The organism is Curtobacterium sp. MCJR17_043 (assembly GCF_003224315.2).
GTDB lineage: Bacteria > Actinomycetota > Actinomycetes > Actinomycetales > Microbacteriaceae > Curtobacterium.
Map to the genome: position 1 here is coordinate 572,436 of NZ_CP126259.1, position 55,719 is coordinate 628,154.

A 55,719-nucleotide genomic window follows, 5' to 3' on the forward strand; every position below is an offset into this window, starting at 1 on the left:
TCGGCAAAGACGTAGTCAAGCCATCTCAGATCAGGAGCCATGGGGTTACAGAAGCCGTTCGTCTGGGAGGCTGACGTCGTCATCGATGTCCGGGAGGTGCCCGCCAAGCCGGGCGGCCGCGCGCGTCCAACGGTTCAGAGTCCGTGCGACGCTCTGTTCTCGGAACCCGCCTCGTTGCAGCGGTAGCGAGAAATGCGGAAGCAGCATCCGATTGAGATAGAACACTTGGAAGCGGCTGTTCTTCACTGACTGCGGTTCGGCGGTGGTCTCCAACAAGTTGTTGGCCACTGCTTGGCCAAAGGCGTTTCGAAGGCGCTCCAGGTTGCTGTCCTGTTGCGGTGCGCGGAACAGGCGCTGCGCTTCTGACCATTCAAGAGCCATGCCGGTCACACCCGGCGCGTATGGCGCGGTCGGCTGATACGTCTCGGCTCGCCCGCGCTCGGCGATGGAGTACAGCAGAGCTTGCACATCCATGCCGTTGGGTATTCGACGTGGAATAGTGTTCCACATCTCCTTGCTGCCTCGCCGCACGCGGACATCCTGTTCAGAGGCAAGTAAATACGGGGAGCGGCCCCGGATCATTAACGCCGAGAGGATGAGGTCGAACTGGTCACCGGCGAGAGCGAGATACTGTTCGATGTTTCTGCTGGATAGTTCCGCAAGGACGTTCGGCCCGAAGTAATAAGGAATATTTTGTTCACGAGCGAGGAATAATTTTGCAGCTGCGCGGGTGCTGCTGCTTGAAAGCTTATCAGCGCGGTCCGGGTCAAGTTCTTCCACAAAATCGAACAATGTAGGAGCTTGACGGTTCAAGTTCCGTTCAATTAGGATTCGTAGCTCGCGAAATCCGACTGCGCGTTCAAGAACCGATTGTGCTTCACCTTGCTCGGTCAAGCGTGCGAGCCATTGCCGATGCTCAGGGTGCGCCTCGACCGCGGCGGAGGCATCCCGTTCCGCTTCCGCAAGAGCACGTTCCATGAGACCATCCGGGATAGACTCAGTGTTGCTCAAAAGCATCGAGAATAGCTCATTCCTGCCCTGTGACAGCAACGGGCGCATCGCTCTGCTGTCAGCGATTGCGGTCATGATCTGCCGCTGCTTGAACGGTCGGTCGAGATGCTTCTCAATCTCGATGAGGCTGTATTCTCGGCCCTCCGTTCGACCGATCAGCAGTTCATTGAGAGGGACGGCCGACCGTCGTTCCGCAATCCAACGGCCAACTCGCGGTTCTCGGACGATCAGCGCGTTGTAGAGAGCGGTTCTCTGATCGGGGTCAAGGTCGTGCACGTCATCAAAGAGCAGCACCGGCCGGGCGTGAAGCTCAGAGCCATTGATGAAGATTCTTGTCGTTGCGAGGAATTCCAGCGAGAGAAGATCCGGGTGACCGTCGACGCTTTCCCAATCAACTGGCATTAAAGAGCCGAGTAAGTCCAGAACGGTTCGTTCCTTCTCGCGCAACTGATCGAGGATCTGCTGCCCGTTGAAGGGAGCGTTGTCGATGTTGAAGAGACGTTTTGCGAGTGCCCGTGCGCGTTCGGTGTCGGGCCCGGCGTTCGGTTGGAACTCGACCGACGAGGCGCCGTCGGGGAAGCGCTGATCAGTCGCCGTGAGAGCTGCTTCGACCGCCCGCGTCAATATTCGCGCGTCGAGAAGCTTGAAAAAGATCTTCAGAGCACCGGCGCCTTGCGGTCCGAGATCGACGAGGGAACGATAGTCGCGTCCCACACTCACCATCAGCCCGAGCAGCTGGGGCCTGCCGTCGCTGAGGACTCCACTGGAATTCAGCGCGGATCGAAGCTCTTCGAGGTGATCATCGCGAGTGGGACTCCGGAACGCTGCGAGGTTGTCCGGCGTCAGCATCCGAAGCATCGACGTCTTGCCAGCGCCGGGAGCGCTGCGTAAGACGACCAGGCGGTTCCATGCGACCGCGGCGTCCGGAAGCGCTTCGAGCATTGTGGTGCTGAAGGTGGTGAGGAACCCGGCGCGGTCCCGCTGCATTTCCGTGTAGCGGGATCGGAATGGGTTACCTGATGGGCTCATGGTCGTCCGGGGTGGTGTCGTTCGTGCCGGGGGGAACACGCCGGTCCACGGGCTCGCGTCCGGTGAGCGTTCGGCGTCTGCTCCGTCATCCTTCCACAGGATCGGCGGTGCGTTGTTCGGCGCGTTGTGATGCAGGACAAGCGGGAGAGCGGAGCCGCCGAATCCGAATCGGAGGTCATCACCCCCGACTCTCGTGGCGTCAGTAACCCACGTGGCGCGGAAATACCGATCGCACAATGCGAGGAAGTCGCTGTCGCGGGCATCGCTGAGAGGGAACGTTTCGGGGAACGTGTATGCAGACTTGACTGTGAAACGGTCGGCGTACCCGGCTTCGATGAGTCGGGTCCGCAAGGTAGACTCGGCGTTCTCTGTCATCAGATAAAGCAGACCCGTGACCTGTACATCATCCGCGACTACGCCCTCGCTGTGCAACAGGTCGACTTGGCGCAGTATCTTCGGAACCTTGCCCTTCCACACGTCATGTTCCTTACGTAGCATGGACGCGCCGGAGCCGGAAAAGTCGTCGACGACGAGGACTGACTGGAAGGTTGGCTCCGCCTGCAGACCCTGCTTCTCAAGGGCCTCCTCGAGCGTCGCCCGCATGTCCTTCGCTTTTTCGGTGTCAATGACGTAGTCGAGGTGGAACTGTTCTGTCGACATGTTGCTCGCCCGCCGGAGGCGATCAAGCCGCGCGCCGTCACTCATCCCAAGAACCAAGGTCCGCCGCTGCACCGCTTTGAACTCATCCGATGCAGTTATGCGCGCAACCTGCCACAAAGGCAGCCCGAGCTGCTCTGCTGCTTGTCGGCGGAACCAGGGTCTCAAAAAATCCTGGTATACAGTCGATACAAGATGCTCCATCTCGGCCGCCGAGATGAACACCAGGCGTTGGAGAACGAACTCGAGCGCCACGGTCCGGTCGCCTCGGTCGAAGCAGTCGAGCCATGTTGCCAAAGACTCGATGAACTTCACACCGGGCATGTAGCCGCCATATTCATCGTACTTGGTTCGACTGAGAACCTGCAGCTTTGACAGCAGTTCGCTCAGGCGCTCGAGATCGTGCTCTGATGTCACCTCAGCAAGGACCGTCTGCGCGAGTGAATTCCGCACGCTACCCCGTTCTCGGCGTGATCTCACGCTGACCGAAGGAAAGTGTAGTGTTCCTCAGCTAGTGTCCGCTGGCCCCCATCGGGGTGGCGTGGGTGCCGTCGGCGCGGAGTCTTGATTTGCCATTCGAACTCCGCTGCGGGCCGGTGCTGCGGGCGTTAGTGGAGACCATCGACTACGGGGAGCTGGAAGCGTGAACGAACTCTGGCATGGGGGGAGCGCCTGGGCGCGAGTGAGGCGAAGTGCTTCTTCCGCCGACGGAGACATCGACGACGTCCTTCTTCGCTTCGTTCCGTTGCACTGCCGGTCCTCGCTGGCAGCTGGTGAGGAGCAACGGGACGGCGACGAGCAGTGCGACGGTCGCAGCCACTCGGCTGGTGGGTGTTCTCATCGAGCCTCCGGTGGATGCAGACTGTCCAGGACTGCGTGCTCGTGGAGTGTCGGCCCCATCGGGATGTGCAGCGTTACGGAGCCACCCTGGCCGGTCGTGGTGAGCGCGATGTCGTGGAGCGACTCCGTGCCGGGGTCCAGGTGATCAGGTCCCTCCTCGTCGATGTGCACAGACGTCAGCCCCCCGGCAGCACCGCACCCCGCGCCAACCCCACGACGACCCGGTGCGCAACCCGCGCCGCCCGCGCAGCCGCGTCGTCGAGGTGCTCCCGGAACTCGTCGCCGTCCGGGGCGCACAGGTCGCTGATGCCGCGGATCGACACGAACGGCATGGCGTGCACGGAGGCGAACTGCGCGATGGCCGCCGACTCCATGTCCACCGCTGCGACCGTCGGGAAGGTGCGGCGGAGGTCCCGGGCCCGGCCGTCGGTGACGAAGACCTCGCTCGAGCCGATCGACGCCGTGCGGACGACGTCGTCGGTCGGGACCTCGCGGGCGCGACGGATGAGATCGGCGTCGGCGCCGTACTCGGGAGGCATGCCCGGCACCTGACCGAGCACGTACCCGAATGCGGTGGCATCGGCGTTGAGGTTGACGTACAAGTCCCCGACGACGACGTCGCCGAGCTGGACCTCTTGGGCGAGGCCGCCGGCGGTGCCCACGCTGATGACGGGGACGCCGGGGCCGAAGTCGTGGAAGGCGTGGGCGACGGCAGCGGTCGCGTTCGTGAAGCCGATCCCGCTCCGGCGGACGGCGACCGTGGCGCCGCCGACGTCGAGGAGGTGGTGCTCGTCGTGGCCGCCGGTCGGGCCGCGGAGGACCGGGCCGCCGCCGAACAGGTCCGTGAACGCCGAGACCTCTTCACTCATCGCGGCGATGACGACGGCCGCGGGTCGTCGAGTGGCGTCCACCCCGCGATCTTCCCACACGGACGGCACGGACCCGGCGAGCGAGCGCGTGAGCGAGCGAGGAGAGGGGTAGGGCGTTCGGGGTACTGCCGCAGACCCCCACCGAGATGTGAGGATGTGCGCATGGTGACTGACGGCACTGCTGACGGTTCGGCGATCTCCGGCCCGGCATGGGAGCGCACCGTGCTGCTCGTCGTGCCGCCGAACGACGTGGACGAGGTGCACGACTCGGTGGACGACCTCTGGCACCGCAACGCCGACCTCGGCCCGGGTGAGCGGATGCGGTTCGAGACCGCGCTGCTCGAACTCGCCGGGAACGTCATCGAGCACGCCGAGGGGAACGAACGGCTGGTGTGCCAGCTGACGCTGCGGCGGACGTCGACCACGCTCGAGGCGGTGCTCAGCGACAGCGGCGCCGAGGTGCAGGTGCCGTTCCGCACCGAGATGCCGGACCCCGAGGAGATGGCCGAGTCCGGCCGCGGGATCGCGATGATCGAGCTCCTGATGGACGACTTCTCCTACGAGCGGGACCCCGAGGGCAACCGGTGGCGCCTCGTGATGGGACTCCCGGAATCGCTCCAGCGCGAGCACGACGTCGCGGAGGACACCGGCGGCGACGCCCCGCGCTGACGCGCCTGGTCGCCGGGGCGACGGCGACGACCCGACGACGGACGGGAGGCCCGGTACCAGCTGGTACCGGGCCTCCCGTCCGTGGGCTGTGACGGCGCGACCGGTCAGGCCGTGGCGGCCGCCTCGCTGCGCTTCGGCAGGACCCAGCCCGGGCGCACGAAGTGGCACGTGTACCCGTTCGGGATCTTCTCGAGGTAGTCCTGGTGCTCCTCCTCGGCCTCCCAGAAGGGGCCGGCGGGGGTGACCTCGGTGACGACCTTGCCCGGCCACAGACCGGAGGCGTCGACGTCGGCGATGGTGTCGAGGGCGACGTCGCGCTGCTCGTCCGAGGTGAAGAAGACGGCCGAGCGGTAGCTCATGCCGACGTCGTTGCCCTGGCGGTTCTTCGTCGACGGGTCGTGGATCTGGAAGAAGAACTCGAGGAGCTCACGGTAGGAGATCACCGACGGGTCGAAGACGATCTCGACCGCCTCGGCGTGCGTGCCGTGGTTGCGGTAGGTGGCGTTCGGCACGTCGCCGCCCGAGTAGCCGACACGGGTGCTGAGGACTCCCGGTCGGCGGCGGAGGAGCTGCTGCGCTCCCCCAGAAACACCCGCCGGCGAGGATCGCGGTCTCGGTGGTGGTCATCGGTACCTCCGTGGTTCGTGACGCTGGCTGCGACAGTACCCGGTGCAACAGAGGGACGGCTCCGTCTGTTCCATCCGAGCGGATGCCGCGTCGGCCGGGCGGTTGCGTCTCGTGGAGGACCTGAGCCCCGCCGCACGCGTCGCGCGTTGACTGGGCGGATGAAGGACATCCAGTACGCAGGTCGGGCGATCCGGACGAGCGACGACGCAGCCGACGCCGTCATCCACTACGCGGCGGTGCTCGGGGCGAACCGGAAGACCGACACCCTGGACGTCCCGACGGTCGACGAGCAGGGACTGCCGGTCGTCGAGACCCTGCTGATCGGTCCGTCGAGCCAGATCACCCTGAGCCCGGCACCCGACGACGGACGGGGTGTCGACGTCGACGACTCCGCGTTCGTGGAGCACGTGCACCGGTTGGCGGACATCGCCGGGCCGGTGCGCCCGGTCCACGAGGACCCGGACGTCCGCCCGGAGGACTACGACTTCGACTGACCGCGCCCCGTCCGGACCGACGTCAGCGGCGCAGCGTGTTCCGCGGGTACTCGCCGTAGGCGTTCCGGTACGCGGCGGAGAAGCGACCGAGGTGCGCGAACCCCCACCGTCGGGCGATCGTCTGCACGGCCGCGGTGGTCGGGTCGGCCTGCAGCAGCTCGCGGCGGACCTGCTCGAGGCGCACCTGCAGCAGGTACTGCATGGGCGTCACCCCCCAGGTGGCGCTGGAACGCCTCCTGGGTCGCCCGGACGCTGAGGCCGGCGGCACCGGCGACGTCCGAGACGCTCATCGGCTCGGCGACGTGCTCGTGGACGTACTCGACGGCGGCGCGGAGGCGTGCGCGTCGGGGCAGGAGCACGGCCGGCGGCAACGTGGTCACGGTCGGCGGGTACATCCGGAGGAACGCACCTGCGGTCCCGCGGACGAGGGTGTGCCAGAGGAGGGAGTCGACGCCGCCCGTCCGCAGCTCGCGGGAGAGCAGCGCCAGGCTGTTCTTCCACTGCGCCACGGCGGCCGGGTCGAGGGTGCGCAGGTGGTCGAGGCCGAGGTCCGCGACCTGCCCGGTGTGGAACTGCTCGTCGGCGACCTCGTGCACGACCCGTCGGGACAGGTGCACGACGCGCTGGTCGTAGTCCTGGTACTCGAACACGAAGTCCCGACAGGTCGGGAAGAGCATCGGCACGTCACCGGTCATCGGCACGCGGTCCTGCAGGACGTCGGGGACGCCCTGCCCCGCGGTGAGCCACTGGACGATGTACTCGTCGGACGCCGGGATGGCTCCGCGGAGGAACCCGGAGACCTGCGCCCGACGGAGCGTCAGGTCGGCGTCGCCGACCGCGGTGTAGCGGTAGCGGAAGGGCTGCTCGGTCGCTCGGGCGGACCACTGCCGCCCGGCGTAGAACCCGCTGAGGTCGAGGACCGCTGCGTCGGGTGCATGCCCCATGGCCTCGATGCGGACGGTGCTGCGAGGGGCGGTGCCCGTCAGGCCGGGCCGTTCGTCGATCAGTGTCATCGTCGGTCCGATCCTCTCGCTCATGGTGTCGTGCTGGCCCGGGCGGCCCCGCATCGGAAGCGAGCAGCACACGTTCGGTGCCTCCATGAGCACGTTACGGACCGGGAATCATCCCCGCGAGGGGTTGATCGCTTCTCCATGCTGTGGTAGTTGGGCGTCGGCCGTGCGCGGACCCACCTCGATGGGGCAAGGTCGGTACATGCGCACCGAACCCGCCGCCGCCCTCCGCGCCGCCAGAGACGCCCTCATCGCCGCCCGCACCGACAGCGCTGCGGCGCGCGAGACGTTCCGGTGGCCGGACGTCGGTGCCACGTTCAACTGGGCGATCGACTGGTTCGACGTCATCGCGGCGGGCAACGACCGGGACGCCCTGGTCATCGTCGAGGAGGACGGGCGCGAGTCGCACACCACCTACGCGGAGATGTCCGCCCGTTCCGACCGGCTCGCGGCACGGTTCCACGACCTCGGCGTCGCGAAGGGCGACCACGTGCTGCTCATGCTCGACAACCAGCTCGAGCTCTGGGAGTCGATGCTCGCCGTCATGAAGGCCGGCGCGGTGATCCTCCCGACGTCGACGATGCTCGGCGCCGCGGACCTGCAGGACCGCATCGACCGCGGCCAGGTCGCACACGTCGTCACCACGCTGCGCGAGACGCCGAAGTACGCGGACCTGACGGGGGGACTTCACCCGCATCGTGGTCGGCGGCACCGTGGACGGCTGGACGACGTACCCGAGCGACCTCGGCGAACCCGCACCCGCGGGGGAGTGGAAGCCCGAGGCGGTGACGGCGGCCACGGACCCGTGCCTGGTGTACTTCACCTCCGGGACCACGGACAAGCCGAAGATGGTCGTGCACACGCAGACGTCCTACCCCGTGGGGCACCTGACGACCATGTACTGGATCGGGCTCGAGCCCGGCGACGTCCACCTGGCGATCAGTTCGCCGGGATGGGGCAAGCACGCGTGGAGCTGCTTCTTCGCGCCGTGGATCGCCGAGGCCACGGTGTTCGTGTACAACCAGGAGCGCTTCGACCCGGTGGGCCTGCTGCACCAGCTCGAGCAGGCCCAGGTCACGTCCTTCTGCGCCCCGCCGACCGTGTGGCGCCTGCTCATCCAGGCCGACCTCGGCAGTCGGCCGACCGCCCTCCGCGAGGTCGTCTCGGCCGGCGAACCCCCTCAACCCCGAGGTCATCCGGCTCGTCGAGGAGTCCTGGGGCCGCACGATCCGCGACGGCTACGGCCAGACCGAGACCACCGCGATCGTCGGCAACGCCCCGGGTGACACCGTGCGGCCCGGCGCGATGGGCCACGGGCTGCCCGGGGTCGCGATCACGCTCCTCGACCCGGTCACGGGCGAACCCGGCGCCAGCGAGGGCGAGGTCTGCCTCGACCTGACGACGACGCCGGTGAACCTCATGGCCGGGTACCTCGGCGCGCCCGAGCGGACCGACGACGCGCTCCGCGGCGGCTTCTTCCACACCGGCGACGTCGCCACCCGGCACGAGGACGGTTCGCTGACGTTCGTCGGCCGCACCGACGACGTGTTCAAGTCCTCGGACTACAAGGTCTCGCCGTTCGAGGTGGAGAGCGCGCTGCTCCAGCACCCCGCGGTCGCCGAGTCCGCGGTCGTCCCGGCGCCGCACGAGGAGCGCCTGACCGTGGTGAAGGCGTACGTCACGCTCGCGTCCGGGTGGGAGCCCACCGCCGAGACCGCGCGGGACATCCTGGCGCACGCCCGCTCCGCGATGCCGGCCTGGCAGCGCGTCCGACGCGTGGAGTTCGGTGCGCTGCCGAAGACCGTGTCGGGCAAGATCCGCCGCGTCGAACTGCGCGCCCGCGAACAGGAGGCGTTCGGCGGCCCGCAGCTCGAGGGGGGGAGTGGCGCGACGAGCAGTTCCCGGGCCTCCGCACCGGGCGTCGCGACGCCTGACCCGCGGCGAGTGTGACCGGACGGGTCAGGTCCGGTCGGCCCGGCCTCGGTCCGGGAGGCCCGCGGCCTGGTGGCGGCGGAGGGCCCCGGACACGACGCGGACCGCGGCGAGCTCCTCGGGCGTGAAGGCGTCGACGAAGACCTGTCGGACCGCGCGGAGGTGGGCGGCCGAGGAGCTCCGGTAGAGCCGGACGCCCTCGGCGCTCAAGGTCACGGCCGTGCCGCGGGCGTCCGGTCCGACCCGGTCGCGGGTGACGAGGCCGCGTTCCTCCATCCGCCGGAGGTGGTGGGAGAGCCGGCTGCGTTCCCACCCGACCTCGTCGGCGAGCTCCGCGGAGCGGCGTGTGCGCTCCGGCGCCTCGCTCAGCGCGAGCATCACGCGGTAGTCGCCGTCGGAGATCCCGGACGCGGACTGGAGCGCCGCGGCGAGCGCACGGCGGACCGCTTCCGACGTCTCGACGTAGTCGCGCCAGGTCGCCAGTTCGTCGACGGTCGGCGATCGCCGGCCCCGCGTCTGCTGTCCGTCGTCACCCATGCGGCCTCCTCTTGACTCCTCGACGGTAGCGGCACATGATTGACACGTCAATCACTTGGTTGAAGCGACAACGAAATGAGGCACCATGCCCGACATCACCTTCGGCCTCGACACGTTCGGCGACGTCCCCACGGACGACGACGGCGCGTTCGTCAGCCACGCCCGGTCGATCCGGCAGCTCGTCGACGAGGCCGTCATCGCCGACGAACTCGGCGTCGACGTGTTCACGGTCGGGGAGCACCACCGGCCCGAGTACTCCGTGTCGTCCCCCGAGACCGTGCTCGCCGGTCTCGCCACGGTGACGAAGCGCATCCGCCTCGGGTCGGGCGTCACGGTCCTGTCCTCCGACGACCCCGTCCGCGTGTTCCAACGCTTCGCGACGGTCGACGCGCTGTCCCGTGGTCGTGCCGAGGTGATCCTCGGCCGCGGGTCCTTCACCGAGTCCTTCCCGTTGTTCGGCCACGACCTGGCCGACTACGACGTCCTGTTCGAGGAGAAGATCGAGCTGTTCGCGCAGCTCCTGCGCGAGGAGCCCGTCACCTGGAGCGGGACGACCCGCGCGCCGCTCGTCGACGCCGACGTCTTCCCGAAGACCGAGCACGGCCTGCGCACCTGGGTCGGCGTCGGCGGGTCTCCGCAGTCGGTCGTGCGGACCGCGCAGTACGGGTTCCCGCTCATGCTCGCGATCATCGGCGGGCAGCCCGAGCGCTTCGCGCCGTACCTCGACCTGTACCGCCGGGCCGCCGAGCAGTTCGGCACGACGGCGCACCCGGTCGGCATGCACTCGCCCGGCTTCGTCGCCGACACGGACGAGGAGGCCACGGAGCTGTTCTGGCCGCACTACCGGGTCGTCCGCGACCGGATCGGCGCCCTGCGCGGGTGGCCGCCGGTGACGCGCGCCGAGTTCGACCGCGAGGTCGCCACCGGCTCGATGTACATCGGCTCGCCGGAGACCGTCGCGCAGCGGATCGCCCACGCCGTCGACACGATGGGCGTCGGCCGCTTCGACATGATCTACACCTCCGGCGGCCAGTCGATGCGGGCCCGCACCCGAGCCGTCGAGCTGTACGGCGGCGTCGTCGTCCCGCGGGTGCGCGAACTGCTCGCCGACCGCGGCGACACCGCCCGGACCGAGGACACCGATCGCCAGGAGGCCGCAGCATGAGCGGCACGGACACCACCGGTACCCAGCCGTTCCGGACCGTCGCGGTCCTCGGCGCCGGGAAGCTCGGGACGGTCCTCGGTCGCCTGCTCGTCAACACCGGCCACCGCGTCCTCGTCGCGGGCTCGGGCGACCCGGACCGCATCCGCCTGATCCTGTCCGTCGTGGCACCCGGGACCGAGGCGGTCCGCGCCGCCGACGCCGTCGACCAGGCCGACGTCGTCGTGCTCGCCCTGCCGCTCGGACGCCTCGACACGATCCCCGCGGAGCGGCTCCGCGGCACGGTCGTCATCGACGCGATGAACCACTGGTGGGAGGTCGACGGGCACCGCCCCGACCTCGAGGACGGCCGCGTGTCGACGAGTGCGCTCGTGCAGCAGCACCTGTCGGGAGCCACCGTCGTCAAGGCGTTCAACCACATGGGGTACCACGACCTCGACGCCGGCGCGCGTCCCGCGGGCGACCCCGAGCGGAAGGCGATCGCCGTCGCGGGCGACGACGAGGCGGCCGTGGCGGCCGTCGCGGCGCTCGTCGACGAGCTCGGCTTCGACGCCGTCGCCGCGGGCTCGCTCAGCGACAGCGTGGCGTTCGAACCGCACGCCGAGGCCTTCGGGGCGAACGTCCCGGCTCCGGAACTCGTGGCGCTCATCGAGCGCTTCCCGACCACGGACCGGGGGGCGGGCCGTCGCGGCGGCGCGGGCGGGCCTCCCGGCCTGAACCGGCGAGGACCGCCACCGCGTACGGTCGCGTCCATGAGCGACACGACGAACGGAACCGGCCCGGACGACATCTCCGACGAGGAGGCCCGGCGCACCGAGGAGCTGCCCGACGGCTCCGCCTCGGGGAACGCCACGCAGGACCCGCAGCAGGACAGCGACGTGGACTCCGGCGGGGAGCCGACCGAGCCCGAGGAGGGCTGACCCGTGCCGCGGAACCCCGCGGTCCCGGCCCGTGCCACCGGCGTCACCCCACCGGGCGCGGACCGGGGGGTTCCGCCTGGCCCTGCTCGACCGTGGCGCCGACCTGCTGCAGCCGACGGACCCGCTCAAGGGGTTCGACGTCTACGTCGTCGGGTTCCACTGCGTCAAGGGCGAGCCCGACGTGCAGATGGAGGCCCACCACTACTGCAAGGTCGTGAACGCCGAGATGCTGCAGTGCGTCCTGTTCGACGGCAACACCGCGGACGCGAACCTGATCGGCGTCGAGTACATCGTCTCCGAGCGGCTGTTCGACGGGCTGCCCGAGGACGAGAAGCCGTCGTGGCACCCGCACAACCACGAGGTCTTCTCCGGCGAGCTCGTCGCCCCGGGGCTGCCGATCGCGGTCGAGACCGAGCTGATGGGGCACCTCGTCAACTCGTACGGCAAGACCTGGCACACCTGGCACAGCGCCCCGATGGGTGGGCACGAGGCCGACCCGCTGCCCGTCGGCGACCCGATGCTCATGTGGTCGTTCAACCGCGAGGGCGAGGTGCAGTCCGCGCTGCAGGACGACCGGAACACCGCGATGCACACCGACCCCGAGCCGCGGAAGGCCTCGCGGGCGAAGCACCTCGACCGGGCGCACCCGCAGCGTGGCGTCGGCACGATGCGCGACGACTTCACCGGCACGACCCCGACGCCGGGCGTCGTGGACGCGGAGGACGGCCGACCCTGACGGTCGCGCCGGCGCCGGCGCCCGCGCCGGCGCGACCGTCCCTGATCGGACAGCGGGACGGTCCTCCCAGCCGTGCCGGAGTTCGCTGGCATCCGGTTCCTCGCCCGTCCACCACGGGTGTGCCGGGCCGGTCGACCGGAAGCGGTGCCCAGATGCTGTCGTTGATCTACTCGAGCGTCGCGACGGACGTGTTCGACGACGATGCCCTCGCGGACCTGCTCACGCAGAGCCGGGACGCGAACGAGCGGAACGACGTCACCGGCATGCTGCTGTTCCGGAACGGCTATTTCCTGCAGCTGCTCGAGGGTCCCGACGCAGCCGTCCGCGGCAAGATGGCGACGATCAAGACCGACCCGCGGCACACGAAGGTGACCATGCTGGTCGAGGAGCTCATCGAGGAGCGACAGTTCCCCGGGTGGACGATGGCGTTCGCGCCGACGTCCGAGGCCGACCTCGACGACGTGCCCGGGTACCGTTCGACCTTCGAGGACGTCGAGGCCGTCTCGACCGAGACGCCGGCACCGGGGGCCGTCTCGTCGGTGGCCTCGCCGGCGCTCCGCGAGCTCATCCGCTGGTTCGAGGCGCGACCGGACCGCTTCCGAACCGCCTGACCGGGCGTGCGCCGGACGGGAGGCCCGTGGCGAGCGTGCCACGGGCCTCCCGTCCGTCAGGCAGCCACGTCGAACACGACCACTCGCCCGTTGTGCGCGCCGATGTGGTCGGCGACCGGCTGGTGCGCCGGGTGCGGCAGGTACGCGTCCCGCGCAGCGGCGTCCCGGAACCTGACGACGAGCATCCAGTCGAAGCCGCCCTCGAGCCCCTCGGGGCTGACGCTCGGGCCGGTCTCGACGGACACCACGCCGTCGATGCCGGGCAGGTGCTCGTGTGCGAGCGCCGTCGCCCGTTCCGGCACGGCAGTGTCCTCCGTGTCCCACTCCACCAGCACGACGTGCACGATCTCGGTCATCGGCGACCCCTCCTCCACTGCACCACCGGCCGTCCGACGGTGTCCGGACCGAGCCTGCGCCGCGGGGCCTGGACGTACCCCGGAGCGCCGCCGGACTGGGTGTCCTCGGCACGGCGCGGCCTACCGTCCAGGGCACACCACGACGAGAGGAAACACCATGGCAAGTGGAGTCGCAGCAGTCTGGGTCCCGGTCAGCGACATGGAGCGCGCGGTCGCGTTCTACCGTGACACCCTCGGTCTCACCGTGCAGGACCAGTCGGAGGACTGGAGCGAGATCGATGCCGGTGGGCTCATGATCGGCCTCAACGGGCGCGAGTCGGCCGGCGGGTCGAGTTCCGGCGGCGCGGTCGTCTCGTTCCAGCCCGACGGCAGCATCGAGGACGAGGTCGCCGCGCTGCGGAGCCGCGGCGCGGACATCCAGGGCGAGATCAGCGAGCACCCGTGGGGCAAGATCATCCCGTTCAAGGACAGCGAGGGCAATGACCTGCAGCTGTACACGCCGCCGCAGGGCTGAGCGGCCGCGGACACGACAGAGCCCCCCGGGGTGACCCGGGGGCTCTGTCGATGCTGCTGGTGGGGTGCGTCCGACGCTGGGGTCAGCGGGCGGTGCGGGCCCCGGAGCGCGGGAGGACGATGCCGAGGATGATCATCGCGACGGCGAGGATCAGGTGCAGCACGTTGTCGGCGCTGTTCAGCGGCACGAAGTTCGCGGCGCTGGACATGCCGGCGGTGAAGAGGCCGTAGATGAAGAGCACGGCGTAGATGATGCCGCCGACGAGCAGGTACTGGCGCGAGAAGCCGAACGAGCGCGCGGCGATCAGGCCGACGATGCCGAACAGCAGGTGGACGATGTTGTGCAGGACGGACACCTGGAACAGGCCCAGGAGCTGCGCGTTCGAGTCGTTGCCGGCGGCCATCATGCTGCCCATGTCCATGGTCAGGCCGGGGATGAAGCCGGCGATGCCGACGATGAGGAAGACGACGCCGAAGACCAGCGCGCCCTTCTGCGTGAGCGTCCGGCCGTAGCCGTGGTCGGTGCGGGTCGATGCGTTGGTGGTCATGAAGGAACCTTTCGTCAGGAGTCGACGCGGTCGGTTGCCATGCGCCTCGCAGGACATTCGGAGTGGACCAGCAGTCGGTTTGGTGGGAGAACCCAGCAGTACACGGAAAGTGGTCGTCATGACCGGAGGAGGCGCTTGATGGCCAGGGTCGCCTCCTGGATCTTCTCCTCCGCAGCCGGTCCGCCCTGGGCGACCGCGTCCGTGACGCAGTGGCGCAGGTGGTCCTCGAGCAGGCCCATCGACACCGCCTGCAGTGCCTTCGTCATCGCGGACACCTGCGTGAGGATGTCGATGCAGTACTCCTCGCCCTCGACCATCCGCTGGAGTCCGCGCGCCTGGCCCTCGATCCGCCGCAGCCGCGTGAGGTAGTCGTCCTTCGCGGAGATGTAGCCGTGGTGCTGGTGCTCGGTCGTGTCGGATGCGGTGGGTTCGGGCATCGGGAACAGATCCTCGTCGTCGGCGTTACGGTAGTGGTACCCCCCCCTAGGGTATCCGCCCGATCCGGGGTGCACGACGAGGAGGACCGCCATGACCGACCAGCAGACCGTCACCTACGGCATTGACGGCATGACCTGCGACCACTGCGTGATGAGCGTCGACGAGGCGTTCCGCGAGCTCCCCGGGGTCACCGACGTCCGGGTCGACCTGGTGGCCGGCGGCCGGTCCACCGCCACCGTGACGAGCACCGGACCCCTCGACCACGACGCCGTCGGCGCCGCGATCGACGAGGCGGGCTACACCCTGGTCGCGCGCTGATGGCGGGCACGACCACGGGCACCCCGGTCGAGCTCGCGATCGAGGGCATGACCTGTGCCTCGTGTGCGAACCGCATCGAGCGGAAGCTCAACAGGATGCCGGGTGTCTCGGCCACCGTGAACTACGCCACCGAGACGGCCACCGTCTCGCTGCCGGACGGCACCGCGGTCGACGACGCCATCACGACGGTCGAGCAGGCCGGGTACGGCGCGCGGCTGCCGGAGCCCGAGCAGCCGGACGGCGACGCGCTCGCTCCGCTCCGGCGTCGCCTGGTCGTCTCCACCGCGCTCGCGGTCCCCGTCGTCGCGCTGTCGATGGTGCCCGCGCTGCAGTTCCCCCTGGTGGCAGTGGGTCGCACTCGTGCTCGCCGCCCCGGTCGCGACCTGGGGCGCCTGGCCGTTCCACCGTGCGGCTGCGCTGAACGCCCGGCACGGTTCGGCGACGATGGACACGCTCGTCAGCCTCGGCGTCGTCGCCGCCGGGCTCTGGTCGGTCTGGGCGCTGGTGTTCGGCGGCGCCGGTGGACCCGACATGCACATGGCCTTCGCGTTCACGGCGCCCCGGGGTGCTGCTCCGGAGCCGTACCTCGAGGTCGCCGCCGCCGTGACGGTGTTCCTGCTCGCCGGCCGGTACGCCGAGGGCCGCGCGAAGACCCGGTCCAGCGCGGCGCTCCGTGCGCTCCTGGCACTCGGCGCGAGCACCGCACGGGTGCTCCGCGACGGCCGGGAGGTCGAGGTGCCGGTCGGGTCGCTCCGTGTCGGCGACCGGTTCGTCGTCCGCCCGGGGGGGAGCGCATCGCCACCGACGGCACCGTCGTCGCGGGCACGAGCGCCGTCGACACGAGCGTCATGACCGGGGAGAGCGTCCCCGTCGAGGTCGGACCCGGTGCCCCCCGTCACCGGCGCGACCGTGAACGTCGGCGGCATGCTCACCGTGCAGGCCGTCCGCGTCGGCGCCGACACCGAGCTCGCGCGGATCGGCAAGCTCGTGACCGAGGCGCAGACCGGCAAGGCCGACGTCCAACGGCTCGCCGACCGCGTCTCCGGCGTGTTCGTCCCCGTCGTGCTCGGGCTCGCCGCGCTCACCCTCGTCGGGTGGCTGCTGCTCACCGGCGACGTCGAGGCCGCCCTGACCGCCGCCGTCGCCACACTCGTCATCGCCTGCCCCTGCGCGCTCGGCCTCGCGACGCCGACCGCGCTGCTCGTCGGCACCGGTCGCGGCTCGCAGCTCGGCGTCCTCATCCGCGGGCCGCAGGTCCTCGAGGCCACGCGGCGGATCGACACCGTGCTGCTCGACAAGACCGGGACCGTCACCACCGGCATCATGCGGGTCACCGAGGTGCTGCCGGCCGACGGCGAGGACCCCGACGCGGTCCTCCGCGCCGGGGCCGCCGCCGAGTCCGGGTCCGAGCACCCCATCGCCCGGGCCCTGGTCGCCGCGGTCCCCGACGTGGGCAGACCGGAGGCGTTCACGTCCACCGCGGGTCTGGGCGTGCAGGCCGTCGTCGACGGCGTCCTCGTGCTCGTCGGGCGGCCGACCTGGCTGCGCGACGCGTGGTCCGTCCCGATGACCGGCGCGCTCGCCACCGCGGCCGCCGATGCCGAGCGGTCCGGTCGGACGTCGGTCGCCGTCGCCTGGGACGGTCGGATCCGCGGCCTCGTCGTCGTCGCCGACACGGTCGCGCCGGGTGCCGCCGAAGCCGTCGGGCACCTGCACGAGCTCGGTCTCGAGACCATGCTCCTCACCGGTGACGCCGACGGGGTCGCCCGGAGCGTCGCCGCACAGGTCGGCATCACCCGCGTCACCGCCGGCGTCCGACCGGAGGACAAGTACCGCATCGTCACCGAGCTGCAGGCCGCGGGCCGGACGGTCGCCATGGTCGGCGACGGGGTGAACGACGCGGCGGCGCTCGCCGCTGCCGACCTCGGCATCGCCATGGGCACCGGAACCGACGCCGCGGTCGAGGCCGCGGACATCACCCTCGTGCGCGCCGACCTCCGGGCAGCGGTCGACGCGGTCCGGCTCGCCCGCCGGACCCTCCGGACGATACGCACGAACCTGTTCTGGGCCTTCGCCTACAACGTCGCCGCGATCCCGCTCGCGATGGCCGGCCTGATGAACCCCGTCATCGCGGGAGCCGCCATGGCACTGTCGTCGGTCTTCGTGCTGACGAACAGCCTGCGCCTCCGCCGCTTCCGGTCCGTCGACGGGAGCGCACGGTGAGCGGGCACGCGCACGGCACGACCACGTGGTCGATGGCCGCCCAGGCGACGCTGCACTGCCTGACCGGGTGTGCGATCGGCGAGGTCCTCGGCATGGTGATCGGCAGCGCCACCGGTCTGCACAACGCCGGCACCGTGGTGCTGTCGATCGTGCTGGCCTTCGTCTTCGGGTACGCGCTCACCATGCGCGGTGTGCTCCGGTCCGGGCTGTCGCTCGGCGCGGCGCTCCGGGTGGCGCTCGCCGCGGACACGGTGTCCATCGCCGTCATGGAGGTCGTCGACAACACCGTGGTCGTCGCGATCCCGGGGGGCGCTCGACGCGGGGCTCGACCAGTGGCTGTTCTGGGGCGCCCTGGCGCTGTCGCTCGCGATCGCCTTCGTGGTCACGACGCCGGTGAACCGGGCGCTGATGCGCCGCGGGCTCGGGCACGCGAAGGTGCACGCGCACCACTGAGCGGTGGACATCGCCGACGCGACGGACCACGGAACGGACGGGAGGCCCGGTACCAGCTGGTACCGGGCCTCCCGTCGTCGTGTGGTCGCGCGTGCGCCGCGTCGCTCAGGCCTCGGAGTCACCCTCGGCGGCGTCGTCCTCTTCGGGGTTGAAGTGCGATGCGTCGCCCACGAACCCGGCCGCGAGGCCCTCGGGCTCGTTGGGGACCGTGCCGTCGTCGCCCAGGCCGTCCGCCTTCGGCGTGCCCTCGGGGTCGTGCGCCGTGCTGTCGTTGCTCATCGTGTGCTCCTTCGCAGTGCTGGCCGGGTGCGACGACCGTCAGAAGGCGGGGGTGCCGCCGGCGATCGTGATCGTCGACCCGGACTGGTAGCTCGATTCTGGACTGACGAGGTGGACGTACGCCGCACCGAGCTCGGCCGGCTGACCCGGTCGGCCGAAGGGCGACTGCTGCCCGAAGGTCGAGACGGTCTCGGCGTCGTCGGAGCCCGGCTGCAGCGGGGTCCACACCGGACCGGGCGCGACCGAGTTGACCCGGATGCCCTTCGGTGCGAGCTGCTGGGCGACGGCCTCGGTGAAGAGCTTGATCGCGCCCTTCGACACCGCGTAGTCGATCTTGTCCGGCGACGGGGTCGATGCCTGGATCGAGCCCGTCGTGACGATCGTCGAGCCGGGCTCGAGGTGCGGCACGGCGGCCTTCGTCAGCCAGAACAGCGAGTAGATGTTCGTCTTGAAGGTCGAGTCGAACATCGACGTCTCGAGGGTGAGGATGTCGTCGTTGCTGTCCATCCGGCCCGCGACCATCACGAGCGTGTCGAGTCCGCCGAGCTCGTCGACGCCCTTCTGCACGAGGTCGATGCAGTACTGCTCGTCGGAGATGTCACCCGGGAACAGCACGGCCTTGCGGCCCTCGCCCTCGAGCAGGTCGCGGACCTCCTCGGCGTCCTCCTGCTCGTCCGGCAGGTACGACAGGACGAGGTCGGCGCCCTCGCGGGACAGCGCGATCGCGGCGGCGCGGCCGATGCCGGAGTCCGCCCCGGTCACGATGCCGCGGAAGCCCTCGAGCCGGCCCTTGCCGACGTAGCTCTCCTCGCCGTGGTCCGGCTTCGGGTCCATCTTCCACGCGGCCCCCGGCAGCGACTGTTCCTGCTTCGGGAACGGCGGCACCGGGTAGAGGGTGGTCGGGTCCTTCTTCTCGTACTGGCTCATGGGGGGCCACTGTCCTCTCGGTCGGCTGACGGGGCTCTAGTGCAGCGCGGTGAACGAGGCGTCGCGGACGAGCAGGGTCGTCGCGTCGCCGTCCACGGCCTGGTCGGGGTCGCTCGACAGCCCGAGGGTCCAGGTGCCGCCACCCGGACGTTCCGGCAGCGTGAACTCGACGGTCGTCTCCGAGGCGTTCAGCAGCACCGCGACCGAGTCGTCGCCCTCGCTGAGGACGAGGATCACGGCACGGTTGCCGCCGTCGGTCCAGTCGCCCTCCTCGAAGTCGTTCGCGTCGGCGCGGAGCACCTGCACGGTCGAGGGGGGAGATGCCGGGAGCCGTGCGGTACCACTGCGGGCGCAGGGCGACGTGCTCCTTGCGGAACGCGATCGCGGCGGTGGTGAAGGCGAGCAGGTCCTGGTCCGCGGCCGCCCAGTCGAACCACGAGATCTCGTCGTCCTGGCAGTACGCGTTGTTGTTGCCGCCCTGCGAGCGGGCGATCTCGTCACCGCCCAGGATCATCGGCACACCGGCCGAGAGCAGCAGGGTGCCGAGGAAGTTCCGGCGCTGGCGGTTGCGGTAGTCGTTCACGCTCCCGTCGTCGGTCGGACCTTCGATGCCGCCGTTGAAGGAGGTGTTGTTGCTCTCGCCGTCGTTGTTGTCCTCGCCGTTCGCCTCGTTGTGCTTCTCGGCGTACATGGTGAGGTCGGCGAGCGTGAAGCCGTCGTGTGCGGTGATGAAGTCCACCGAGCAGAGCGGGGAACGGCGCGACCCCTCGTAGACGTCCGGGCTGCCGAGGACGCGAAGCACGGCGTCGCCGAGCGTGCCCTCGTCGCCGCGCCAGTACCCGCGGAGGTCGTCGCGGTACTTCCCGTTCCACTCGGACCAGTCGGCCGGGAACCCGCCGACCTGGTAGCCCGCGGTGTCCCACGGCTCGGCGATCATCTTCACCTCGCGCAGAACCGGGTCCTGGTGGATGATGTCGAGGAACGCGGAGTGCTTCTCGGCCGCGCCGTCCTGGCGGGTGAGCGTCGTCGCGAGGTCGAACCGGAAGCCGTCGACGTGCATCTCCTCGACCCAGTACCGGAGCGAGTCGGTGATGAGCTGCAGCGCGGACGGGTGCGACACGTTGAGGCTGTTGCCCGTGCCGGTGGTGTCGAAGTAGTTCGCCTCGTCGCCCTCGACCAGGCGGTAGTACGACTGGTTGTCGATGCCCTTGAAGGACAGCGTCGGGCCCATGTGGTTGCCCTCGGCGGTGTGGTTGTAGACGACGTCGAGGATGACCTCGAGGCCCGCGGCGTGCAGGGCCTTCACCATCTCCTTGAACTCCGCGACCTGCTGGCCGGCGGTGCCGGAGGCGGCGTACTCGTTGTGCGGGGCGAAGAAGCCGATGCTGTTGTAGCCCCAGTAGTTCCGGAGGCCCTTGTCCTGCAGGGTGGAGTCCTGCACGAACTGGTGGATCGGCAGCAGTTCGACGGCGGTGACGCCGAGGTCGGTCAGGTGCTTGATCGCGGCGGGGTGCGCGAGGCCCGCGTACGTGCCGCGGATCTCCTCGGGCACGTCGGGGTGCTGCTTCGTGAAGCCCTTGACGTGCACCTCGTAGACGATCGTGTCCGCGAACGGGGTGTCGAGGCGGGTGTCGCCCTCCCAGTCGAACGAGCGGTCGGCCACGACGGAGCGGGGCATGGCGGCGGCGGAGTCGGACTCGTCGATCTGGTCCGGCTCGTTCATGTCGTGGCCGAACAGCTCCTGGCCCCAGGCGTAGTCGCCGTCGATCGCCGTGGCGTACGGATCGAGGAGGAGCTTGGCCGGGTTGTGGCGCAGGCCGTTCGCCGGGTCCCAGGGGCCGTGCACGCGGAAGCCGTACTTCGTCCCGACGGTCACGTCCGGCACGACGTCGTGGAAGGTGTAGCCGGTGCGGTTCGTCAGCTCGGTCCGGTGCTCGGTGCCGTCGTCGTCGAAGCGGCAGAACTCGACGCGTTCGGCGGTGCTGGAGAAGACGGCGACGTTGGCGCCGCCCTCGACGAGGGTGACGCCGAGCGGGTTCCGTGTGGAAGAGGTCATGATCCGTTCTACCGGTCGCCGACTGAGCCCGCCGCCGATCCGCGTACCCCGGGCCCGGGCGTACCGCCCCGTGGCGACGGGCCTGGTCCGGCTCGGGGCCGCTCGCGATCGGTGCACGGGCATGGGAAGATCAGATCGTGACCCATCTCCACCCGGTACCGGGGAGCCCTGACGGGTTCCGTGCCGTGCGCCTCGAGGGCACCAGTGCGACCCGCCCCGCGGTCCTCGACGACGCCTACGGCACCGGTGCCGGGATCGGTGACGAGCGGTCCGCCTTCCGGTACACCGGTGCGGGTGACGCCGACCTCACGCTGAGCGGCTCCGCGGTCGAGGGCCGGCGCTCCGGCACGATGGAGCCGCGACCGACGCACATCCTGTTCTGGATCGGCGACGGCACCGCGACGATCACGGACGAGGACGGCACCCGTGACGTGGTCCGGCCCGGCCGACCGTTCCTCCTCGCCGCCACCGTCCGCTACCGGTTCGAGGCCGCGACGAGCCGCGTCTCGATGATGCACCTGTCCGACCGGCTGCTCCGGGCGGCGCTCACCGCGGAGGGCACGCAGGTCGTCGGGCCGCTGCGGTTCCGCCGGACCACCGCGGACGCCGACCTGGCGGAGCTCCGGACCGTGCTGCAGTCCCTCGGGCGGACGATCACCGACCCGGACGTGGCCGGCAGGCAGCGGGCGGAGTTGAACGCCCGGGTCGCCCGGGTCGTCGTCGGCACCTTCCCGGTCGACGTGCCGGCGACCACGAGCAGCGAACGCCTGCGGGACGCCCTGACGTACATCCAGGAGCACGCGCACACCGTGGTCACGCTGGCGGACATCGCCGCCGCCGCGGGGATGAGCGCACGCGGACTCCAGCAGTCCTTCAACCGGTCGGTGGGCGTCTCCCCGCTCTCGCACCTGCGGAACGTCCGGCTCGACGCCGTGCACGACGAACTCGTGCGCTCGGAGCCGCTCACGGCGTCGGTCGCCGAGGTCGCACGGCGGTGGGGGGTTCGCGCACCTGGGTCGGTTCTCCGGCGCGTACCGCGACCGCTTCGGCGAGCTGCCGAGTGCGTCCCTGCGTGCCGACCGCGGCGGCAGCGCGGACACCGACGGGGTGGTCGGCACCGGCACCGGCGCCGGCGCCGGCGCCGGCTCCTGAACCGGCACCGGCTCCTGGCTGCACCGGAGGCCGGACGCGGTCCGTGTCGACCGGTCCGGTCAGGGCGCGCCGCCCGTCGCCAGCGCGGTCAGGCCCGGTACGCGTCCACCGCCGCCCGCGCTGCTCGGACGACCTCGGCGTCGGTCTCGAAGTGCCCGGCCCCGGTGTCCCCGGCGCCCATCGGGACGCCCCCCGTGCGCGGTGTCGGCGAGGCGCTTGGCGGACAGGTGCACGGCCGCCGCCCCCGTGCCGAGCAGGACCGGGACGTCAGCGGGTGTGACCCCGGCGCCCGCCATCACCTGCACGTCCCCCGCGACGGCGACCATCCGCGTGATGGTGTCCGCGCCGACGAGTGCGGTCGCCGCGCCGCCCGAGGTGAGGACACGGGTGAAGCCGAGGTCACCGAGGCCCGCCGCCGCGGCCACTGGGTCGGCCGCGTGGTCGATCGCCCGGTGCAGGGTGACCTCCGCACCGGGCACTTCCGACCGGGCGATGTCGATGAACCGGGCGAGCGTGTCCGTGTCGAGCGTGCGGTCCCGGCGGAGCGCGCCGACGACGACCCCGGCGGCACCGGAGCGGAGGACGGCGACGAGCTCCCGCGCCATGAGGTCGACCTCGTCGGGGTCGTGCACGAACCCGCCCGGGCGGCAGCGCACCAGGACGTGCACCGGCGGTCCGACGGCGACGGCGGCCTCGACGAGCCCCTGCGAGGGCGTCAAGCCGCCGAGCTCGAGCGCGCTGCACAGCTCGACCCGGTCGGCTCCGGCAGCGCGCGCGATCGTGGCGCCGGTCGGTGAGGTGACGGCGATCTCGAGTGTCGGTGGCCTGGTCGGCGCCGGGGCCCGGCGGTCGTCGGTGCTCACGCGTGCACGAGCGGTCGGTCCGACGCGGGGATGATCCGGGCGTGCAGGTCCGGCGGCTCCGGGAACGTCCGGTCGAAGGGGAACACCGGCCGTTCGATCCGGTGGTGGCCCAGGCGTTCCAGGTCCTGGTCGACGCCACCGGGCGTGAGCGCGAGCATCCAGTCCGCGGCCATGTCGTACAGCTCGGGTTCGAGGTAGCCGATCTTCACGACGACCAGGTCGGCGCTCCGCGGGTCGAGGTCCAGGTCGGTGAAGTCGTGCTCGTGGTGGTACGGCTTCCGCAGCTCGGTGAGGACGGCGAAGACGCTGCCGACCTGCAGCACGACCTCGGTCCGGGCGTCCCGGTCGCCGTGCTTGACCGCGTGCACGCGTCCGGTCATCGTGAGCGGCCCGGCGTGCAGGTCGTCGACCTCGGCACCGGCGGTCACGGTGACGGTCGCCCCGACGCCGGCCTCGACGCAGGCGGCGACCGCGGCGGGGCCGGGGACGCTGGCGTAGAGGACGACCGGGCCGTCGGCGCTCTGGAACTCCTCCCGGGCGAGCAGCTGCGTCAGCCCCCCACGTCATGTCGCCCGAGCCGCCGGCGGTCGGGTTGTCGCCGGAGTCGGACACGAAGTACGGACGTGCGGCACCGGGGGGCGAGGGCGGCGGCCAGGCACTCGTCGAACGTCCCGGTCGGGGCGACGAACGCGAAGTCATCGCGGGCGTCCCAGAACGCCCGGGCCAGGCGTTCGGCACCGGCGGTGACGGCGGCCTCGTCCCACCCGGTGACGACGGTGACGGCACGGTTCCGCGGCTGGTCCGCCCAGGCGTACCCGACCCAGATCGCTGCGTCGAGCACGCCGTCGGTCGCCTCGATGTCGGCCACCTGTGCGTAGACGGACGCCGCGGGCTCGATGCGGGTGGAGGTCTTCTCGCCCGGCAGCAGGACCGGGACCGGGATCCACGCCTTCACCGGGCGTCGAGCTCCGGCCGGGCGGGTGGTGAGCACGTCGACCAGGTTGCGGACCGCGCGCTCCTTCGTCTCGAGGGCGTCTTCGTGCGGGGCCATCCGGTAGCAGGTGATGAGGTCGCACTGGTGGGCGAGCTCCCGCGAGACGTTCCCGTGCAGGTCCATCGACGCGGAGACGACGACGTCCGGCCCGACGACGACGCGGATGCGCTCGAGCAGTGTCGCCTCGGCGTCGTCGAGCCCCTCGACCACCATGGCGCCGTGGATGTCGAACCACAGGCCGTCGATCATCGTCTCGGCGGCGATCGCGGACAGCCGGTCGGTGATCTCGGTGCTGAGCTCCTCGAAGGACTCGCGGAGGACCACGCCACCGGGCAGCGCGTGCCCGATCAGCGCACCACGGAAGTCGGCCCGCTCGGACAGTGGCGCGAGGAAGTCGTAGCGCGCGACCACCTCGTCGCCGCGGTCCGGGTGGAAGGCGGCCGCCGGGGTGCGGGTCGGGGTGAAGGTCGACGTCTCGATGGCCAGGCCGGCGATGGCGATGACCGGACGACGGGCGCCGGGGGTGGTTCCGGTGTCAGACACGGGTGCTCCTGTTCCTGGTGGTGCGCAGCGGGACGGGGGGTGGACAGCTCCTCGAGCGACGCCGCCAGGCCGCGCTGCAGGGCGAACTGGCCGGCGCCGACGAGCCCGGCGTCGGCCCCGAGCGAGGCGCGCTCGATGACGAGGTGCTGTGTGACGAGCGGGTGGCAGCTCTCGTACAGCTGGCTCCGCACGGCGGCGACGAAGGGGTCGAGGGTGGAGAGGATGCCGCCGAGGGAGACGGCGTCCGGGTTGAAGAAGTTCACGTTCGCGGCGAGGACCTCGCCGAGGTACCGGCCCGCGAGCCGGACGGCACGGGTCGTCTCCGGGTGTGCCTCGGACGCCAGGCGGACGACGTCCTGGGTGGTCGCGACGTCGACCCCGGCCTCGCGGAGGATCCGCACGAGCGCGGCCCCGGATGCGACCGTCTCGAGGCACCCGGTGTTGCCGCACGAGCACGGGGTGTCACCGGCGGCGTCGATCCGCACGTGGGTGATGTCCCCGGCGGCACCGGTCGAGCCGCGGTACAGGTGCCCGTCGATGATGATCCCGGCGCCGATCGCCGACCCGGCCTTGACCGTGATCGCCTGGCGACGGGTGGCCGGCTGCACGGTCTGCTCGCCGGCGGCCATGCAGTTCGCGTCGTTGTCGATCGCGGCCGGCACCCCGAAGTGCTCGGTGAGCCACGCGGTCACGGGGAACCCGTTCCACCCCGGCATCCGGCTCGGCAGGTCGACGACGCCCGCCTCGACGTCGACGGGACCCGGGAGGCTCAACCCGACCCCGCGCAGGCCGTCGCGTCCGCGTTCGGTCACGAGCGCGTCGAGGAGCTCTGCCAGCGCGGTCAGGCCGGCGGACGGGCCGTCGGCGAGGGCGAACGGGACGGTCGAGACGGACTCGAGCGCGCCTCCCGGCAGGACGATGCCGATCCGGACGTGCCCGCCACCGACGTCCGCGGCGACCGCGTACTCGTCCGTCCCGCCGATCCGGAGGACCTTGCGCGGGCGGCCGCCCGTGGAGACGTCGGTGCCCTCCTCGGCGAGGATGCCGTGCCCGAGGAGTTGACCGACCACGTGGGACACGGTCGACGGGGCGGCGCCGAGCAGTTGCGCGATCTCGGTGCGACTCGACGCCTGCCCGCTGGCGATGAGTTCGAGGACGCGGGAGCTGAGGTCCGGCACGACTTTCTCCAATCCGCGGCGACGGACGCGCTGACCGCCCGACCCGCCCGAGCCTACGGGGCGGACGGGTCGATCGACGCTTTCCGTCGATCCGCAGAAACACACTATTTACACGGGAACGTTTGTTTTTCCAACGACTTCGGCCATTGACTGTGCGGACCACGCCGACCCTCGCTCAAGGAGTCCACATGACCAAGCCCCGTCGCTGGGCCCTCTTCACCGGAGCCGCGCTCGCGGTGAGCGCACTGCTCGCCGGGTGTTCCGGAGGCGGTTCCGCCACCACCGGCACGAAGTCCGACGAGATCAACTACGCGTTGCCGGCGAACTTCACGCCGAACTGGATCCTGCCGATCGGCACCGCGGCGCACCTCAACACGAACAACGGCTCGATCGCGCAGTCGCTGTACGAGCGCTTGATCGCCTACGACGGGTCCACGGGCAAGATCGCGTGGAACAAGGCCGGGTCCGTCGCGACCGATGCCGACTTCGCCGACGACGGCAAGAGCGTCACGATCACGCTGGGGGGACCGGCACTGGTCCGACGGCGAGGCGATCACGAGCCGCGACGTCGAGTTCTGGTTCAACCTCATCAAGGCGAACGCGCAGGACTGGGGCTCCTACTCCGAGGGCAAGGCCCCGGACAACTGGAGCTCGTTCACGACGGTCGACGACACGCACTTCACCATCGCGTTCGACCAGGCGTACAACCAGGACTGGATGCTCGCAAACCAGCTGAGCTACATCATCCCGCTGCCGCAGCACGCCTGGGACAAGACGAGCGCCTCGGCCGAGGTGACCGACGCCGACCGCACCCCGGCCGGCGCCAAGCAGGTGTGGAAGTACCTCAACACCGCCGCCGGCAAGATCGCGGACTACGACTCCGACCCGCTGTGGAAGACGATCTCCGGCCCGTACGGTCTGTCGTCGTTCACGACCGCGGGCAAGGTCCAGCTCACCGCGAACGGGAAGTACGACGGTGGCGAGAAGGCGTCGATCAAGACCGTCAACCTGTTGCCGTTCACCACCGCGGACGCCGAGACGAATGCGCTCCGGTCGGGAGCGGTCGACTACGGCTACATCAACGCGACGGACCTCGATCAGGAGGACTCCTTCACGGCGAAGGGCTACGAGGTCGACCCGTGGACCGGCTGGGCGATCACGTACATGCCGTACAACTTCAACAACCCGGACATGGGCGCCGTCTTCAAGCAGCTGTACGCCCGCCAGGCCGTGCAGATGTCGATCGACCAGAAGTCCCTCTCGAAGGTCGTCTTCAACGGCACCGCCACCTCGACCTACGGTCCGATCCCGCAGGCACAGGAGTCGGACTACGTCTCCGACGTGCAGGAGGACAACCCGTACCCGTTCAGCACGAAGAAGGCCAAGGCCTTGCTCACCAGCCACGGGTGGACCGCGAAGGGCGGCACCATGGTGTGCACCGACGCCGGCAGCGGCGCGGACCAGTGCGGCGAGGGCGTGGCCGAGGGCACGGAGTTCACGATGCAGGTGCTGTCGCAGTCCGGCTCCACCGTCACCGACAACATGATGAGCGCCGTCCAGTCGTCGCTCGCGAAGACCGGCATCGGCTTCACGATCAAGACCGCGCCGGTGTCGAGCGTCCTCTCGCAGACCCCGACCTGCACGTCGGACGAGGACAGCTGCGACTGGGACCTGTCGTTCTTCGGCACCGCGGGCAGCTGGTACTTCCCGGCGTACCCGACCGGTGAGTCGCTCTTCTCGACCGGTGGTTCGGCGAACTTCGGCAGCTACTCGAACGAGGAGGTCGACGCGCTCATCGACGCGACCACCACCTCGACCGACACGAGCGCCGTGCAGGACTACAGCGCCGCGGTCGCGAAGGACCTGCCGGTGATCTGGCTGCCGAGCCCGGACTACCAGATCTCCGTCAAGAAGAGCGGCCTGACCGGGTTCGACCAGGACTCGCTCGCGAACTTCCACCCCGCCCAGTGGAAGTGGAGCAAGTGAGCCGCTGACGCGGCCACTCCGGGAGGCTCGGTGCACGCCCGTCGCGCACCGAGCCTCCCGGGTCCTCACCATCCACCCCGACGACGGAAGCAGCATGACCACTGCCCTCTACCTCACCCGCCGCGTCCTCCAGGCGCTCGCGGTGGTGCTCATCGTCACGATCGTCGTGTTCTGCCTGCTGCACGCGCTGCCCGGCGGACCCGCCCGCGGCGTGCTCGGCGTCGCGGCCACCCCCCGCGCAGATCGCCGCGTTCAACCAGGCGCAGGGACTCGACCAGGCGCTCCCCGTGCAGTACCTCCGCTTCCTCGGGCGGCTGCTCACCGGCGACCTCGGCACCTCGTACACGCTCAACGAACCGGTGTCGCAGCTCATCCAGGAGCGCATCCCGAAGACCCTCGTACTGACCGGCCTGTCGGCGGTGCTCGGGCTCGTCGTCGCCATCCCGGTCGGCATGTGGCAGGCAGCCCGACGCAACGGTGCGATCGACTACGCCGCCACCGCACTCGCCTTCGTGTTCTACTCGACGCCCGCGTTCTTCCTCGGGCTCGTGCTCATCGTCGTGTTCAGCCAGCAGCTGCCGTGGCTGCCGTCCCAGGCGCCGAGCGGCACGACCCTCGCCGAGGTGTTCCAGCAGCCGGCCGGACTCGTCCTGCCCGTGCTCACCGGCGCCCTCGCGATGATCGCCGTCTTCAGCCGGTACATGCGAGCCGCGACGCTGGAGAACCTGCAGGAGGACTACGTCCGCACCGCGCGCGCCGGAGGCTCGTCGACGGCGACGATCCTGCGGCGGCACGTGTTCCGGAACTCGCTGACCCCCCGTGGTCGCGATGCTCGGCTACTACCTGCCGGTGCTGTTCGGCGGCGCGCTCGTCACCGAACAGCTGTTCAACTACCCCGGCATGGGGCTGCTGTTCTGGAACGCCGCCCAGACCTCGGACTACCCGACCCTGCTCGGCTGCGTCCTCGTGATCTCCGTCGCGACCGTCATCGGCACGCTGCTCGCGGACGTCGCCCAGTCCCTCATCGACCCCCGTGTGAAGGCAGGCCGCGCATGACCACCGTCCAGCTCGCGCCCGAGACCCCCGGCGCCCCCGTCACGGCCGCCGCCACCGGCTTCCGGCTCGCCGCGCGCCGGTTCCGCCACAACACCCTCGCCGTGATCGGCCTGGTCGTGCTCGTCCTCATCGTGCTGTTCTGCTTCGTCGGGCCGTTCCTGTACCCGACCGACCAGACCCACACGATGCTCGAACAGGCGAACCAGCGCCCGGGCGGCGGCCACCTGCTCGGCACCGACGCCGTCGGGCACGACGTGCTCGGCCGGCTGATGTACGGGGGCAAGGTGTCGCTGCTCGTCGGCATCGCCGCGGGTCTCCTGGCGACGGTCGTCGGCACGCTCTGGGGCTCGGTCGCCGGGTACGTCGGCGGCTGGGTCGATGCGACGATGATGCGCGTGGTCGACGCCGGCATCGCGATCCCGGCCCTGTTCATCCTCCTCGTCATCTCGGCGATCACGACCCCCCGGCGTGTGGGGGCTCGTCGTGATCCTCGGGTTCGTGTCCTGGCTCGTGCCCTCCCGGCTCATCCGTGCCGAGACGCTGACGCTGAAGAACCGCGACTTCGTGCTCACCCTTCGCGCGATCGGCGGCTCGCACGCCCGCGCGATCGGTCGGCACCTGCTGCCGAACTCGGTCTCGACGATCGTCGTGGCCGCGACCTTCCAGGTGGCGGACGCGATCCTCCTGGTCGCCTACGTCTCCTACCTGGGGCTCGGCGTGCAGCCGCCGGCCACGGACTGGGGCGGCATGCTCTCGGCGGGCCTCACCGCCGCCTACTCCGGTCGCTGGTGGCTCATCGTGCCGCCGGGACTCGCCGTGATCCTCGTCGTCTGCGCGCTGAACGCGGTCGGCGACGGACTCCGGGACGCATTCGACGTGAAGGGCCGCGGATGACCGCCACCGAACCGATCCTGGCCGTCGAGGACCTCGGCGTGCACTTCCGCACCGAGTCCGGTGACGTGCACGCCGTGCAGGGCGTGTCCCTGACCGTGGCACCCGGCGAGACCCTCGCGCTCGTCGGTGAGTCCGGCTCCGGCAAGTCCACCGTGGCGCTCGCCGCGATGGGGTTGCTCTCCGGCAACGCCACCGTCACCGGCAGCGCCGTCGTCGACGGGCACCAGGTCGTCGGTGCGTCCGAGACGGCGCTCCGCGGGGTGCGGGGGGAAGACCGCCTCGATGGTGTTCCAGGAGCCCGCGACCGCACTCGACCCGCTCACCCGCGTCGGCACGCAGATCGCCGAGGTCATCCGGAACCACCGGCAGGTCTCCGCGGGGGGACGCCGCCCGCCAGGCCGCCGACCTGCTCCGCCGCGTCGGCATCCCGTCGCCGGAGGAGCGCGCGAAGGCCTTCCCGTTCCAGCTCTCCGGCGGGCAGCGGCAGCGCGTCGTCATCGCGATGGCGATCGCGAACGAGCCGGCGCTCCTCATCGCGGACGAGCCGACCACCGCGCTCGACGTCACGGTGCAGGCCGAGATCCTGGAACTCCTCCGGGCGCTCGCCGCCGACACCGGCACCGGCGTGCTCCTCGTCACCCACAACATGGGCGTCGTCGCCGACTTCGCCGACCGGGTCGCGGTGATGCTGCGCGGGCGGATCGTCGAGACCGGCGGCGTCGAGGACGTGCTCCTCCGCCCGCAGCACGAGTACACCGAGCGGCTGCTCGCCGCGGTGCCGCGGCTCGAGACGGCGGCGTCGGCGCAGGACGCCGCCGGGTCGTCCGCACGCCGCCGAGAACCGCGGCGTGCCGAGGTCACCGAGGCGTCTCGCGTGCCCGACGCTGCCCCGCCAACGGACGGGAGGCCCGACCGCACCCCGGTGGTCGACCTGCGCGACGTGTCGGTCACCTTCGGCCGCGGCGCCCGCGCCGTGCACGCCCTCCGCGGCATCGACGTCGAGGTCCACGCGGGGGGAGACCGTCGGTCTGGTCGGCGAGTCCGGCTCCGGCAAGTCCACCGCGGCCCGCGTCGCTCTCGGCCTCGTCCGGCCCACCGCCGGCAGCGTCCGGCTGTTCGGGTCCGACCTCCGCCGTACCCGGGGCCGCGACCGCCGCGCGCTCCGGTCCGGCATCGGGGTCGTCCTGCAGGACCCGGTCGCCTCGCTCGACCCGCGCATGTCCGTCGCCGACTGCGTCGCCGAACCGCTCGCCGTCCACCGCCGCGGGACGTCCTCGGCCGACCGCCGCCGCCGGGTGGATGAGGCGCTCGACGCCGTCCGGCTGCCGCGCTCCCTCGCGACACGGGCCCCGCGGGAGCTCTCCGGCGGGCAGCGTCAGCGGGTCAGCCTCGCCCGGGCGCTCGTGCTCGACCCACGGCTGCTCGTCGCCGACGAACCGACCAGTGCGCTCGACGTCAGCGTGCAGGAGGCCGTGCTCGAGGTCCTCACCGAGCTGCAGGGCGACCTCGGCTTCGCGTGCCTGTTCGTCTCGCACGACCTCGCCGTCGTGCAGCAGTTCGCCGAGCGCGTCGTCGTGATGCGGGCCGGCGCCGTGGAGGAACAGGGGCCCACCACGTCGACGCTCCTGCACCCGACCACCGACTACACGCGACGGTTGCTCGCCGCGGTGCCCGTCCCCGACCCGGTGGTGCAACGGCAGCGCCGGGCCGAGCGCCTGGCCTCCCTCGCTGCGGTGGCCCCGTGACGGGCGCGGTCCTCGCCGGCATCGACGTCGGCGGGACGAACACGAAGGTGCTCCTCGCCACCCCCGACCTCGGGGTCCTCGACCGCATCGACCTGCCGACCCCCCGCGCACGACGGTGGGGACGCGATCCTCGACGCGGCCGAGGCGGCGGTGCGGTCCCTGCTCGACCGGCACCGGGCCTCCTTGGCGGGGGTCGGGGTGGGCGCCGCCGGTGTCGTCGACCCGACCACGGGCACCGTGCTCGTGACCGCGAACTCGTTCACGGGATGGGCCGGCTACGGCGTCACCGACGCAGTCGCCGCACGGCTCGGGGTCCCGGCGACCCTCGACAACGACGTGAACGCGTTCCTGCTCGGCGAGGTCGCCGCGGGGGGCGGTCGCCGGGGGAGCCCGACGTCCTCGGCATGACGCTCGGCACCGGGGTGGGCGGTGCGCTCGTCCTGGGCGGGACGCTGTTCGGCGGGCCGCACGGTGCCGCGGGGGAGATCGGCCACGTCCCCGGCTTCGGTGACACCGTCTGCACCTGCGGGGCGCGCGGGCACCTCGAGACCGTCGCCGGTGCCCGGGGCATCGCCGACCGGTACGCCGAGCGCACCGGTCGCCGGATCGGGACGCACGAGGTCGCCACGGCGGCCCGCACGGGCGACCGGGACGCGCAGGACGTGTTCGCGACCGCGGGGTGGGGCATCGCCCGGGCCGTGCTGCTCACCGCCGGCATCCTCGACGTGACGACCGTCGTCATCGGCGGCGGGGTCGCCCGGTCGTGGGACCTGCTCGAACCGGCCGTCACGGCGGCGCTCGCGGCCGAGCCCCCGGTCAGCGGGGCGGCGATCCGCGTGGAGCAGTCGGTGCTCGGGGCGGACGCCGTGGCGCTCGGGGCGGCCGCGCAGGTGCGGCGGGTCGTGCTCGGGGCCTGATCCCAGCGCTGTGTCACGCCCGGACGGTGCGGGCTGAGCGCTCTCTGATCTCCGCCCGCTGGTCTCCCGGCTCGGCCCGGTCGGTCGACTGGGAGCATGGCCGGATGACCGATGCGCCGCTCGTGACGCCTGCCCGCCGGAAGCCCGCGCAGCGCGGCATCCTCGTCCCGACGCCCCATCCGCTCAGCACCATCGCGATCGCGGTCGGCGCGGTGGTCCTCATCACGATCGTCGGCTTCGTGCTCGGGGACGTCGACCTCGGGCTCGCGCGGGCGCTCAACGCGCTGCACGTCGGCGCGCTCGGGGCGTTCACGACCGCGGTCTACCACGTCATCAGCCCGGTGCCGGCGATCGGCATCACGATCGTGGTCACGGGCGTCGTCTGGCTCGTCCGTCGGGACGTGCGGCCGGCGGCGGCGTTCGCGGGGACGGTGGCGATCACCTGGGTGCCGTCCGACCTCGTGAAGGAGTTCGTGCAGCGGCCCCGTCCTGACACGTCCGCGCTCCCGCACCCCTTCGCGACGCAGCCGGACCCCTCGTACCCGAGCGGGCACACCGTCTTCGTCGTCGCGTTCGTGATCGCCCTGGCGTGGGTGCTCCGGGACACGCGGTGGCACCGACTCGCGGTGGTGCTCGGCTCGGTCGTCGTCATCGTGGTCGTGCTCGCGCTCACGATCGACGCGGTGCACTTCCCGACGGACACGGTCGCCTCGGTGCTGTGGGCGCTCGCCGTGGCACCGGCGGCACGGCTCGTCTGGGCGGACTGGGCGATGCCGCGGATCCCGGTGCTCCGCCGGGCCGAGTACGGGCTCAGCCGACCGCGCGCCTGATGAGCTCGGCGACGGTCCGCTCGTCGTCGAGCGAGAACTCCGGCGTCACCGCGAACGACGTCGGCCAGAACGACCCGTCGTCGAGCGCCGCCGCGTCCTGGAACCCGAGGGTGGAGTACCGCGCCTTGAATTTCGCAGCGTCCTGGAAGAAGAAGACCACCGAGCCGTCCTTCGCGTAGGCCGGCATCCCGTACCAGAGCTTCGGCGCGAGGTCCGGAGCGACCTCGAGCGCGATCCGGTGGATCCGCTCCGCCAGGCCGCGGTCCGGCTCGGGCATCGCGGCGATCTTGTCGAGCACGGCCTGCGCGTCGAGGGCGGCCTTCTCGGCCTTGGAGGTCCCGCGCTTGCGACTGGCCTTCACCTCGGCCGCGTGCTCGCGCATCGCGGCGCGCTCCTCCTCGGTGAAGGTGCTGTCCGAGGTCTCGTCGCGTGCTGCCATGGCGGGTCCCTTCGTCGGTGGGCATCACGGTAGCGCCGTGGCAGGCTCGGGTTCATGACCTACATCGCTGCCGACGACCGCTACGACTCGATGACGTACCGCCGCACCGGCCACTCCGGCCTCGACCTGCCGCTGCTGAGCCTCGGCTACTGGCACAACTTCGGCGACGACGTGCCCTTCGAGACGCAGCGCGCCGTCAGCCGCCGGGCGTTCGACCTCGGCATCACCCACCACGACCTCGCGAACAACTACGGCCCGCCCTACGGTGCCGCGGAGGTCAACTTCGGCCGGCTCATGCGCGAGGACTTCGCCCCCCTACCGCGACGAGATGGTGATCTCGACGAAGGCCGGCTGGGACATGTGGCCCGGTCCGTACGGCCAGGGTGGCGGTTCCCGCAAGTACGTGCTCGCCTCGCTCGACCAGTCGCTGCGCCGGACCGGCCTCGACTACGTCGACGTCTTCTACTCGCACCGGCTCGACGCGTCCACGCCGCTCGAGGAGACGATGGGCGCCCTGCACACCGCCGTCCAGCAGGGCAAGGCGCTCTACGTCGGCATCTCCTCGTACGACGCCGACCGCACCCGCCAGGCCGCCGCGATCCTCCGGGACCTCGGCACGCCGCTGCTCATCCACCAGCCCTCGTACTCGATGCTCAACCGCTGGATCGAGACCGAGGGACTGCTCGACGCCGCCGGGGAACTCGGCTTCGGCGTGATCGGGTTCACCGCCCTCGCGCAGGGGCTCCTCACCGGCAAGTACCTGAACGGCGTGCCCGACGGCAGCCGGGCCGCAGCGGGGGAAGTCGCTCGACCCGTCGACGATCACCCCGGAGGTCGTCGAGCACCTGAACGCGTTGAACGCCGTCGCGGAGGCGCGTGGGCAGAGCATGGCGCAGCTCGCGCTCGCCTGGGCCCTCCGTGACGAGCGCGTGACCTCGCTCGTCATCGGGGCGTCGCGCGTCGAGCAGCTCGAGGACAACGTCGCGGCGCTCGCGAACACGACGTTCTCCGACGAGGAGCTCCGCACCATCGACGAGCACACCGTCGGCATCGCCGACGTCGACCTGTGGGCGGGCGCCCGCGCCGGCGAGGTCTCCTGATCCGACGCGGGCCGTCCCGCCCGGTGCCGAAGTGTCACCAGCGCGCCCCGAGTTCGACACTTGGTAGTCTAAGTGTCAACGACAAGGCGTCAGGGTGACAGGAGGTCGGCATGGGATGGCCCGCGATCGGTTCCGAGGAACTCTGGTTCGAGTCCCGCTACGCGTCGTTCGGCATCGCCGCCAGCCGACGGTCCACCACTGGTCACCCCTACCGAGCAGCCGTCCCGCCGCTGATCGCCGACCTGGATCCGGTGGTCCCGTCCGCGACCGCAGCGATCGTCGACGACGCGACCGAGGCACTCGTCCGCTTCGATGCGGGCCTCGGTGGCGAGATCGCGGCGTTCGCACCACTGCTGCTGCGGTCCGAGGCAGCGGCGTCCTCGCAGATCGAACACCTCACGGCGAGCGCGCGAGCGATCTTCACCGCGGAACTGGGGGGACTCGTCCCGTCAGAACGCCGCGCAGATCGTCGCGAACACGCGAGCGATGCAGGCGGCACTCGAGCTGGCGGCCGACCTCACGCCGGAGACGGTCCTGGCGATGCACGCTGCGCTCCTCGAGGGCGACCCACACCACGACGCGGGCACCTGGCGGGACGAACCGGTGTGGATCGGTCGTGCGGCGGACAGCCCGCGGGGTGCCGACTTCGTGGCTCCACGCGCTGACCGCGTGCCCGGCCTCGTCGACGACGTCATGCGGTTCGCCCGCCGGTCCGACCTGCCCCGGCTCGTCCAGGTCGCCGTGACGCACGCACAGTTCGAGACGATCCACCCGTTCACGGACGGCAACGGCCGCACCGGCCGCGCGTTGATGCAGGCGATGTTCCGGGGGGACCGGGCTGACCAGGAACGTCACCATCCCGGTCTCCGCCGGCCTGCTGACCGACACGGCCGGCTACCACGCGGCACTCGACGCCTACCGCGCGGGGGGACGTCGCCGCGATCGTCACGGCCACCGCGGAGGCCTGCTTCCGAGCGGTGGACAACGCGACCGTCCTGGTCGCGGATGTGCACGCGGTTCGGGAGCGTTGGCGGGACACCGTCCGGTCCCGGTCGGACTCCGCCGTCTGGCGCGTCCTCGAGGTGGTCGCGCGCCAACCTGTCGTCACCGCGGCCACGCTGGGGGGTGGAACTCGGACCTTCCGTGAACGTCTACCGTGCCCTCGACACGCTCACGTCGGCCGGGGTGCTGCAGGCGAAGTCGGAGTACTCACTGCGGTCGCGCGTCTACCGCAGTGACGACGTCCTCCAGGCGCTCGACGCCTTCGCGGCACGCGCCGGCCGGCGCGGCTGACCGCAGGGACCGCCGGACGGGAGGCTGGGCACCAGCCGGAACGCGCCTCCCGTCCGGCGGGTACCCTGGACACGCAATCCAGCAACAACCGTGTATCTACCGGACGCCGGCACCCCGGCGGACAGCGGCGGCACCCGATGGGTCCGCCCGACAGGGGCGGGCCGAGAAGGCACACCCCCCACCATGCTCCAACCGCGTTCCACCAGCGCGTCCCTGATCACCCTCGCCGGGCGGTCCTACTTCCCCATCGCCTTCATCGCGCGGCTCCCGTTCGCGATGATGGTCGTCGGCGTCCTGACCCTCGTGGTCGCCGCTCGCGACTCGGTCGCCCTCGGTGGCGTCAACTCCGCGTCCGTCGGCATCGGCTCGGCGCTGTTCGGTCCGCTCGTCGGCGCCGCTGCGGACAAGTACGGGCAGCGGGCGGTGCTCGTGCCCGTCGGGCTCGCCAACGCGGTGCTGCTCGGGGCGCTCCCGTTCGTCGTGCAGAGCGCCGCGCCGGACCTCGCCGTCCTCGCGATGTCCTTCCTCATCGGTGCGAGCGCACCGCAGGTCGCGCCGATGTCGCGTACCCGGCTGGTCGCGATCATCCGCAACCGCATGGACCCGAAGCGGCACGAGCGGGTCCTCAGCGGCACGATGGCCTACGAGTCCGCGGCCGACGAGACCGTCTTCATCGTCGGGCCGTTCCTGGTCGGTGTCCTCGCGAGCGCGATCGCGCCGTGGGTCGCCGTGGCCGGGGCCTCCGTGCTGACCTTCGTCTTCGTGACGGCGTTCGCGCTGCACCCCACCGGTCGGCTCACGATCGCGCACGCGTCCGACCCCCGTCCCGCGCCGGCCCGGGAGCTCCTCCGGCCCCGTCTGGTGGTCGTGGTCGTCGGCATCCTCGGCATCGGGTTCTTCTTCGGGTCGACCCTGACCTCGCTGACCGCGTTCATGGCCGACCACGGCGGGTCGTCGCGCGCCGGCCTGCTCTACGGGCTGATGGGCATCGGCTCGGCCGGGCTCGCGCTCGGGTCGGCGGCGTTCCCGCGGGCCTTCCGGCTCGGCTGGCGGTGGCTGGTGTTCGGCGCGGTGCTCCTGGGCTCGGCGATCGTCTTCGCGACCGCGGACTCCGTGCTCGCGGTCGGGATCGTCCTCGCGGTGATGGGCATCGGCATCGGTCCGACCCTCGTCACGCAGTACAGCCTCGGGTCCGACCGCTCGCCGGTGGGCCGCTCGGCGACGACCATGACGATCCTCGGCTCGGCGGTCATCGTCGGGCAGTCGATCGCCTCGGCCGTGGTCGGTGAGGTCGCGGAGCGTGCCGGTACGCCCGCTGCGATGGCGTTCCCGGCGATCTCGGCGGCCGTGGTCGTGCTGGCCGCGGTGGCGAACCTGGTGCTGTCCCGTCGGGTCAGCGTGCGCTGAGCACCGGCGACGCCGCGGCCCGGGCGGCTCAGGCCGATGCCCCTGGCCGGTCCGGTCGTTCGGCGACGCGTCGCCAGGCTGGAGTCGCATCCGCGAGGTGCGGGTAGACCGCCAGCATCACCGCAGGCACGACGACCCAGGTGTCCCGGTCGGACTCACGGTACGACTGCTCGACGGCTTCCGCGTACCCGGGGGGGCCCGGAAGTCGGCGGCCAGCCCTGAGCGGTACACCGGAGCCGAGCCGCGATGCCGGACTGCACGAGCTCGTCCCGGTGCGCATCGGTGAGCGGTCGGAGCGCCCCCCTCGTGGACCAGCCAGTCCACGACCTCCTGCATCTGCGCGGCCGTCACCCCGTGGCCCTTCGTGTCGTCGGACATCGCGGACCGGGCTCGCTGCGGTTGGACGATCCAGGGGACGTCGAACGACAGGTCGCCCGGCGCCGCCACTCGGTGCTGCGCGGCGGCGGACTCGACGATCTCGCGGAGCAGGTACTCCTACCCTTCGCGAAGACGCGCTGTGCCCGGCGCTCGAATCGCGGGTACGGGACTGCAGCACGTCCCGGTGCCGCCACACTCGGGACCGGGACGGCGTTCACGGCGCGCCACCACGCTCGCAGTCGCTCAGCCGCTGATCGGCGCCCGCCCATGACGGCCACCGTACCGTCGCGCCCGTCGGGAGGATGCCCCAGTGCTGGCTGCCGTCGTCACCGTCCCGCCGGGGACGATGGACTTGGTGCTGTCGCGCCGGGACAGCGTGCGCTGACCGCGGCGGGATGGGGCGCCTGCACCGGTTCTCAGCCGGTAGCCTTCCCCTCACGGCGTGGCCGTCGCGATGATGAGCCGTGCGTCGCATCACGGTCGTGGGTCTCGGGTCCGTCCTCGCTGTCCTGGTCGCCGCGATCGTCGTCGTGTCCGTCCCCGGGAGGTCGGGGCCGTCCGCGCCGCTCCCACCGGCCGGCGCGTCGGCGAGCACGTGGGCCGGGCCTTCCTGGACGCCGCCGTCGGCCGCGACTGCGACGGGATGCGGGCGCTGTCGAGCCCCGACGACACGAGCTGGTGCCCTGCGAGCCTGTGGGCCCGGTGGACCGGCGAGGGCGACCCGACCATGCACTCCTGGGGGAGGACTCCGGGACGTCTCGGCTCCTGCCGACGCCGATCGGTGCTTCGAGTACTCCCTCCGGGAGTCCGGGCTCGTCGGGATGGAGGCGGGGGGAGACCACCTGGGGGGTTCTGCGAGCGGCACACCCGGCACGGTTGGCGGATCGCGTCGGAGGGGGGTCGGGTGACTCGACTCGTGATCGAGGCCTGACGGCAGGCGCCGTCGGTGGTCCGGGAGAATGATGATCGTGGTCCGCTCTTCCCGTCGTCGCCTGGTTCCCTCGGCCGCACTCATGTCCCTGACCGTCTTCGGCGCAGCGTTGCTCGCTGGATGCACCGCGGAGACACCCACGCCCACCGCTTCGACGACCTGTCGCGTGGACGCCGATGCAGACGTCGCTCCCGACGTCGGGGTCTTGTTCGGAGTGAACCCGGATTGGGGCGATCAGACCCTCGCCGAGTACGCGGGCCTGCTGGGCCACCACCCCGCGGTCGCTGTGTCGTTCGCGGACGTGCCGTTCCGCGAGGAGGACCGTCAGAACGTGCTGGCCGCTGGTGAGCAGGTGCGGGCCCAGGGCGGAACGCTCCTGTTGACGCTCGAGCCGCAGCAGGGCCTCCCTGCCGTCACGGTCGACGTGGCCGATGACGTCGCCGCGCTCGTCGAGCGGATCCAGAGCACCGGCGTGCCCGTGATCGTCCGCTTCGCCCACGAGATGAACGGCTCCTGGTACGCCTGGGGCCAGCAACCGGAGGAGTACGTCGCGACGTTCCGCCGGGTCGCTCACGCGCTGGGCAGCGGGGCGCCGGGCAGCCGGATGATGTGGGCACCGAACGAGGGTGGCGGATACCCGTTCTCCGGCGGCCCCTCCCAAGCCGTGGCCGGAACGGCGGACTTCGGTCTCCTGGACACCGACGGGGACGGCGTCCTGACGATGCACGACGACCCCTACGCGCCGTACTACCCGGGCGACGACGTGGTCGACTGGGTCGGCGTCTCCCTCTACCACTGGGGCTCAGTACCGCCCTGGGGTGAGAACGAGATGCCGGAGGAGGGGAAGTTCGCTGCCAAGCTCAGTGGCGAGTACGACGGTCTCGACGGGGACCAGAGCGCCGTGCCCGACTTCTACGGCATCTACGGCACCGAGCACGGGAAGCCCGTGGCCGTCCCTGAGACCGCGGCGCTCGTGGTTCCCCGCGGTGATGCGGCAGGCGAGGGAGCGATCAAGCAAGCGTGGTGGTCGCAGGTGTTCTCCGCCGACACCGCGGCCCGCTTCCCTGATCTCCGGATGATCAACTGGTTCGAGTGGGACAAGGACGAAGTCGAAGTCGGGCAACGAGTCGACTGGACCGTGCTGCATGACTCCGACACCCGAGACGCCTTCACCGCAGCCCTGCCCGACTGGCTCCGGTTCGGAACGGGCACGGAGGGGTGCCCAGCACCCGCGACGCCAGACGCGCACGACTGAGCCACCTCAGGCGAACTCCTCCTGGAACAAGCGCGGCGGATGGAGGACCGAGCAGTCACCGGACTTCCGGGCAGGGCACACGGATCCAGGAGCCTCACCTGGTCCGAACACCCCGTTCGCCGGCGATCAGCCCTCGGTGTCGTCGACCAGCAGCTCCTCGTGCCGGTAGTCGCCCGAACGCAGCCCGGCCCGGGCGATCATGTGCGTCGACACCGGCACGAGTGCGAGCTGGAACACCATCGCCGGCAGGACCACCCAGAGTGCCGTCCACGTCCACACGGCGACGACGACCGCCGCCAGACAGCAGGCGAGGCCGAGCACCTGCGGCTTCGACATCGCGTGCAGCCGGACCAGCGGGTCCGGGAAGCGCACGATGCCGATCGCCGCGGCCAGGGACAGCGATGCCCCGACGAGCAGCAGCGCGAGGGCGATCCAGGCGCGGATCCCGGCGTCGTCGAGGAACGCCTGGAGCATGTCCGTCATCTCGGTCATCGCTGGCCTCCTGCGGTGTGGCCGTGGTCGCCCTCGGCCGCGGCGTCGTCGGCCTGGCCGGCGACCGCCGCTTCGTCCGCTGCCTGGACGGCATGCTCAGGTGTGGTGGCGTCCATGCCCTCGTCCTCGGGGTCGGTGGAGGGCGTGACGGCCCGCGCGACGGCGACGGTCGCGAAGACACTGGTCGCGGCGATGACGACGAGCACGGGGACCGCGCTGGGGTCCTGCCGGACGACGATCGCCGCGGCGATGACGAGCAGCACGGTGGTGAGCACCATGTCCGACCCGATCATCCGGTCGAGGATCGTCGGTCCGCGCACGATCCGGCCGACCGCGAGCGCGAGGGTCGCGCCGAGCAGCAGGAGCACGAGGGCGACCCCGACGGCCATGACGACGACGGCGGCGCTCACCGGGTCACCTCCGGCAGCGGCTCGGACAGCTCGGACACGTCCTGCTGCGACCCGATCGCCCTGATGACGAGCGCCTCGATGGTCATCGCTTCTCGACGGGCGTGGTCCACCTGTCCGATGCGCTCGGTGTCGAGCACGTGCAGCAGCAGGCGTCGGCGCCGCAGGTCCTCGTCGATGACGTAGGAACCGGGGACGAGCGAGATCGCGATCGTCGACAGCGTGAACGTCATCTCCGAGGTGGTGTGCAGCTGCACGAGGACGATCGAGCTCTTCCGCACCCCTCGCGGCCGGACGGCGACCCAGGCGACCCGGAACGACGCCGCGACGACGTACCCGGCCCACACGACGAGGAACCGGAGCACGTGCAGGACGGAGAACCGTGCGGACAGCGGGACCGGTGGCAGCGGCAGCAGCTGCGTGACGAGCAGCGCGACGACGATCCCGCAGAGCAGGGTCAGCGGCGTCCAGTTGCCCCAGAGCAGCGCCCACAGCACGGTCAGGCCGGCGACCAGGGGCACGTCGTACCGCCAGGCCAGGGCCATCCGGCGCGCGTTCGTGTAGCGGCGGGCGTCGCTCATTGCTCGTCACCTCCGAGCACGGCCTGCACGTAGCGGTCGGGCGACTCGAGGGACTCGGCGGCGCGGGTCGCGTACCCGTAGAGCGGACCGGCGACGACCGTCAGGGCGACCGAGCCGAGGACGGCGACCGTCGTCACCGCGACCATCATCCGCGGGAGCGAGGACCGGGCGTGCTCGGAGGACGGGGCGTCGCCCGTGCTGTGGGCGTCGGACCGCGTCGGGTCGTCGAGGGTGCCGATCGAACCGTCCCCGGCCGGGGCGCGGACGACCGCGCCGGGCACGCCGGCGGGGGGCCGTGCCTCCCGTCCGGTCGTCCGTCGCGTCCTCGGGCACGGTGACCGGGGCGGGCTCGGGTGCCCGGAGGTGCTCGTGCGGCTCGGCGACGCTGGCGTGCGGTGCGGCCGCCTCGGCGGCGGGCTTCGGCCGCCAGAAGGCGGCGTCCCAGACGCGCATCAGCGCGTACAGGGTCAGGAGGCTCGTCACGACCCCGGCGCCGATGGTCACGTAGGCGAGTGGCGAGCCGTCCTCGGCTGCCGCGCGGAACAGGCCGAGCTTGCCGATGAAGCCGGAGAACGGCGGGATCCCGCCCAGGTTGAACGCGGGGACGAGGTAGAGCGCCGCGAGCAGCGGGGCCGCCGTGAGGAGACCGCCGAGTGACCGCGTCGACGTCGTGCCGCCGACCCGCTCCATGAGCCCGGAGACGAGGAACAGTGTCGTCTGCACGACGATGTGGTGCACCGTGTAGAAGACCGCCGCCGCCGTACCGACCACCGACCCGAGCCCGATGCCCATCACCATGAAGCCGATGTGGCTGATCAGGGTGAACGACAGCAACCGTTTCACGTCCGTCTGCGACACCGCGCCGAGCACGCCGACGATCATCGTCAGCGTGGCGACCACGAGCAGGACCGTGTTCAGCTGGGGCCGGGGGGAAGATGATCGTCTCCAGCCGGATGATCGCGTAGATGCCGACCTTCGTCAGCAGGCCCGCGAACACCGCCGTCACCGGGGCCGGGGCGGTCGGGTACGAGTCCGGCAGCCAGAACGCGAGCGGGAAGACCGCTGCCTTGATGCCGAACCCGATGAGCAGCATGGTGTGCAGCAGGAGCTGGACGTGGTCGGGCAGGTCGGCCACGCGCTCGCTGATCTGGGCGATGTTCACCGTGCCGGTCGCGCCGTAGACCAGGCCGATGGCGGCGAGGAAGATCGACGACGAGATGAGGCTCGTGATGATGTAGGTCGTGCCGGCGCGGACCCGCTGCACGCTGCCGCCGACGGTGATGAGCACGTAGCTCGCGACCAGGAGCATCTCGAACGCCACGTACAGGTTGAACAGGTCACCGGCGATGAACGAGTCGAGGACGCCCGCCGCGAGCACGAGGTACGTCGGGTAGAAGATCGTGACCGGTGCGTCCTCGTCGTCGTCCGCCAGACCCTGGCCGATCGAGAAGAGCAGGACGACGAGCAGCACCGACGCCGACACGGTCAGGAGCAGGGCGCTCAGGCGGTCGACCACGAGCGAGATCCCGTACGGCGCCTGCCACCCGCCGACCTGCACGACGATCGTGCCGTGGCGGTCGACGAGCACCATGAGCGTGACGGCGACCGCGACGGCGATGACGAGCACCGCGACCGTGATGGCGCGCTGCAACTGCTGGTGCCGGAGCAGCCCGAGGGCGACGGCGGCCCCGAGGAGCGGGACGAGGACGAGGAGCGGGACGAGGGCGGTCACGGGTGGGCCTGCTCTCGGTCGGTGTCGTGGGGAGCGCTGACGTGCGGGTCGTCCTCGTCCTCGGGGGGCCTTCGGGTCGCGCGGTGCGGCGTCGTCCTCCTCGGCGAGCTCCGGGTCGTCGTCGGCGGGGTCCTGGCGGTCCTGCCGGATCGCGACGTCGGCCTCGTCCACCTCGACCTCGTCGGCGCGGGACAGCCGCCACGAGCGGTGGATGAGCGCGAGCAGGAACGCGCTCACCGCGAAGGTGATGACGATCGCGGTCAGGGCGAAGGCCTGGGGGGAGCGGGTCCGCGATGCCGTCCGCCGACTCCCCGATCGGCGGGTCGCCCGCGGCACCCGACATCGTCAGGAGCAGCAGGTTCAGCGCGTTGCCGAGCAGCAGGAACCCGAGCAGCATCCGGGTCAGGGAGCGTTCGAGGAGCAGGTAGACGCCGCACGAGAACAGCACGGCCATCGCGATGACGAGGACGAGGGTGACGGTCATGCGTTGGTTCCCTCCATGGTGTCGGCGGCGGGTGTGCGGCGGTCCTCGATGCGCTGGCGGTCGACCTCGGCGCCGAGCGAGCGGAGGACGTCGAGCACGAGCCCGACGACGACGAGGTACACGCCGATGTCGAAGAACGTGGCGGTGACGAACTCGACGTGCCCGAGCACGGGGACGGTCGCCTCGAAGAACTCGGAGTACAGCGCCTCCTTGCCGGCGACCATCGGGACGATCGCCGTGACCGCCGCCGTGGCGACGCCGAGCCCGAGGAGTCGTCCGGCCCGGATCGGGGCCGCCGCGCCGAGTTCGGCCGGTCCGCCGGCGAGGTACCGGGCGGCCAGGGCGATGCCGGCCACCAGTCCGCCCGCGAACCCGCCACCGGCCGAGTTGTGCCCGGCGAAGAGCAGGTAGAGCGACAGCACGACGAGCCCGTGGAACAGCAGCCGGACGACGATGTCGAGCAGGGCGGAGCGGCCGGTGGGGATCGCTGCGCTCGTCGGCAGCCAGGCGCGCGGTTCCCCGTCGGCACGGTCGTCCCCGTTCGCCACCCCGGCCGGCATGTCCCGCAGGCGGGGAAGGGTGTCCTCGCGGGACTTCACGAAGATGAGGCTCGCGACGCCGGTCGCGGCCGCCACGACGACGGTGAGCTCGCCGAGCGTGTCCCATCCGCGGAGGTCGACCAGTGCGACGTTGACGACGTTGAGCCCGTGGCCGAACGAACTGGTCAGCGCGGGCAGGTCCGGCCACAGCGGTCGGGCGGTACGGGCCGAGGCGGCGACGATGACCACGGTCGCCAGGGTGACGCCGGCGAGGGCGGCGAACAGCGCCCGGAGGACCCGGAAGCGCGACGGGTTGGCGGTGCCGATCTTCGGGGGGCAGGCGTCGGAGCACGAGCACGAAGGCGATGAGGGTGACGGTCTCCACCACGAGCTGCGTCAACGCGAGGTCGACGGCGCCGTGCAGCAGGAACAGGATCGACGTCCCGTACCCGGTGACCCCGACCAACACGGCGGCGGCGAACCGGGTCTTCGCGGCGAGCACGGACACCGCGGCGGCCGACATCACGACGGCCACCGGGAGCTGCCCCCACGTGTCGGCGAAGCGGACGTGGAACTCCCACGGGCCGCCGACGACGAGGTTCAGCAGCGCGCCGGCGACGAAGACCGACAGGATCACCGTCAGGTAGTACGGCAGCGAGCCGCGCTGCAGGCTCGCGGTGAGCCAGGTCGCGAACCGGTCGAGTGCCCGCATCAGGCGGCGGTAGGTGCCCGACGCCGAGGGGGGGAGCCGGCCAAGCGGTGCTGCACGGCCTCGACCCGGGCGCGGACGAGGAACAGCGCGATCCCGGCGACGAGCGTCAGCGCGGAGAGGCCGAGCGCGGGCTCGAGCCCGTGCCAGAGGGCCAGGTGCGGGACCTCGCCGGAGCCGTGCCGCGCGGTCTCGGCGGCGGACTCGAAGCCGTGCGCGACGAACGGGGTCGCGAGGCCGAGCACGAGTCCGGTGACGCCGAGCAGCGACGGGACGACCCCCCATCCCGTGCAGGGCGTGCGGCTCGGTCTGCGGGACCCCGGCCTTGCGGGCGAAGGTGCCCCAGAAGAACCGGCAGGAGTACGCCACGGTCAGGGCCGAGCCGACGGTGATGCCCACGAGCGCGGTCCAGGCCCACACCGCGTCCGTGCCGTGCAGCTCCTCGACGAAGCCGGTGAGCACGGCCTCCTTCGCGACGAAGCCGACGAGCGGCGGGATCCCGGACATCGACGCGAGCGCGAGCACGGCGACCGCGGCCAGCCAGGGGGAGGCGTCGGCCCAGACCGCTGAGCTTCCCGAGGTCGCGGGTGCCGGCGACGTGGTCGACCGTCCCGACGACCAGGAACAGCGTCGACTTGAAGGTGGCGTGCGCCACGAGCAGCACGATGCCGCCCAGGGCGATCTCCGGCGCTCCCCACCCGGCGGCGAGCAGCAGGAAGCCGAGCTGGGCCACGGTGCCGTAGGCGAGCAGGAGCTTGAGGTCGGTCTGCCGGAGCGCCCGGTACCCGCCGACGAGCATCCCGAGCACACCGAGGACGGTGACCGTCTCACGCCAGCCGTCGAGCAGCGCGAACGCCGGGGCGAGGCGCGCGACGAGGTAGATCCCCGCCTTCACCATCGCCGCCGCGTGCAGGTACGCGCTCACCGGGGTCGGCGCGGCCATCGCGGCCGGCAGCCAGAAGTGGAACGGCACGATCGCGGACTTCGTCAGCGCGCCGACGAGCACGAGCACGACGGACACCGACACCGCGGTGCCGGTCGGGGGGAGCGGCGATGATGCCGGACAGCGAGGTCGTCCCGGCGGCGACCGAGATCACCACGAGGCCCGCCAGCATCGCGAGCCCGCCCGCGGTGGTCACGACGAGCGCCTGCATGGCCGCTGCGCGACTGGCCCGCTTCACGGCGTCGTGGCCGATGAGCAGGTACGAGAAGACCGTCGTGGCCTCCCACAGGACGAACAGCACGATGACGTCGTCGGCGATCACCAGGCCGTACATCGACCCGGCGAACGCGGTCAGCACGCCCGCGAACCGACCGAGCCCGGGCTCGTCGGCGTCGAAGTACGAGGCGCAGTAGACGAGCACGAGTGCGCCGACCGCGGTGACGACCAGTGCGAGCACCCACGACAGGGCGTCCACCCGGAACGCGAGGTCCAGTGCGAGTTGCGGGATCCACCGCACCCGCTCCGTGACACCGCCGCCGAGTGCGGCAGGGGTCTGCGTCACCGTCAGGACGGCGGCGGCCGCGGGTGCGAGGGCGGCGACGAAGAAGACGCGGCGCCCGAGCAGGGGGGGTGAGTGCGGGGACGACGAGTGCGATGACGCCGAACGCGATGAGGACGGTGGACAAGCGGACACCTCCTCGGGGGGTCGGGCTGCAGTCCGGCTCTCTTGGTTCCTCACAGCCTACGGAGAGGTGGATGAGCAGAGCCTGTACGGGCGGACAGGGTGGGCCGAGCCGGAGCAGACTGATCCCTTCCGCGCATCCGTCCGGGTGCAGCCCGGCCTGCCTATCTGGGATGATCGGACGGACGGTGCCGATCTCGCGCGCCGCGGAGGGTGACCCGGTGGACGCAGCAGAACAGGTGGTGCTCCAACTCGTCGGCACCCCGTGGGCGTTCCTCGCCGTCGGTCTCGTGCTCGCCGTCGGCAGCGTCGCGGTGTTCCTGCCGAGCCAGGCGATGGTGGTGGCGATCGGCACGCTCCTGGTCGGTGGCGACGGCGGGCTCCTGCCGGTGCTCCTCCTCGTCGTCGCGGCGACGACCGGCATGGTGCTCGGTGACCTCGGGCTCTACCACCTGGCGCGCTCGGCGGACCTCGGCTCGAAGTCCTGGTTCACGCGGCCGAAGGTCAGGAAGGCGCGGGAGGCCATCGACGAGCGCTACCGGTCGGCACCCGGGCGCATCGCGGTCCTCGGCCGGTTCATCCCGATGGGCCGGCTCACCACGAACCTCGTGGGTGCCGACAGCGGACTCGACGCCCGGCGGTTCCTGCTCGCCTGCCTGCTCGCCGACGTCGTGTGGGCCGCGTACTGCGTCGCGATCGCGGCGGCGACCGGGAGCTGGAGCCGCGACCAGCCGTTCCTCGTGACGGTGGTGGCGGTCGTGGCGTCGATCCTCCTCGGACTCGGCATCTCCGCGGTCGAGAAGGCCCTGCGCCGGCGGAGCGAAGCGGTCGCCGCGCGCTGAGCGCGAGCGGCGGTCGACCGGCTGCGACGGTCTGGGTGCCGCACGGACGCGCGCCCGTACCGTGGTGTGACCGTCCGCGTTCGGAGGAGGACCCGTGCCCGAGTCGACCATCGCCGAGCTCGTCCCCGACCCCACCGCGCTCGAGACCCTCGACACCGGCAGCACCTGGGCCGAGGGTCCGTGCTGGATCCCCGCGACCCGGACGCTCCGCTGGTCGGACATCCCCGGCGACCGGATCATGCAGTGGTCCGCGGCGGAGGGCACGGTGTCGGTGTACGCCGACGACGTGGAGTACACGAACGGCCGGACCCTCGACCGGGACGGATCGGTGGTGCAGTGCTCGCACGGGCTGCGCCGGGTCGAGCGTGACCGGGACGGCACCGTGACCCCGATCACGTCGTCCTGGGGGAGGGGTCCGCTACAACTCCCCGAACGACGTCGTCGTCACCCGGGACGGCAGCGTGTGGTTCACCGACCCCGCGTATGGCATCACGCAGCCGCGGGAAGGACACCCCGGCGTGCGGGAGTACGGCGACCACTGGGTGTTCCGCTGCGGACCCGCCGGCGAGGACCTCCGCCCGGTCGTCCTCGACGTCGACGAGCCGAACGGCCTGGCGTTCTCGCCCGACGAGCGCGTGCTGTACGTCGCGAGCTCGGACCGTGACCGCCCGGTGATCCGCGCGTACGACGTCGTGGTGGACCCGGACGCGGCCGGAGCCCCGGCCGTGCGGGTGAAGAACGGCCGCGACCTCGTGCGCTTCGCTCCGGACGAGGGCGTGCCGGACGGCCTCCGCGTCGACGAGGCCGGACGGATCTGGTCGTCCTCCGCCCTCGGGGTGGTCGTCTGCTCCGCCGACGGGGTCCGGATCGGCACGGTCCCGGTCCCCGAGGTCGTGTCGAACCTCTGCTTCGGCGGCGACGACGGCCGCACCCTCTTCATCACGGCGACCACCTCGGTGCACCGCATCCGGACCACGACCCGGGACGCCGCCCGCCGCTGACGTATCCTGACCCGGCCATGCAGTGCGACTACTTCGACCGCGGGGTGTGCCGGTCGTGCACCCTCATGGGTCAGCCATACGGCGACCAGGTGCTCGACAAGGAACTCCGGACGCGGGAGCTCCTCCACGACGCGGTCGAGGCCGCCGGCGGCCCGGGAGCGGTCGAGTGGCTCCCCGCGGTCACGAGTCCGGAGTCGGGGTACCGCAACAAGGCGAAGATGGTGGTCGGCGGCTCCGTGCAGCACCCCACCGTCGGGATCCTCGACGACCGCCAGCGTGGCGTCGACCTGCGGCACTGCGGGATCTGCACGCCGGGCATCCAGCGGGCGCTCCCGGTGCTCGCCGACTTCGTCTCGACCGCGGGGCTCATCCCGTACGACGTCCGCCAGCGCCGTGGTGAGCTGAAGTACGTGCTCGTCACCGAGTCGCCCGACGCCGAGCTCATGGTGCGCTTCGTCCTCCGCTCGGAGGGACAGCTCCCGCGCCTCCGCGACCACCTCGACGTGCTCCGACGGGTGCTGCCGCAGGCGGTCGTCGTGACCGCGAACCTCCTGCCGGAGCACAAGGCCGTCACGGAGGGGGGACCGGGAGGTCGTGCTCACCGAGCAGCAGACCCTCCCGATGCGCCTCGGTCCCGTGACGATGCACCTGCGCCCGCAGAGCTTCTTCCAGACGAACACGGCCGTCGCGACGCAGCTGTACGCGCAGGCGTCCGCGTGGATCGACGAGGTCGACCCGGCGTCGATGTGGGACCTGTACTGCGGGGTCGGCGGATTCGCCCTGCACGCGGCCCGGCCGGGTCGCGCGGTGACCGGCATCGAGACGAGCCGGGAGGCGATCGTGTCCGCCAAGCAGTCCGCCCGTGAAGCGGGTCTGGCCGACGTCCGGTTCGCCGCGGACGACGCCACGGCGCACGCCCTCCGCGCTCGTCCCGGCGCCACCCCGGAACTCGTGGTCGTGAACCCGCCCCGGCGCGGCATCGGTGCCGAGCTCGCGGGGTGGTTCGAGGCGTCGGACGTCCGGCACGTCGTGTACTCGAGCTGCAATCCGGTCACACTCGCGCGTGACCTCGCGGCGATGCCGTCGTACCGGTTGCGGCGGGCGCGCGTGCTCGACATGTTCCCGCAGACGGGGCACCTCGAGGCCGTGACGCTGCTCTCGCGGGCCTGACGGCCGGGAGGCGCGGTGCGGGTCCGTCCCGGGCCTCCGGTCCGCCTCGCACAACGCCGGGCCGGGATTGCCAGGGAACTCGGAAGGTCGTGTACCCGGGTACGTCCCGATCGCCGCAGGCGCGGCGATCGGGTGATTCAGGTTCTACCGAGGGGTACATACCACTGATGGGCAGAACCATTTGTCTCGGTTTGATAACGAGCCAGAGTTTCCTATGGTGGCCGACCGTGACACCGGCGCGGAGGCTGCCCCCCGGTGACGCCATCAGACTGACCGCGATCGGTCGGGGTGGGCAGCCGGCGTCGGGAACGACGAGTGCGGCCCCGGTGGAGCAACGACATGAAGAACCACACCCGAACCCGCGCCCTCGTCGGCGGACTCGCCTTCGCCGGCCTCGCCGCGACGGGCGTCGGTCTCGCGGCTGCACCGGCGAGTGCGGCCAGCGGCTCGACCTGGGACGCCCTGGCAGCATGCGAGGCCAGCGGCAACTGGGCCGCGAACACCGGCAACGGCTACTACGGCGGACTGCAGTTCACGCAGAGCACCTGGGCCGCCAACGGCGGCACCGGCAGCCCGGCCGCCGCGAGCCGCGAGACGCAGATCGCGGTGGCCGAGAACGTCCTCGCCTCCCAGGGCTGGGGCGCATGGCCGGCCTGCTCCGCAAAGCTGGGCCTGAGCGGCACCACCGGCGCCGCTCCGGCACCGGTGCCGCAGCCGGCCGCGCCGGCACCGGCCCCCGCCGCCCCGGCGGCCCCCCGCGCAGCAGGCGGCCCCGGCCCAGCCGGCGGCTCCCGCACCGGCCCCGGCTCCGAAGGCCGCCCCGAGCACGCCGGTTCCGTCGGCGACCTCGAGCAAGCCGGCCGCGGTGCCCACGAGCGGCAAGACCGTCAAGGTGGTGTCCGGCGACACGCTCGACACCATCGCGACGAAGCTCGGCATCGACGGTGGTTGGAAGCAGCTGTGGGCGGCGAACACGTCGACCATCGACGACGCCAACCTCATCTACGCGGGGCAGACCCTGCAGCTCCCGGCCTGACGTCCAGCGTCACGCAGCCGATCGGAAGCGCCCCACGACCTCGGTCGTGGGGCGCTTCGTCGTCCCCGGCCCGGAGTCCCCGGACGGCCGTGTCGCCTCAGCCGGTGGCCGCGGTCCGCCCTGCCGCGTGCCCCGCGAGCCACCCCCTCGACGTCGTCGGACCGCAGGGCGATGGTGAGGCTGGTCAGTTCGGCACGGTCGACCTCGACGTAGCTCTGGCCGTCCGGGCTGGTGCCACCCCCGGCGGTCGGGAGCGTGAACGTCTCGAGGTCGTGCGGCCGGATCCGGCGGAGGGACCAGCCGAGGTCGACCAGGGTGGGGAAGGTGAGACCGGGGTCGACGGAGAGGTACGCGCTCGTCGAGCTCACGAACCGCTGCACGGCCCCGGGATCGGTCAGGGTGTCCGCCGACAGGACCCGCTCGAGGAGCGCGCGCATGAACGCCTGCTGGTTGCGGACCCGGGTGTGGTCGGCGTCCGGGAAGGCGTAGCGCTCCCGCACGAACGTGAGCGCCGCGGCGCCGTCGAGCTCGTTCGGTCCCCGGACGAAGTGGTGTCCGCGGGCGTCGAAGGTCGCGGGGGGACTGCACCGTCACGCCGCCGAGGGCGTCGGTCATCCCGACGAACCCGGCGAAGTCGATCTCGGCGACGTGGTCGATCCGGACCCCGAGGAGTTGTTCGACGGTCTGCACGGTCAGTGGGACACCGCCCCACGAGTAGGCGGCGTTGATCTTCGCCCTGCCGTGTCCGGGCACCTCGACCCAGGAGTCGCGGAGGATCGACATCAGGGAGACGTGTCTGCGGTCGGCCGAGACGTGCGCGAGCATCAGGGTGTCGGAACGGCCACCGCCCACGCCGTCGTGCTGCGGGTCGAGCCGCTCCCGTGCGTCCGACCCGATGAGCAGGACGTCCAGTGCGTCCCCGTCGTCGTGCGGCCGTCCTCCGCTCGGGAAGGGGTCGTCGAGCACGGTGCGTCCCGCGTCGTACCGCTCGGCCAGGCCGCCGATGAACACGCTGGCGACGACGGCGAGCACCGTGGCGATCGCCGTGAGGGACCCGACGGTCGCCAGCAGTGCGACGAGCAGCGGGCGGTGCCGGATGGAGCGCGCTGCGGCGCGGCGTCCGGTCACGAGACCCCCCTGGGGACAGGTCGGCCCTGGTGCCGACCCATCCAGGGTGTCACATTTCAGACGTAGAACACAAGTACCAGCATCACGGTGGGCTCGGGCGCTTCCCCAAGAGGATCGCGCCGAGACGACGGCGCAGCTCCGGGTCGTCCGGCAGGACCTCGCGCTCGATGTGCCGTGCGGTCTCCCACATCTCCCGCCCGCGCTCGGTGACCGTCACCACCCGGCGACGTCCGTCCTCGGGGTGGGGTCCGCGGACGACGAGGCCGTCCCGTTCGAGCCGTTCGAGGGTGCGGGACATGGTCTGCGGCTGTACGCGCGCCGTCCTCGCGATGACGTCCGCGCCGGTCGGGCCGTTCCGGAGGGCGATGTCGAGCGCGATGAGCGCCGCGTGGGGCAGGCCGATCGCCCGGAGTCGTTCGTCCCACTCCCGTTCGACGGCCCGTGCGGCGGCCGCCAGCAGTCGCCCGATCGGCCACCGGGAGGGCTCGTCGTCCATGCCGCGAGTCTACGGTCGGGCGGTCCACTTCCTCCGGCGCGCTGCCGTCGCGCCTCTCGCGCCGACCGCGTGACATGTGACACGCTGAACGCATGCCAGTGCCCTCGACCCAGCCCGCTGCCGAGCGCAAGCTCCTCCGGGACACCGTGCAGGACAAGATCCGGGACGCCATCATGGACGGCACGCTCGAGCCGGGCGAGCGGCTGAACGACGACGACCTCATCGCCTGGCTCGGCGTCTCCCGCACTCCCATCCGAGAGGCTCTGGCCGAACTCGCCCGCGCCGGTCTCGTCGAGATGGCCCCCAACCGCTACACCAAGGTCGCCGCCCCCCAGCGCGGCCGAGCTGCTCGACGCCTACCAGACGCTCGGCGTGATCTACGGCGGCGTCGTCCGGCTCGCGGTCCCGCGCTTCACCGACGCCGAGCGCCGCCGGGTGGTCCGGACGCTCGACGACGTGCTCGAGCGCCTCGGCGAGGGCCAGCAGGCCGAGGTCGCCCACGACGGCGCGGACCTCTACGCGATGTGGGCGGAGGCCTGCGGGAACGCGTCCCTCGCCCAGCTGTGCCGTGCCACCACCGACGGACTCGCCTTCCGGTTGCGGGTCCCCGAGCTCGCCGAGGTCGTGCCGCCCGAGGCGGTCACGCCCCGCGTGCGGGAACTCCGCGACGCCGTCGCGGCGAACGACCCGATCGCCGCGGAGCTCGCCATGGAGGCCGCCCACCTGCTGCCCACCAGGAACTGAAGCGGCCGGCACTCAGCGGGGCAGGACCCCCCGTGGCGAGCCCGAGCGACCAGAGTGCGACGATCGCCACGACCGCCGCGAGGTGCCACCAGCGGTGCATGACGAGCACGGCGGCGAACTCCCGCAGGAACGCGCTCGGGACCGCCTGCCGTGCCGTCGGGGCGCCGAGCACGCGGGCGTCGAGACCGGTGCGCCGGGCCGTGATCGCGGTGCGCATCACGTGGTAGTCGTTCCTGACGACGAGCGTCCGCCCGTCCACCCCGGCGTCCCGGAGGACCCCGGAGGAGAACCGGAGGTTCTCGCGGGTGTTCCGGGAGCGCGGCTCGCGGAGGACGAGGTCCGCGGGGACACCGTGCCCGACCAGGTACTCGGCCATGGCGTCGGCCTCGGTCCGGTCCTCGTCCGCGCCCTGCCCGCCGGACGCCACCACGACCGGGGTGCGGCCGGCGGCGTCCGACCGCCGGAACACCTCGACCGCGCGGTCGAGCCGGGACCGGAGCATCGGCGACACCTGCCCGTGCACGAGCCCGCACCCGAGCACGACGAGCGCCTCGGCCTGCTCGGACACCCGCACGTGCCCGTACGCGAGCGCGGCGCCGAGGAACACGAGGAAGGCGACGGCGACGTACCCGGCGACCGCCAGGACGAGCACGAGGACCGCCGAGCTGGTCGGGGTGTCGACCCGCGCGAGCACGACGACGAGGGCGTCGAGCGCGAGCAGAACGGTCCCGGCGACGAGTGCGAGGAGCCTGGTCAGGCTGCGGGCACCGCGGCGGAGTGCGCGGACGCCGTTTCCGACCAGGAGCACGGCGACCAGGGCGCAGCACACGGCGAGGACGGACAGGAACACCCTGCGACCGTACTGGGCGACCATGTGCGGACCGCGCCCGCCGCAGGGCCGTGAGCGGGGCCTCCCGGAGGGGTCCGTACAGCTCGTCCAGCCGGAACCCATGTCATCCGCGAGCCCCACCGTTATGGTTCTCCCCGTGACGAACGCACCCGAGGAGACCAGGCCCCGCCGTGCCGACCGCGCCGTGCCGCCCCGCCACGGGCGCCGGAAGCGCCACTGGGGGAGCCGTCCTCCCTGCGGTGGCAGGCGTCCTCACCATGGCCGTGCTGCTGAGCGGTGGGTACGCGGCCTACGCGTACAACCGGCTCGCGAGCAGCGTCACGAAGGTCGACGCGATCGGCAGTGCGCCACCGGCGGAGGACGACGTCGACGGCAGGGCGATGAACATCCTGCTCGTCGGTGACGACCACCGACCGGACAACGCCACCCCCCGAGCAGCTCGCCGAACTGAGCACCGAGACGGACGGCGGCGCGACCAACACCGACACGATGATCGTCCTGCACATCGCCGCGGACGGCCGCAGCGCGACGATGATCTCGTTCCCGCGTGACTCCTACGTCGACATCCCGGACGTCGGCAAGGGCAAGCTCAACAGCGCCTTCGAGTACGGCACCCGAGACGGCGGTGGTGCCGTCGGTGGTGCGAAGAAACTCATCGCGACGATCCAGGGGCTCAGCGGGCTGACGATCGACCACTACGTGCGGGTGTCGCTGCTCGGCTTCTACGAGATCGTCAAGCAGCTCGGCCCGGTCAACGTCTGTCTCAAGCAGGCCACGAAGGACCCGTACTCGGGCGTCGACCTGCCCGCCGGTGTCTCACAGCTCGATGCGAAGCAAGCGCTGTCCTTCGTCCGCCAGCGGCACGGGCTGCCGAACGGCGACCTCGACCGCCAGGTCCGGCAGCAGTACTTCCTGTCGCAGGAAGCGCGGAAGATCCTGTCGGCCGGCACGCTCCTCAACCCGGTGAAGATGACCAAGATCATCGACGCCATGGGTGACTCCGTCGACACCGACCAGGACCTCGACCTGCTCTCGCTCGCGCGACAGATGAGCAACCTCCGTCCGGCGAACATCAAGTCCGCGACCATCCCGATCCTCGGCACCCCGACGGTCTACCCCAACGGGTACGCGCTCTCCGTGGTCGAGGTCGACACCGCAGGCATGCCCGCCTTCGTCCAGGGCCTCGTCGGGGAGCCGCCCGCGTACACCGACGCGAAGGCCGCTGACCCGGCGTCCGTGTCCGTCACCGTCACCAACGGCAGCGGCGTCACCGGCGCCGCGGCCACCGCGAGCGGCGTGCTCACCGGACGCGGGTTCCAGGTCGGGACGCCCGGCTCCTCGGCGACGACGGCCACGACGATGGTCCAGTACCCGGCCGGCCAGGAGGCCCAGGCCAAGGCCGTCGCGTCCGTGGTCCCCGGCGCGGTGCCGGTCCAGAGCACCGCGGTGCAGGGGGTCACCCTGGTCCTCGGCACGGACGGCGGGATGCCCTCCGCTCCCGCTGCGGCGCAGCCGTCGGAGGAGGCCCAGCCGTCCCAGCCGTCGGAGGAGGCCGAGGCGTCGAAGCCGGCCGAGCCCGCGGAACCCAGCCCCTCGTCGACGGCGGTGCACGAGTACGGGCAGGAAGGCGTCTGCATCAACTGAGGGTGGCCCACCGACGCACGACGGGCGGCGGCGCCCCGGTGCCTCCGGGTAGGTTCGACGGGT

49 protein-coding genes and 20 pseudogenes (1 of these 69 cut by a window edge) are annotated in these 55,719 nt (G+C 71.5%); 39 read left to right on the plus strand and 30 right to left on the minus strand.

The features are described 5' to 3' along the window. Nucleotides 1–45: 45 nt before the first annotated feature. The gene (locus tag DEJ15_RS02980) at nt 46–3,150 is read right to left on the minus strand and encodes a phosphoribosyltransferase-like protein (protein ID WP_284175580.1); all 3,105 of its coding nucleotides are present in this window, start codon (nt 3,148–3,150) and stop codon (nt 46–48) included. Between the two features lie 563 nt (nt 3,151–3,713). Then, nucleotides 3,714–4,475, minus strand: coding sequence for a 5'-methylthioadenosine/S-adenosylhomocysteine nucleosidase (gene mtnN, locus DEJ15_RS02985; protein WP_284175581.1), 762 nt, complete (start codon nt 4,473–4,475; stop codon nt 3,714–3,716). Between the two features lie 93 nt (nt 4,476–4,568). Here mtnN and DEJ15_RS02990 point away from each other — a divergent pair, with 93 nt between their 5' ends. Further along, nucleotides 4,569–5,075, plus strand: coding sequence for an ATP-binding protein (locus DEJ15_RS02990; protein ID WP_110825643.1), 507 nt, complete (start codon nt 4,569–4,571; stop codon nt 5,073–5,075). A 104-nt stretch (nt 5,076–5,179) separates the two neighbouring features. On the opposite strand, the pseudogene msrA reads toward DEJ15_RS02990, so the two are convergent. Next, nucleotides 5,180–5,702, minus strand: a pseudogene (gene msrA / locus DEJ15_RS02995) (peptide-methionine (S)-S-oxide reductase MsrA). A gap of 158 nt (nt 5,703–5,860) precedes the next feature. Between msrA and DEJ15_RS03000 the strand changes: the two are divergent. Beyond that, nucleotides 5,861–6,196, plus strand: a complete 336-nt coding sequence (locus DEJ15_RS03000) for a hypothetical protein (protein WP_110825641.1) — start codon at nt 5,861–5,863, stop codon at nt 6,194–6,196. On the opposite strand, the gene DEJ15_RS19270 is transcribed toward DEJ15_RS03000, so the two are convergent. After that, entirely contained in the window at nt 6,181–7,233 is a 1,053-nt protein-coding gene (locus DEJ15_RS19270) for a hypothetical protein (protein ID WP_284175582.1), read from the minus strand. The two genes, DEJ15_RS03000 and DEJ15_RS19270, sit on opposite strands and share 16 nt — an antisense overlap. 175 nt (nt 7,234–7,408) lie before the next feature. Here DEJ15_RS19270 and DEJ15_RS19275 point away from each other — a divergent pair. The 3 genes and pseudogenes from DEJ15_RS19275 to DEJ15_RS19285 form a co-directional block, all read left to right on the plus strand. Continuing rightward, a pseudogene (locus DEJ15_RS19275) lies at nt 7,409–7,807 on the plus strand (AMP-binding protein); the annotation flags it as partial. Nucleotides 7,808–7,904: 97 nt separating this feature from the next. Further along, a complete protein-coding gene (locus DEJ15_RS19280) occupies nt 7,905–8,492 on the plus strand; it encodes an AMP-binding protein (RefSeq protein ID WP_502866143.1) in 588 nt (195 codons plus the stop codon). Beyond that, complete coding sequence (locus DEJ15_RS19285) at nt 8,434–9,156, plus strand: AMP-binding enzyme (RefSeq protein WP_502866184.1); 723 nt, start codon at nt 8,434–8,436, stop codon at nt 9,154–9,156. The genes DEJ15_RS19280 and DEJ15_RS19285 overlap by 59 nt, the downstream gene beginning before the upstream one ends. Nucleotides 9,157–9,165: 9 nt before the next feature. Here DEJ15_RS19285 and DEJ15_RS03015 read toward each other — a convergent pair whose 3' ends face one another. Next, on the minus strand, nt 9,166–9,675 hold the full coding sequence (locus tag DEJ15_RS03015; protein WP_110825638.1) for a MarR family winged helix-turn-helix transcriptional regulator: 510 nt from the start codon (nt 9,673–9,675) through the stop codon (nt 9,166–9,168). Between the two features lie 85 nt (nt 9,676–9,760). On the opposite strand from DEJ15_RS03015, the gene DEJ15_RS03020 reads away from it, so the two are divergent. From DEJ15_RS03020 to DEJ15_RS03035, 4 genes are all read left to right on the plus strand, one after another. Further along, nucleotides 9,761–10,840: an LLM class flavin-dependent oxidoreductase gene (locus tag DEJ15_RS03020; RefSeq protein ID WP_110825637.1), complete on the plus strand. Its 1,080-nt coding sequence runs from the start codon at nt 9,761–9,763 to the stop codon at nt 10,838–10,840. Next, nucleotides 10,837–11,757 (plus strand): NADPH-dependent F420 reductase, encoded by a 921-nt coding sequence (locus DEJ15_RS03025; protein ID WP_284175583.1) that lies wholly within the window; start codon nt 10,837–10,839, stop codon nt 11,755–11,757. Before DEJ15_RS03020 ends, DEJ15_RS03025 begins: the two co-directional genes overlap by 4 nt. Before the next feature lie 31 nt (nt 11,758–11,788). Next, nucleotides 11,789–12,493, plus strand: a complete 705-nt coding sequence (locus tag DEJ15_RS03030; RefSeq protein ID WP_284175584.1) for an OBAP family protein — start codon at nt 11,789–11,791, stop codon at nt 12,491–12,493. A 152-nt stretch (nt 12,494–12,645) separates the two neighbouring features. Beyond that, on the plus strand, nt 12,646–13,104 hold the full coding sequence (locus tag DEJ15_RS03035; RefSeq protein WP_110825634.1) for a BLUF domain-containing protein: 459 nt from the start codon (nt 12,646–12,648) through the stop codon (nt 13,102–13,104). A 56-nt stretch (nt 13,105–13,160) separates the two neighbouring features. Here DEJ15_RS03035 and DEJ15_RS03040 read toward each other — a convergent pair whose 3' ends face one another. Beyond that, nucleotides 13,161–13,460, minus strand: coding sequence for a Dabb family protein (locus tag DEJ15_RS03040; RefSeq protein WP_110825800.1), 300 nt, complete (start codon nt 13,458–13,460; stop codon nt 13,161–13,163). Nucleotides 13,461–13,617: 157 nt separating this feature from the next. On the opposite strand from DEJ15_RS03040, the gene DEJ15_RS03045 reads away from it, so the two are divergent. After that, on the plus strand, nt 13,618–13,974 hold the full coding sequence (locus DEJ15_RS03045; protein WP_110825633.1) for a VOC family protein: 357 nt from the start codon (nt 13,618–13,620) through the stop codon (nt 13,972–13,974). Nucleotides 13,975–14,056: 82 nt separating this feature from the next. Here DEJ15_RS03045 and DEJ15_RS03050 read toward each other — a convergent pair whose 3' ends face one another. Together DEJ15_RS03050 and DEJ15_RS03055 are read right to left on the minus strand one after the other, a co-directional pair. After that, nucleotides 14,057–14,521 carry a DUF4383 domain-containing protein gene (locus DEJ15_RS03050; RefSeq protein ID WP_110825632.1) on the minus strand — a complete coding sequence of 155 codons (465 nt, stop codon included), beginning with the start codon at nt 14,519–14,521 and terminating at the stop codon, nt 14,057–14,059. Between the two features lie 116 nt (nt 14,522–14,637). After that, nucleotides 14,638–14,958 (minus strand): metal-sensitive transcriptional regulator, encoded by a 321-nt coding sequence (locus tag DEJ15_RS03055; protein WP_110825631.1) that lies wholly within the window; start codon nt 14,956–14,958, stop codon nt 14,638–14,640. Nucleotides 14,959–15,049: 91 nt separating this feature from the next. Between DEJ15_RS03055 and DEJ15_RS03060 the strand changes: the two genes are divergently transcribed. The 3 genes and pseudogenes from DEJ15_RS03060 (at nt 15,050) to DEJ15_RS19290 (ending at nt 18,105) form a co-directional block, all read left to right on the plus strand. After that, nucleotides 15,050–15,277: a heavy-metal-associated domain-containing protein gene (locus DEJ15_RS03060; RefSeq protein ID WP_181419502.1), complete on the plus strand. Its 228-nt coding sequence runs from the start codon at nt 15,050–15,052 to the stop codon at nt 15,275–15,277. Beyond that, nucleotides 15,277–17,500 (plus strand): annotated as a pseudogene (locus DEJ15_RS03065) (heavy metal translocating P-type ATPase). Before DEJ15_RS03060 ends, DEJ15_RS03065 begins: the two are co-directional and overlap by 1 nt. Further along, on the plus strand, nt 17,497–18,105 hold the full coding sequence (locus DEJ15_RS19290) for a DUF4396 domain-containing protein (RefSeq protein WP_502866144.1): 609 nt from the start codon (nt 17,497–17,499) through the stop codon (nt 18,103–18,105). The pseudogene DEJ15_RS03065 and the gene DEJ15_RS19290 overlap by 4 nt, the downstream one beginning before the upstream one ends. On the opposite strand, the gene DEJ15_RS03080 is transcribed toward DEJ15_RS19290, so the two are convergent. Genes DEJ15_RS03080 through glgX form a run of 3 tightly spaced genes read right to left on the minus strand, consistent with a single transcriptional unit; the run spans nt 18,059 to nt 21,215 of the window. Continuing rightward, the gene (locus DEJ15_RS03080) at nt 18,059–18,232 is read right to left on the minus strand and encodes a hypothetical protein (RefSeq protein WP_181419503.1); all 174 of its coding nucleotides are present in this window, start codon (nt 18,230–18,232) and stop codon (nt 18,059–18,061) included. The two genes, DEJ15_RS19290 and DEJ15_RS03080, sit on opposite strands and share 47 nt — an antisense overlap. Nucleotides 18,233–18,271: 39 nt before the next feature. Further along, entirely contained in the window at nt 18,272–18,949 is a 678-nt protein-coding gene (locus DEJ15_RS03085; protein ID WP_284176280.1) for an SDR family oxidoreductase, read from the minus strand. Then, nucleotides 18,831–21,215, minus strand: coding sequence for a glycogen debranching protein GlgX (glgX, locus tag DEJ15_RS03090; RefSeq protein WP_284175585.1), 2,385 nt, complete (start codon nt 21,213–21,215; stop codon nt 18,831–18,833). The genes DEJ15_RS03085 and glgX overlap by 119 nt, the downstream gene beginning before the upstream one ends. Nucleotides 21,216–21,727: 512 nt before the next feature. Here glgX and DEJ15_RS03095 point away from each other — a divergent pair. Next, a pseudogene (locus tag DEJ15_RS03095) lies at nt 21,728–22,216 on the plus strand (helix-turn-helix transcriptional regulator); the annotation flags it as partial. Nucleotides 22,217–22,426: 210 nt separating this feature from the next. Here the strand turns inward: DEJ15_RS03095 and DEJ15_RS03100 are convergent. The 4 genes and pseudogenes from DEJ15_RS03100 to DEJ15_RS03115 all read right to left on the minus strand — a co-directional run. Next, nucleotides 22,427–23,230, minus strand: coding sequence for a copper homeostasis protein CutC (locus DEJ15_RS03100; protein ID WP_349814931.1), 804 nt, complete (start codon nt 23,228–23,230; stop codon nt 22,427–22,429). Then, nucleotides 23,227–23,784, minus strand: a complete 558-nt coding sequence (locus DEJ15_RS03105) for an MlrC C-terminal domain-containing protein (RefSeq protein ID WP_349814932.1) — start codon at nt 23,782–23,784, stop codon at nt 23,227–23,229. Before DEJ15_RS03105 ends, DEJ15_RS03100 begins: the two co-directional genes overlap by 4 nt. After that, on the minus strand, nt 23,781–24,767 hold the full coding sequence (locus tag DEJ15_RS03110; protein WP_284175586.1) for a M81 family metallopeptidase: 987 nt from the start codon (nt 24,765–24,767) through the stop codon (nt 23,781–23,783). The genes DEJ15_RS03105 and DEJ15_RS03110 overlap by 4 nt, the downstream gene beginning before the upstream one ends. 134 nt (nt 24,768–24,901) lie before the next feature. Then, a pseudogene (locus DEJ15_RS03115) lies at nt 24,902–26,050 on the minus strand (ROK family protein); the annotation flags it as partial. 372 nt (nt 26,051–26,422) lie between these two features. On the opposite strand from DEJ15_RS03115, the gene DEJ15_RS03120 reads away from it, so the two are divergent. The 9 genes and pseudogenes from DEJ15_RS03120 (at nt 26,423) to DEJ15_RS03160 (ending at nt 33,373) form a co-directional block, all read left to right on the plus strand. After that, the gene (locus tag DEJ15_RS03120; protein ID WP_284175587.1) at nt 26,423–27,931 is read left to right on the plus strand and encodes a peptide ABC transporter substrate-binding protein; all 1,509 of its coding nucleotides are present in this window, start codon (nt 26,423–26,425) and stop codon (nt 27,929–27,931) included. A gap of 452 nt (nt 27,932–28,383) precedes the next feature. Next, nucleotides 28,384–29,139: pseudogene (locus DEJ15_RS19295) on the plus strand (ABC transporter permease); the annotation flags it as partial. A 358-nt stretch (nt 29,140–29,497) separates the two neighbouring features. Then, on the plus strand, nt 29,498–29,881 hold the full coding sequence (locus tag DEJ15_RS03140; RefSeq protein WP_284176283.1) for an ABC transporter permease: 384 nt from the start codon (nt 29,498–29,500) through the stop codon (nt 29,879–29,881). 137 nt (nt 29,882–30,018) lie between these two features. Next, nucleotides 30,019–30,066, plus strand: a pseudogene (locus tag DEJ15_RS19300) (hypothetical protein); the annotation flags it as partial. 239 nt (nt 30,067–30,305) lie between these two features. Next, nucleotides 30,306–30,479: pseudogene (locus DEJ15_RS19305) on the plus strand (ATP-binding cassette domain-containing protein); the annotation flags it as partial. 250 nt (nt 30,480–30,729) lie between these two features. Continuing rightward, complete coding sequence (locus DEJ15_RS19310; RefSeq protein WP_502866145.1) at nt 30,730–31,626, plus strand: ABC transporter ATP-binding protein; 897 nt, start codon at nt 30,730–30,732, stop codon at nt 31,624–31,626. A 150-nt stretch (nt 31,627–31,776) separates the two neighbouring features. Next, nucleotides 31,777–32,034 (plus strand): ROK family protein, encoded by a 258-nt coding sequence (locus DEJ15_RS03150; RefSeq protein ID WP_284175588.1) that lies wholly within the window; start codon nt 31,777–31,779, stop codon nt 32,032–32,034. After that, complete coding sequence (locus tag DEJ15_RS03155; RefSeq protein ID WP_284175589.1) at nt 32,031–32,543, plus strand: ROK family protein; 513 nt, start codon at nt 32,031–32,033, stop codon at nt 32,541–32,543. The genes DEJ15_RS03150 and DEJ15_RS03155 overlap by 4 nt, the downstream gene beginning before the upstream one ends. A gap of 104 nt (nt 32,544–32,647) precedes the next feature. Then, the gene (locus DEJ15_RS03160) at nt 32,648–33,373 is read left to right on the plus strand and encodes a phosphatase PAP2 family protein (RefSeq protein WP_110825618.1); all 726 of its coding nucleotides are present in this window, start codon (nt 32,648–32,650) and stop codon (nt 33,371–33,373) included. Here DEJ15_RS03160 and DEJ15_RS03165 read toward each other — a convergent pair. Then, nucleotides 33,354–33,812: an iron chaperone gene (locus DEJ15_RS03165; RefSeq protein ID WP_110825617.1), complete on the minus strand. Its 459-nt coding sequence runs from the start codon at nt 33,810–33,812 to the stop codon at nt 33,354–33,356. The genes DEJ15_RS03160 and DEJ15_RS03165 overlap by 20 nt on opposite strands. Nucleotides 33,813–33,866: 54 nt before the next feature. Between DEJ15_RS03165 and mgrA the strand changes: the two are divergent. The 5 genes and pseudogenes from mgrA (at nt 33,867) to DEJ15_RS03190 (ending at nt 40,176) form a co-directional block, all read left to right on the plus strand. Beyond that, nucleotides 33,867–34,912 (plus strand): annotated as a pseudogene (gene mgrA / locus DEJ15_RS03170) (L-glyceraldehyde 3-phosphate reductase). Nucleotides 34,913–35,452: 540 nt separating this feature from the next. Continuing rightward, nucleotides 35,453–35,674, plus strand: a pseudogene (locus DEJ15_RS17525) (Fic family protein); the annotation flags it as partial. Between the two features lie 381 nt (nt 35,675–36,055). Further along, nucleotides 36,056–36,205, plus strand: coding sequence for a hypothetical protein (locus DEJ15_RS03180; RefSeq protein WP_284175591.1), 150 nt, complete (start codon nt 36,056–36,058; stop codon nt 36,203–36,205). 183 nt (nt 36,206–36,388) lie between these two features. Continuing rightward, nucleotides 36,389–37,612, plus strand: a complete 1,224-nt coding sequence (locus tag DEJ15_RS03185) for an MFS transporter (RefSeq protein WP_220032667.1) — start codon at nt 36,389–36,391, stop codon at nt 37,610–37,612. A gap of 1,475 nt (nt 37,613–39,087) precedes the next feature. Beyond that, entirely contained in the window at nt 39,088–40,176 is a 1,089-nt protein-coding gene (locus DEJ15_RS03190) for a glycoside hydrolase family 26 protein (RefSeq protein WP_258365853.1), read from the plus strand. 126 nt (nt 40,177–40,302) lie between these two features. On the opposite strand, the gene mnhG is transcribed toward DEJ15_RS03190, so the two are convergent. From mnhG to DEJ15_RS17540, 11 genes and pseudogenes are all read right to left on the minus strand, one after another. Continuing rightward, nucleotides 40,303–40,668: a monovalent cation/H(+) antiporter subunit G gene (gene mnhG / locus DEJ15_RS03195; RefSeq protein WP_110825610.1), complete on the minus strand. Its 366-nt coding sequence runs from the start codon at nt 40,666–40,668 to the stop codon at nt 40,303–40,305. Further along, nucleotides 40,665–41,078 (minus strand): MrpF/PhaF family protein, encoded by a 414-nt coding sequence (locus DEJ15_RS03200; protein ID WP_110825609.1) that lies wholly within the window; start codon nt 41,076–41,078, stop codon nt 40,665–40,667. The genes mnhG and DEJ15_RS03200 overlap by 4 nt, the downstream gene beginning before the upstream one ends. Beyond that, complete coding sequence (locus DEJ15_RS03205) at nt 41,075–41,656, minus strand: Na+/H+ antiporter subunit E (protein ID WP_110825608.1); 582 nt, start codon at nt 41,654–41,656, stop codon at nt 41,075–41,077. Before DEJ15_RS03205 ends, DEJ15_RS03200 begins: the two co-directional genes overlap by 4 nt. Continuing rightward, entirely contained in the window at nt 41,653–41,793 is a 141-nt protein-coding gene (locus DEJ15_RS19315; protein ID WP_502866146.1) for a hypothetical protein, read from the minus strand. The genes DEJ15_RS03205 and DEJ15_RS19315 overlap by 4 nt, the downstream gene beginning before the upstream one ends. 388 nt (nt 41,794–42,181) lie before the next feature. Further along, nucleotides 42,182–42,538: pseudogene (locus DEJ15_RS19320) on the minus strand (proton-conducting transporter transmembrane domain-containing protein); the annotation flags it as partial. 112 nt (nt 42,539–42,650) lie between these two features. Beyond that, nucleotides 42,651–43,724: pseudogene (locus DEJ15_RS19325) on the minus strand (proton-conducting transporter transmembrane domain-containing protein); the annotation flags it as partial. 43 nt (nt 43,725–43,767) lie between these two features. Beyond that, a pseudogene (locus DEJ15_RS17530) lies at nt 43,768–43,872 on the minus strand (Na(+)/H(+) antiporter subunit C); the annotation flags it as partial. Continuing rightward, on the minus strand, nt 43,869–44,660 hold the full coding sequence (gene mbhE, locus DEJ15_RS03220) for a hydrogen gas-evolving membrane-bound hydrogenase subunit E (protein WP_284175592.1): 792 nt from the start codon (nt 44,658–44,660) through the stop codon (nt 43,869–43,871). The gene mbhE and the pseudogene DEJ15_RS17530, both read right to left, overlap by 4 nt. A gap of 145 nt (nt 44,661–44,805) precedes the next feature. After that, nucleotides 44,806–45,123: pseudogene (locus DEJ15_RS17535) on the minus strand (hydrogenase subunit MbhD domain-containing protein); the annotation flags it as partial. A 106-nt stretch (nt 45,124–45,229) separates the two neighbouring features. Next, nucleotides 45,230–46,147 (minus strand): proton-conducting transporter transmembrane domain-containing protein, encoded by a 918-nt coding sequence (locus tag DEJ15_RS03230; protein WP_284175593.1) that lies wholly within the window; start codon nt 46,145–46,147, stop codon nt 45,230–45,232. Nucleotides 46,148–46,229: 82 nt separating this feature from the next. Continuing rightward, a pseudogene (locus DEJ15_RS17540) lies at nt 46,230–46,802 on the minus strand (proton-conducting transporter transmembrane domain-containing protein); the annotation flags it as partial. 131 nt (nt 46,803–46,933) lie between these two features. Here DEJ15_RS17540 and DEJ15_RS03240 point away from each other — a divergent pair. From DEJ15_RS03240 to DEJ15_RS17560, 6 genes and pseudogenes are all read left to right on the plus strand, one after another. Continuing rightward, complete coding sequence (locus tag DEJ15_RS03240; RefSeq protein WP_284175594.1) at nt 46,934–47,587, plus strand: DedA family protein; 654 nt, start codon at nt 46,934–46,936, stop codon at nt 47,585–47,587. 94 nt (nt 47,588–47,681) lie between these two features. Further along, nucleotides 47,682–47,930: pseudogene (locus DEJ15_RS17545) on the plus strand (SMP-30/gluconolactonase/LRE family protein); the annotation flags it as partial. Nucleotides 47,931–48,048: 118 nt separating this feature from the next. Beyond that, entirely contained in the window at nt 48,049–48,588 is a 540-nt protein-coding gene (locus DEJ15_RS17550; RefSeq protein ID WP_349814793.1) for an SMP-30/gluconolactonase/LRE family protein, read from the plus strand. A 17-nt stretch (nt 48,589–48,605) separates the two neighbouring features. Further along, nucleotides 48,606–49,758 (plus strand): annotated as a pseudogene (rlmC, locus tag DEJ15_RS03250) (23S rRNA (uracil(747)-C(5))-methyltransferase RlmC). Between the two features lie 339 nt (nt 49,759–50,097). Continuing rightward, a pseudogene (locus DEJ15_RS17555) lies at nt 50,098–50,355 on the plus strand (transglycosylase family protein); the annotation flags it as partial. 268 nt (nt 50,356–50,623) lie between these two features. After that, nucleotides 50,624–50,794: a LysM peptidoglycan-binding domain-containing protein gene (locus DEJ15_RS17560; RefSeq protein WP_349814794.1), complete on the plus strand. Its 171-nt coding sequence runs from the start codon at nt 50,624–50,626 to the stop codon at nt 50,792–50,794. On the opposite strand, the pseudogene DEJ15_RS19330 reads toward DEJ15_RS17560, so the two are convergent. Together DEJ15_RS19330 and DEJ15_RS03265 are read right to left on the minus strand one after the other, a co-directional pair. Next, a pseudogene (locus DEJ15_RS19330) lies at nt 50,761–51,922 on the minus strand (LCP family protein). The gene DEJ15_RS17560 and the pseudogene DEJ15_RS19330 overlap by 34 nt on opposite strands. Before the next feature lie 82 nt (nt 51,923–52,004). Continuing rightward, on the minus strand, nt 52,005–52,418 hold the full coding sequence (locus DEJ15_RS03265) for a MarR family winged helix-turn-helix transcriptional regulator (protein ID WP_110825600.1): 414 nt from the start codon (nt 52,416–52,418) through the stop codon (nt 52,005–52,007). 173 nt (nt 52,419–52,591) lie between these two features. On the opposite strand from DEJ15_RS03265, the pseudogene DEJ15_RS17575 reads away from it, so the two are divergent. Then, a pseudogene (locus DEJ15_RS17575) lies at nt 52,592–52,681 on the plus strand (GntR family transcriptional regulator); the annotation flags it as partial. Between the two features lie 109 nt (nt 52,682–52,790). Then, nucleotides 52,791–53,162 (plus strand): FCD domain-containing protein, encoded by a 372-nt coding sequence (locus tag DEJ15_RS17580; protein WP_349814795.1) that lies wholly within the window; start codon nt 52,791–52,793, stop codon nt 53,160–53,162. Here the strand turns inward: DEJ15_RS17580 and DEJ15_RS03275 are convergent. Continuing rightward, entirely contained in the window at nt 53,059–54,012 is a 954-nt protein-coding gene (locus DEJ15_RS03275) for a YdcF family protein (protein ID WP_284175596.1), read from the minus strand. The two genes, DEJ15_RS17580 and DEJ15_RS03275, sit on opposite strands and share 104 nt — an antisense overlap. 239 nt (nt 54,013–54,251) lie before the next feature. Between DEJ15_RS03275 and DEJ15_RS03280 the strand changes: the two genes are divergently transcribed. The 3 genes from DEJ15_RS03280 to DEJ15_RS03290 form a co-directional block, all read left to right on the plus strand. Beyond that, nucleotides 54,252–54,563: a hypothetical protein gene (locus DEJ15_RS03280; RefSeq protein ID WP_284175597.1), complete on the plus strand. Its 312-nt coding sequence runs from the start codon at nt 54,252–54,254 to the stop codon at nt 54,561–54,563. Beyond that, nucleotides 54,502–55,656 (plus strand): LCP family protein, encoded by a 1,155-nt coding sequence (locus DEJ15_RS03285; protein WP_284175598.1) that lies wholly within the window; start codon nt 54,502–54,504, stop codon nt 55,654–55,656. The genes DEJ15_RS03280 and DEJ15_RS03285 overlap by 62 nt, the downstream gene beginning before the upstream one ends. A gap of 61 nt (nt 55,657–55,717) precedes the next feature. Next, nucleotides 55,718–55,719, plus strand: a 2-nt sliver of a protein-coding gene (locus DEJ15_RS03290; RefSeq protein WP_110825597.1) for an endonuclease/exonuclease/phosphatase family protein. Its footprint extends 781 nt past the window's final position; a 2-nt sliver of its 783-nt coding sequence is all that appears in the window; only part of the start codon is in view: it crosses the right edge, with 2 bases visible at nt 55,718–55,719; its stop codon lies beyond the right edge, outside the window.

What these genes read in the sequence shown, in the direction of transcription:
- DEJ15_RS03060 (WP_181419502.1), top strand. Translation starts at nt 15,050, where the DNA reads ATGACCGACCAGCAGACCGTCACCTACGGCATTGACGGCATGACCTGC.
- DEJ15_RS03035 (WP_110825634.1), top strand. Translation starts at nt 12,646, where the DNA reads ATGCTGTCGTTGATCTACTCGAGCGTCGCGACGGACGTGTTCGACGAC.
- DEJ15_RS03285 (WP_284175598.1), top strand. Translation starts at nt 54,502, where the DNA reads ATGATCGTCCTGCACATCGCCGCGGACGGCCGCAGCGCGACGATGATC.
- DEJ15_RS03000 (WP_110825641.1), top strand. Translation starts at nt 5,861, where the DNA reads ATGAAGGACATCCAGTACGCAGGTCGGGCGATCCGGACGAGCGACGAC.
- DEJ15_RS03185 (WP_220032667.1), top strand. Translation starts at nt 36,389, where the DNA reads ATGCTCCAACCGCGTTCCACCAGCGCGTCCCTGATCACCCTCGCCGGG.
- DEJ15_RS02990 (WP_110825643.1), top strand. Translation starts at nt 4,569, where the DNA reads ATGGTGACTGACGGCACTGCTGACGGTTCGGCGATCTCCGGCCCGGCA.
- DEJ15_RS03015 (WP_110825638.1), bottom strand. Translation starts at nt 9,675, where the DNA reads ATGGGTGACGACGGACAGCAGACGCGGGGCCGGCGATCGCCGACCGTC.
- DEJ15_RS19270 (WP_284175582.1), bottom strand. Translation starts at nt 7,233, where the DNA reads ATGAGCGAGAGGATCGGACCGACGATGACACTGATCGACGAACGGCCC.
- DEJ15_RS03055 (WP_110825631.1), bottom strand. Translation starts at nt 14,958, where the DNA reads ATGCCCGAACCCACCGCATCCGACACGACCGAGCACCAGCACCACGGC.
- DEJ15_RS03205 (WP_110825608.1), bottom strand. Translation starts at nt 41,656, where the DNA reads ATGAGCGACGCCCGCCGCTACACGAACGCGCGCCGGATGGCCCTGGCC.
- DEJ15_RS03025 (WP_284175583.1), top strand. Translation starts at nt 10,837, where the DNA reads ATGAGCGGCACGGACACCACCGGTACCCAGCCGTTCCGGACCGTCGCG.
- DEJ15_RS03265 (WP_110825600.1), bottom strand. Translation starts at nt 52,418, where the DNA reads ATGGACGACGAGCCCTCCCGGTGGCCGATCGGGCGACTGCTGGCGGCC.
- DEJ15_RS03120 (WP_284175587.1), top strand. Translation starts at nt 26,423, where the DNA reads ATGCCGACTTCGCCGACGACGGCAAGAGCGTCACGATCACGCTGGGGG.
- glgX (WP_284175585.1), bottom strand. Translation starts at nt 21,215, where the DNA reads ATGACCTCTTCCACACGGAACCCGCTCGGCGTCACCCTCGTCGAGGGC.
- DEJ15_RS03165 (WP_110825617.1), bottom strand. Translation starts at nt 33,812, where the DNA reads ATGGCAGCACGCGACGAGACCTCGGACAGCACCTTCACCGAGGAGGAG.
- DEJ15_RS03050 (WP_110825632.1), bottom strand. Translation starts at nt 14,521, where the DNA reads ATGACCACCAACGCATCGACCCGCACCGACCACGGCTACGGCCGGACG.
- DEJ15_RS03155 (WP_284175589.1), top strand. Translation starts at nt 32,031, where the DNA reads ATGACGCTCGGCACCGGGGTGGGCGGTGCGCTCGTCCTGGGCGGGACG.
- DEJ15_RS03080 (WP_181419503.1), bottom strand. Translation starts at nt 18,232, where the DNA reads ATGAGCAACGACAGCACGGCGCACGACCCCGAGGGCACGCCGAAGGCG.
- DEJ15_RS03040 (WP_110825800.1), bottom strand. Translation starts at nt 13,460, where the DNA reads ATGACCGAGATCGTGCACGTCGTGCTGGTGGAGTGGGACACGGAGGAC.
- DEJ15_RS03020 (WP_110825637.1), top strand. Translation starts at nt 9,761, where the DNA reads ATGCCCGACATCACCTTCGGCCTCGACACGTTCGGCGACGTCCCCACG.
- DEJ15_RS03045 (WP_110825633.1), top strand. Translation starts at nt 13,618, where the DNA reads ATGGCAAGTGGAGTCGCAGCAGTCTGGGTCCCGGTCAGCGACATGGAG.
- mnhG (WP_110825610.1), bottom strand. Translation starts at nt 40,668, where the DNA reads ATGACCGAGATGACGGACATGCTCCAGGCGTTCCTCGACGACGCCGGG.
- DEJ15_RS03160 (WP_110825618.1), top strand. Translation starts at nt 32,648, where the DNA reads ATGACCGATGCGCCGCTCGTGACGCCTGCCCGCCGGAAGCCCGCGCAG.